Source organism: Segetibacter sp. (assembly GCF_025963695.1).
In the GTDB taxonomy this organism is placed as follows: domain Bacteria; phylum Bacteroidota; class Bacteroidia; order Chitinophagales; family Chitinophagaceae; genus Segetibacter.
In genome coordinates this window covers 1-47,344 of sequence record NZ_JAOQAH010000100.1, presented here as the reverse complement: position 1 = coordinate 47,344, position 47,344 = coordinate 1, and the positions used below count along the sequence as shown (strand labels likewise).

Below are 47,344 nucleotides of genomic sequence, written 5' to 3'. Positions count from 1 at the left end.
AACCATAGCTATTTGCGCATTTGCACTAAAGCAGCCAAAACAAAGTAATAAGCAGAAAGCTTTGGTAAATTTATTTTTCATCAAATGTTTTTTTCCGATGCAAAAGACGGTCAGGTAAAATGAAATCGTTTTCAGAATCGGGAACAACAGATTACGGAATAAGGAAAAAGAACCGGAATTGGAGGAATTGAGGGATTAAGAGGATTTGAGGTAACCAGGGAAGCTTTGATCTGAAAGTTTTGTAAACCTACTATCAGGTTCTGTTAACTCCGTAGATCTGTATTTCAAGAAGGCCCATTATCCCTTTTCACTTATCTTCATAATGGATGATATTAAAGAATCAGCATTAATCTAATTAAAATGAGCGGAACCGTTAACCGGGAAGTATGGCAACGGGGGCCAATAAAAAATGTTCCTGCACTGTTGCAACCTGTTGCTCATGCGCTACTGCAAGCACGGGAAGAAGTTGAAAAAGTTGTTGCCGACTTCCCGGACGCCTATTTATGGCAGCGGCCTGTTGGTGTTGCTTCTGTAGGTTTTCATTTGCAACATCTTTCGGGTGTTTTAGACAGGTTATTTACTTACGCAAGAGACCAGTCGCTAACAGAAACACAATATGAAACGGCCGTATTGGAAGGCAAGGCCTTTGAAGGACGAGCGACTGTAGCTGAACTGGTTAGATTATTTGATCTACAGGTGGAGAGCGCAATAGCGCAACTCTGCAGCACAAACGAGCAAACGCTAACGGAAGAAAGAATGGTTGGACGTGCCAAAATTCCGTCCACTCTCATTGGGGTTCTGTTTCATGCCGCTGAACATACCATGCGGCATGTAGGCCAGTTGTACGTAACAGTGAAGGTTATTCAGAACGGACTGGAGACGGGATTGTAAATAATAGTTTTATTAGAAAATTGCCAGGGATGTTGAGTATGTTGTATGCGCAACGAGAAGCTACTTATGATAAAGAGATCGGGATGAAAATTAGCAAGAACTGAATTGTTTAATAAAGTATATATTCAAATCTATATTGAAAGATTGGTCTCTTTTTAAAACGTATAAAATTATAAAGTTGAAAAAGCTAATGATTGCTAAATCACATTTTGCCACAATTCTCTTTGTTTTATCAATTACCTGTTTTACCGGCTGTGTAACTGCTCAAAAAAACACCAAAGCACCAGAGTGGACTCCCCTGTTTAACGGCAAGGATCTCAACGATTGGACAGTCAAAATTTATCATCATGAGGTTGGCCAAGACCCTTCAAATACCTTTAGGGTTGAAGATGGAATGATTAAAGTACGATATGATAAGTACGACAAGTTCAACCAGCAATATGGCCATTTGTTTTACAAGCAGCCCTTTTCATATTACCATTTAAGATTCGAATATCGCATAACAGGCGAATGGAGAAAGGATGCTCCCTCATATACAATTAGAAACAGTGGTGTTATGTTCCACTCGCAAGATCCCAAGACAATTCTTAAAGAACAGGACTGGCCCATTTCAGTGGAATTTCAATTATTATCGGGTCTTGATGATGGCAAACCTCGTTCTACCGGAAATATGTGTTCGCCTGGTACTGATGTGGTATATAAGGGAAGGATTGATCCGCGCCATTGTATAGAATCAGCTTCCAAAACCTATCCGGTTGATCAATGGGTAAAGGGTGAAATAATTGTACTTGGAGACTCGCTGGTTACCCACATAATAAATGGCGACACGGTGCTTCAATATTCAAAACCGCAAATTGGTGGCGGTGTAGCCAACAACTTTGATCCTGCTATAAAAAAAGATGGAAAACTGTTATCTGAAGGTTTTATTGCACTTCAAAGCGAAGGACAACCTGTTGACTTTAGAAATGTAGAAATTTTAGATTTGGAAGGATGTATGGATCCAAAGTCTAAGAACTACAGGTCGTATTACATCAAGTCGAATCCCTCAAAATGCAAATAAATCTCTCCCCTGTTTCTATTTAATTTTCTACAACTCAACGCCTCAATAAATTGCATGGATGTATACATTCCGTTGTTCCATGTTGTGTTTATTGAATTTGTAATACTTTTTGGTGTTCTACCAGGTAGTTCTACCTATCCACAAGAAATTCATGGAATAAAACAGGTTTGTTCTGACAGGTTGCAGTTCTTTATGATTCCCTTTTTTGAGGCTTTAAAAATTATAAACTGCCCTTCGGTAAGAATAATTAATGCTTCATGTTTTCTGCTTTTTTAGAAAATTGAAAATAGGTGTACTTGCAGTGTTAACGACACTCTTAACTGCTATTGAAGATTACTTCTAAACAAGTGAAAACATGAGAAAACCTCTATTCCTCTTTGTAATTATATTACTAACTACCCTTTCAGCAATAGCTCAAACCCGGCGAATTACAGGTAAGGTTGTAGACGAAGCAGGTCAGCCGGTGAGCGGCGCTACTGTTTTAATTCGCGGGTCGTCTACAGGCACCTCTGCAAACGAAAACGGAGATTTTAATATCAATGCGAAAACCGGTGATGTACTTGTAGTATCAAGTGTCGGCATTCCATCTACAGAGATAACTGTTGGTAGTGGCTCTTCAGTTAGTGTTTCTTTGTCAAGACAGGGGCAGAATTTGCAGGAAGTAGTGGTATCAACTGCACAAGGTATCAGAAGGGAAAAAAGAAGTCTTGGGTATGCAGCTCCGACAGTTAGTAATGCAGATTTAACACGCGGACAAAGCACCAGCGCAATAAATGCGTTATCAGGCAAAGTGCCGGGAGTTAATATTACCAGTACTGCGGGTGCACCTGGCAGTTCAAGCCGCATCGTTATCCGCGGGGGCTCTTCCATTACCGGCAATAACCAGCCTTTAATGGTTGTTGATGGCATACCCATTGATAACTCAAATATTGCCGGGGGAGCGGGGACACGTGTTGGCGCCATTCCTACTTATTTAGCAAGTACCGATTTTGGCAACCGCGGTAATGATATAGACCCTAACGACATTGAAAGTATTACAGTTTTAAAAGGTCCGGGAGCAACAGCATTGTACGGGTCACGCGCATCTAATGGTGCTTTGATTATTACCACTAAATCTGGAAAGGGTAATCAAAATAAAAAGAATGAAGTGACCTTCAGCACTGGTATAACTCTTTCAAATATTCTAAAGCTGCCCGATTTTCAAAATCAATACGGCCAGGGCTACACAGGTGGTAATGGCCAGCCGTTCAGCGATCCGATTGAGAACTGGAGCTGGGGGCCAAAGTTTACAGGGGTTGTACAACCATGGGGACAGGAAATAAACGGCGTTAGACAGGAGCGTCCCTATAGCGCGGTTGAAAATAATGTGCGTGACTTTTTCGAAACGGGCAAAGCGTTTACTAACAGCGTTTCGTTTGCGGGAGGCACCGAAAAGTCAACGTTCTTCCTTTCACTAAATTCTTTGAACTCGAATGGAATAATGCCCACTAACCGCGACAATTACAACAGGTACAGTGTGCGCTTTAACGGCAGCACTCAACTAAGTAATAAATTCAGGTCGAGCCTTTCTGTAAACTACAGCAGAATTACAACTGACCAGGTAAGCGGCGGACAAGGGGCAGGATCGGTGTTTGACAACGTGTTACAGACGCCACGAAACATACCTCTTCCCGAATTAAGAGATTTGAGCAACCCTTATAATGCAATCGGGGGAATATTCGATGCAAATGTTAACGAGCTGTTTGGTTACTACGGTGCTTATACCGTTAACCCGTATTTCCTGCTTGCCAATTATCACAATAAGAATGATGTCGATCGTGTTATAGGTAATTTTTCTATCACCTATAAGCCAACGGATTGGTTAGATATTACCGAAAGATTAGGTGGTGATATTTATGCGGACCGCAGAAGAGAACTCGAACCAAAATTTAGCTTGATCCCTGCCGATAATACAAGCGGTAACTATGCTGGTCAAACCAAGTCATCGTCGGGCCGGTACTATGAGGCCAATTACAACGTCAATGATATTACGCATGACTTAATGGTCACTGCAAGAAAAGACATTACGAAGGATTTGAATGCTTCGTTGTTATTAGGTCACAATGTTCGTATGCGCACACTTAACCAATTCGATGCTGAAACCAACACTGCAGGTGGCCTGGTTATTCCTGGCTATTACAACCTTGCTAACAGTAACGGGGCCGTGGCAACAGCGAACGACTATTCAGTACGAAGACTGGTAGGCCTTTATGCAGATTTCAATCTTGGATATAAAAATTTTTTATTCCTCGGCGCAACAGCACGTAATGATTGGTCTTCTACCCTTCCAAAACAAAACAACTCATTCTTTTATCCCGGCGTAAGTGGTTCTTTTGTTTTCACCGAATTGCTAAGAACTACCGGGGTAACCAAATGGTTAAACTATGGTAAACTAAGATCAAGTTGGGCACAGGTAGGTAATGACGCGGCCCCGTATCAATTGGAGTCGTATTATGGAAAAACTACTGTTAATGGCGGTTTCGGCACCACAGTATTCCCTTTGGGAGCAGTGCCGGGCTACACTTTAGGCGACAGGATAGGAAGTGCCGACCTTAAACCAGAAATAACAACAGCTTATGAAGTAGGAACTGAACTGGCTTTTCTTAAAAGCCGTATTTCCGTCGATTTTTCCTACTACAAGAACAACTCTAAAAACCAAATCCTTGCAGTTCCCATTCCTTCCTCAACTGGTTTTACATCGCGCATATCAAACATAGGTTTAGTAAAAAACCAAGGTATTGAGTTAGGTATACGTGCTACGCCTGTTAAAACCGCATCCGGATTTACGTGGGAAGTGTATGGAACCTATACCAGGAACAGGAATGAAGTATCTCAACTGGATGTAGAGCAGATAGTAATTGGAGGCTTTAGCGGAATGTCTGTAGTTGCTGCTAACGGAAGACCATATGGCAATTTTTACGGTAGAGATCTCCTTCGCGATGACCTGGGCCGTGTAATTGTAAATGCTGCTACCGGAATACCCCGGCTTACAACAACTGCTGTTTACCTCGGAACCTACAATCCCGACTTCCAGGCTTCGTTGGGTACCAATCTTGCCTTCAAAGGTTTTAGTTTAGGTGTTTTGTTTGATACAAGACAAGGAGGTAAGTTTTACTCCCGCACAAAAGATATACTTGATTTTGTAGGCACTGCTGCTGAAACAGCTGATGGAGACAGAGAGGGTTACATTTTCCCTAATTCAGTCTATACCGACGCCAGTGGTAAAATGGTAGAAAATACTACTGTTAAATTTCACCCCGAGGATTATTTTCCAAGTGCTATTCCAGATGGCCAGCACATACTTGATGCCTCTTATATTAAACTACGCGAACTAAACCTTACTTATGGTTTACCACGAGACCTGTTGGCACGTACTCCTTTCGGAAGTGCTTCAATCAGCTTGTTCGGTAATAACCTCTGGATTAAAACAGCTAAAGAAAACAGGTATGTTGATCCCGAGATTAATTCCGCCGGTGCAACAAATACACAAGGTTTTGACTTTACAGCCCAGCCTTCTGTTCGTAATTATGGCGTAAACCTTAAAGTAACTTTTTAAACTTTACCACAATGAGATTAAGATATAGAAATACAATTGTAGCCGTTATTGCCGCTGTAGCTGTAATGGGAACAACGGGATGTGAGAAGTTTTTGGATGTGAATCAAAATCCCAATTCTCCAAAAACAGCCACAGACAATTTAATACTTCCCTCAACGCAGGCAACTATAGGTATGGTTGTAGGCAACAACCTACAAATCTTTGGAGGGATCTATGCACAATATTGGACACAAAATCCAACTTCTTCCCAGTACAAAACAATTGACCAGTACCAATCAAATCCAGCCACTTTCGACCGCATGTGGGGGTTAATGTACAACGATGCACTACAAGACCTCCTACTTTTAGAACAATCAAAAAACAGCAATTATGTCGCAATTGCACTGCTCGAAAAGGCTTACGTTTTTCAACTCCTGACAGACGCATTTGGAGATGTGCCATTAAAAGAAGCGCTTCGGGGCACTTCGGGCCTATCCCCCGCCTACGATCCCCAGCAGGAGGTCTACGACAGTATTTTCGCATGGACAAAAAGAGGAATTGCATTAACAACAGTAGCAACCAGTAATTACCCGGGTAGCGACGACCTGGTTTTTGGTGGCGGCGCAGCAGGTATGGCAAACTGGAAACGTTTTGGAAACACTTTTTTATTAAGGGCGTATTTAAGATTGTCAGAAGTTGATCCTAACAAAGCAAAAGCGGGTATACAGGCTTTATACGCAACTAATCCCGCTTTCTTAACTACAGATGCAAAAATTGCTTATCGAAATGAGGGTGGAAACCAACATCCGCTATATGCAGAAGGTGCATCTCCTACTTTAAACCGTACCCAAAACCTGGTGGCAAGTGCAACAGCTGTTAACGCTTTCGTCGCTAATAATGATCCGAGGCTAAAAGTTCTGTACACTACTAACGCTGCAGGTAACGTAGTGTCTATCCCGCAGGGAAGTTTTGCTACACAACCAACTGTCGCGCCTACCTTCCCCGCACCAATTACCGGCGGGCGTTTTTCTGCAGCTACTGCTGCGGTTGCCGCAGCTGCTCCGGTTAAACTAATTTCTGCTCCCGAGTCTTACTTTTTGCAGGCTGAAGCTGTAGCAAGGGGATGGGCTCCGGCAGGCGATGTAAATGAACTATTTAAAGCCGGCATAAAAGCAAGTTTCGACACTTATGCAATTTCTGCCGCAGACTACAATACTTATATTAACTCTGCCCCTGATGCCCGATTGCCAGCCGATGTTGCGGGAAGGATTAGAGCTATTATTACGCAGAAGTATTACGCGATGAACGGTACGCAAGGCTTTGAGGCCTGGACAGAATGGAGAAGAACAGGGTATCCTGATATATTGGTAAAATCCCAGGCTTCTACATTAGGTACGAATGATCTTCCCGCACGTTTACTATATCCTGAAACTGAAATAACCAGGAACCAGAAATTTCCAGGAGTTAAATTAGTGACTGAAAAAGTTTGGTGGGATAAATAAAAATTTGAAATAAGTAAGTTAGAAGCCCTGGCAAAGCGTTTTGCCGGGGCTTCTATTTAATGTTCCCCGGTCTTTAAGCCCTTAGGTAGAAAGCCATATTTTTATGTCTCCAGCATTTTATTGCTAATAAACATCCTTGCGTCGCACCCTTGTACTATAGTTATTTTATTCGGCTAAAGTCTTGTAATTAATTAGGAGCGATCGTAATGTTTTACTGGTTTTTGCAGGTAAATGCACAAAACTTTAAAAAAACATTTAAAGCGTTTTCAAATATTCTATAACAGCTTTTCGGTCTTCTTTATTAAGGCGATCTCCAAAAGTATGACCGGTGTTTCTATAGCCCGGCTTATCGGTATTATAAATCTTCCTGCTGTTGCCCTCATTTTTCACCTCATACTTCCAACCGACATTTACGTAATCATACTCCGGTTGCTCAAAATCCCTTTGCCAATATCGCGGACGTTCTTTACTATTTAGCAACGCTTCCAAAGTCGGTACCGACCCATTATGCAGGTAAGGTGCAGTAATCCATACGCCATCAAGAGGGGGTGCTATATAACCGTTGAAAGGTTGTAGTCGGGCAGGATAGTGTCCGTTAGCATACCAGCTTTTATTAAACCATTCTATAAATTGCGGGTTCTGGTAGTTGGCTTTAAACAATAGCGAATCCGTCTTTATGATATGTGCGGGTATTAGCAGGTTTGGGTAAGTAACGTTGTCGCCATACACTCCATGACATTTGCTGCAGTTATTATTAAAAACAGCCTTGCCGCTTACAGCAAGCGTGCTATCTATTGAATGGGGATATCTTGGTGCTTCAATTGATTTCAGGTAAGCAAGTACATCTTTAAAATGCGTGAATGTTTCCGCTGCTTCACTTGTATCGCTAACCGTAAGCAGGTTACTAAGCATAAGAAATTTTCCAAAGTCACCGCGGCCGAAGCCGTTGTAAAACATAGCATTTTTCTTCTTCAGCAACCACCACGCAGGTACATCTGTAGGAATTACTTCTTCCGGTATTTCCAACAAGGCTTTATCACTCCATTTCAACGTTTCCGGATTTCTGTGTGCTACCAGCAGTATTGCTAACCGATCCGCCGCATTCACACCTTGTGTCTCTGTTTGCAAATAAGGCGCAATCGTACTAAAAGATCTGATTAAAACCCGGGAAGATTGATACTGTTGCGGCAAAATAAAGCGCATAACCTTTTGGGTAATTTTGCCCTTTACATCATTTCTTTTAAAAGGCTTGCTAAAATCAAGAAAGGTATTGCCTAAACCAATTACAAGGTTCCCATTAAATTCCTGTCCATGACATTGTAAACAATTTGGAACAACGAGACTGTTATTGTTTTTGGTTTTAACAAGGTTAAAGTTGTAGGCTACGTTACCGGCTTTTCCGGTTCTGCCTAAATAATTTCTCTTATCCTTTCCATTTAATAAAACATAAAAATTATAACCCAAACCGCTTTTCAGGTAATCGCCGTTAACCAGGTAGTCGTATCCCTTTTGGGTGTCACCCTTTTGCTGCGCACTCGGTTCAATGTACACCCCTTCTTTAAAAGGCTCGTTCTCAACATTCATTGCAGCAATGCTTACAAAAGCAACTGCTGTAATAATGGTAATAACAAAAGCCTGTTTTCTACACCTCATAATTCTCTATCGATTTACAAAGGCGATAACAGTAAATGAAAGAATTTTGTTATAAGTAGAATAAACTTTAACGGAAGGCGAAGTAAAGTGAGCACTGTTTAGCCCGCTATTTCGGCTATTTCCGGTTATGGTAGAGTTACTAACTCAACCATCAGTTTTGCACTGACTTGTGACAGTTCAGGTCTTTGCACTGTTTATGAAACTTTTACAAATTACACGCTCCTGTTTGATAAGTTAACAGCTATAAAACTTTAATTTTAGTGTGATGGATAAAAAGTTTATTATAGCTTATTTTATTTGCGTTTGCCCTTTTTTTGTTTTTTCCCAAAATATTTCCGGTTTCTGGAAGGGAGGCTTAGATATGAACAGGGGTTGCTTTGCAGAAAACAATATAGAACTACAGTTCAATGCAAAAGGAGACAGCCTCTTTGGCAGCTCTTATCATTACCTGGATGTAAACTACTACGTCAAAAAAAAGTTTATAGGGGTCGCTGACCCTGTATCTAAAAAATTCATTATTGAGGAGCGGGTGGTTACTACATTTAAAATTCCCTCTTTTTGCAATGTTTGCATAAAAAAGTACGAATTAACTTATAGCCGTGTCGGCAACCAGGAATTTTTAAAAGGCAGCTGGAGCAGTATCCTTATAGGTAACTACACCAATTGCGACAGCGGACCTATCACCCTTTCACGCATTGCACAGTCTGCATTTAGGGAAATACCGGAGATCTTAGTCGATACCGGCGAAATTCGTTTAGATTTTTACGATAACGGTCAAATAGATGACGACTCTATTTCGGTGCGCATTAACGATCTGACTGTATTGACTCATCAGAAACTTAGTACGAAACCTATAACAACTCTTATTAGAATAGATCTCAGTAATCCTTTCCAGGAAGTGGAGATGATTGCTGAGAACCTGGGTTCCATCCCCCCAAATACCGCACTGCTTATTATTACCGCAGGCAAAAAACGTTACGAATTATTTATGACCTCCTCCACGCAAAAATCGGCGAAGGTTCGTTTTTTATATGAACGACCGTGATGTAGCTTTTGATTAAAACAGTAACCGGTTTTTTTATTGTTGATGCTTTTGCCCGACCCAAACCACTCCCGGGGATGAATATTGAGATGCGGCAAGCAGACCTTAAAACTGTGTCTTAGCACCATGTTTGCATATTACAGTTAAATTGAATAACATGGAAGTATTTGACTGTATTATTGTTGGAGGTGGACCGGCAGGACTAAATGCAGCAGTTGTTTTAGGACGGTGTCAAAGAAAAGTGTTGCTATTTGATACGGCACAATACCGCAATAAGTATTCTCACGCAATGCATAACTATTTAACAAGGGATGATATTGATCCGGCAGAATTTATAAAAATTAGTCAACACGAAATTTTTAAGTACGGAGTTGAATTGGCAAATAAAAAAGTAGTAAACGCCAGAAAAAATACTGAAGAAATTTTTGTTGTTAAAGATGAAGAAGGAACCATTTATCATTCAAAAAAATTATTAATTGCAACCGGGCTAACCGACCCTTTACCTAAAATTGAAGGCTTTGAAGAAATGTATGGAAAATCAGTATTTCACTGCCCCTATTGCGATGGATGGGAAGTAAGAAATAAAAGTATAGGTGTTTATGCAAAAAATAAAAACGGCTTCGACCTTGCAATATCTCTAAAAGGATGGAGTCCTGATGTAGCTATATTTACAGATGGGGTTAAAAAATTTAAGCCACATGAAAAAGACGAGTTAGCGGCAAATAACATTGTTATTATTACACTTCCGGTTTTAAAGATCCAGGGTACAAATGGAATGATTGAGAAAATTGTTTTTAAAAATGGCAGCCACTATTCTTTAGACGCTCTTTTTTTTGTAAACGGTTTCGACCAGCAATGCAACTTAGCAGAAACTTTTAATTGTGAAATGAGTAAGCAAGGGAAAGTATTGACGAACCAATATCAGCAAACCAAAACGCCCGGCCTGTATGTAGCAGGCGATGCAGATAAAGACATGCATTTTGTGGTAGTGGCCGCGGCGGAAGGAGCTAAAGCCGGCACGATCATAAATAAAGAACTTCAAAAAGAAATCAGCAAACAAAGGGTTAAAGCCGCAAAGCCACTTAATCCTATCGAAATCTGAGCTCTATTACCTTCTCGCTTATCTCTTTAAATGCAAGGTTTTCTACTATCGACTTGTAGAAAATTTTATTAGGTTCATGTTCTTCAAACAGTAATTTGGCCTCATCGCTCTATAATTTAATAAACACCCGGGTGTGACTTACATAAGAAAACTATTTTTTGTTGTTATTGCTCAATTTCTCTTAGCCTCACTTTGTTCTGCCCAGAACGATACTCTTACAAATGGAACCTTAATTATTACCTTAACAAGCCAGGATACAATATGGATAGGTGCTGACACCAGAACGTCTAGTTTAACCGATAAAGGCTATACGGTAAACAAGAAAGGGATGTGTAAAATATATAGCACAAATGATATCATTTATGCGATGGCCGGTCATGTTCGTTATGTAGACAACAGCTTTAATTTCTTAGAAATCATGCAAGCCGCAATAAACGAACAGCAGAATTTTGATAGATCAATGGAAGCGTTTCAGCAAAGAGCCAAAATAGAAATCAACTCTATTCTTAAAAAGTTTTCCAGGAAAAGCATTAACACACTTATCAATACAAATAATGGATCATTTCTTAGTGTTGTCGCCATTTCGTTTAATAATGATAAAAAGAAAATGAAGGAAATGAAATTTTCTATCGGGGCCAATAACAGTAATAATTGGAGTGTTAATTACAAGACGACTGAAGATAGTGGGGTAGGCTCTTTAAAATTTGTTGGACATGCAACAAACGCTTTAAAATTTGTAAGAGACAATAATCTTTATTTCGGCAACGGCAAAAACATGCCTGGAAAGATTAGTGAGTTGATTGAATTAGAATCAAAAGCCACAACAACGGTAGGAATGCCTGTTGATGTAATTAGTATTTATAATGGTGGTTATAAAAGAGTAATCAACAGCGGGCTTTGCAGTGAATAAGTGCCCAATGCTTGTTTTCGACACCACCTGTTTCTATTGCAAACCTGGGCGTCTAAAATTATTTGTATTAAAACGTTCAAACCTGGCGCGTATAAAACTAAATACACCATATAGCACTAGTCCCAATCCAAGTGCACCAGTAACCAAAGAACCGTAGGAAGCATGTAAAAAGCTAAAGGCCTCATTAGTGTCACCTGCAGCTTTCGAATTGGTATAAATAGCAGCTTTTAGCATAAGCCATGCAATAATCAACCACACAATTCCTCTTGCTATATATCCAATAGTTCCTGCTTTAATCAGGTATGCCCCCCGTCTCGACTGCAGCCCCAGACCCGATACATGTTTTTTGTACTTTCCCCGTACGCCATAAACAATTTGATAAATACCAACGGCTGCAATAACTGCAGCAGCTAAGCCAACAAGGTATTGCCCAAAAGGTTTGGAAAGAAGCTCGGCAATAAACTTTTGATTGCTATCCCCATTGTCACTATCTCCGTTACGAAGCAAAAGTTTTATAGCGGCAACCGCAAAAGAAAAATAAACAAGGCCGCTCAACAAATACCTCGATCTTACAACAAGCCCTTTAGTATTAGTGCCCTTTTTCTCAGTATCTGTAAAGCATTGTACAGTTCTCCAAATACAATAGCACAATAAGCCAACTATTAATAATGCAAGCAGTAACTGGCCGGCAACCTGGTGTTGTATTAATGACAAAAGACTGTTTTTGTTGGTATTGCTTTCCGATTGTCCACCTAATCTAAATGCAGCCATAAATGCAACTGCCCCCATTAAACAATAAACGATACCTTTTGCAGTAAGTCCTGCTCTTGCCAACACAGGTATAAATTTCGGGGACGACATTTGTTGTTTGGATAAATTCAAAAGAATAAATTTTAATTGCAATTGCTTTTCAAATAACAAACCATGGTGAAAAGTGGAATGCGAAACCAAAAACTGGTTATAATAAACCGCAATTATTAATTTTTATCTCCCTGGTTAATTAGTATTCTGCATGGCCATCCATTATTTATCGTTCAAATGTTTTGTTGCGTTTTTTTTTGAACCAGCCAAATGCAATAATGTGGCATTGTTGTGTCACACTCTTTTACTATTGCGCTATCCGCAGCAACTATTGATCAGGTAAGTGAGGTACTTAAGCCAGAAATTACAGAGAGCAGTAAAAGGTACTCAAATGTGAAAATCGAAAAGTATTGCGACTATTTCTTTTCAATACTCTTATCCATGCTTCTGCCAATTATATAACCGATGAGTGCCCCCGAAGCGGCACCAGTAAGCAGCCAAAAAGTATCTGTGCCTTGTGTAAAAAACGCGACAGCCGCGCCTAGTATTGCTACAACAACAGCCACTACAAAAGCAGCACTACGCTTAACCTTTTTGGGATGATGAGTATTTGCCGCAGGGTGATGGGGATGGTGTGGATGACGATGTCTGGCTCTGTTCCTGCTTTCGGGCATAAGTTGGTTTATTATAAAAGTTCACAAAAGTGTTTCGATGAGCGTAAGTAATGCACCTTTACTCATCCTTTTTAAACATTTCCTCATAATGTAGGGACGGATCAAAAATGCCCCCGCTTTCTTCATAAAAAGATTTATCGGTTACAAATACCCCCTTCTCGGTTCTCGTGTAATTAGCTCCTTGTTTCGGATGGTACAACAGCATCTTATTCCAGTTCTTATAGTATTGATGCCCGTTAGTTTCCTGCAACCCCATACCAATGTTAGCGAAAGGTTGTAAACGGGCAGCAACGCATTTATTCCAATCAACCAAAATTGGGTTAACAGTCAGGTCAGCACAAAAGCAGGTTATCTTTTTTTCGTACGCAAGCTGCGCAATCTTCATTGTCATACTCAGCGTTTTTGCAATAGCTTTCACCGCAATTGCTGTATATCCCTGTTCTATACGTTTGGCTGCATCTTCTACTGTGTGAGCACTTTCATCAGCAGCAATAGTTACTCCCATATCGCCCACATACATATTATTTCTCTCTCCAAATGGTTCTTCTATCACTGCAATCTGGTCAAACGCTCCTATCTTTTTCGCATGGTCGAGAAACCGAAGCAGCGTATCCTTTTCATCATACCTCTCGTTTGCATCAAAATAATAAGGTATTTTCCCATTTTTAGTGTAGGGGGTTTCGTAGTGACCAATAGCGGAATGGACGGCGGTAAGAAATGCAATATCCTTTTCAAGCATCTCTTTTTGAGTACCTGCTGAACCTGTCTTCAGCTTCATAATAAAATATCCCGCATCTGCAGCCGCTTTTATGTTTTCAACTTTTGTTCCCACGCTAAAAGCTGGCATGCTTGCTACCTTTTGGTGTCTAAAAGATAAGCCGGGTTTGTACGCAGAGGGGATCAGATCATCAAATTTACTGATCTTATTTTCCTTTGCATATAAGAGCCACGCAGCGTTGTCAACAGAGACCAAAGCGTTTAAGGCGAACGTTTTTCTGAGGTCTGGATGATTGGTTATCTTTTTGCCATAGGCGTAAACCTCCGGCAGCAGATCATCAAGCAATTGTATCGGATCATTAAACGAGTTTCCTTTTATGATTTCTAATGCCCGTTCGGTCATTGCATACATCAAGGCATTTCCTCCACTTTGCGAGTGTGCCGCAAATACCTTTGAATCAGACCATAAAACGTTTTGGGTACCCAGGCCAATTGTAGCTGCAGTTGATTCTCCCTCCAGCCTCGTTGCTATCTGCCAGGCTTCTGTTATAGCACTGCCTTTAAAACGATATGGAATAAGTGGCTCTCGTTCAAAATTAGAGTCAACATTCTTAACCCTGATTTTTGAGAACTTATTTATAGCAGCAGTATCAGGTTGTAACACAGCTTGCCTGCCTGCTATACTTAGCGGTACAAAAGCTCCGGTACGATTAAGAAATTCTCTGCGATTTATCTTCTTAATGCCTTCATTCATATAGCCTGCTCTTTAAACATTATTCGTTGCAGTAAGTTACAATGATTGTTGAAACGAAAATTGAAAAAAGGTGATTGCGACTTTCATTGTAATGGAAGGAAATGAATATCAGAACAGCTATAATTTTGAATGCTAACCTTGGAAATATTTTAGCCTGTAGGTAATTAGCGATAAGACAAACCATTTTTTAAAAATTCAAACCAATCAGTCAACGTGCTTCTTTTAGGCGGTTGTTGTAGAAAATAAAAACCGCCAGGGGTAAAAAAGCTGAGGGCAATAGAAATTGCCCTCTTTTTTCCGATTGCTATGCCAATAGAACCAAAAAAGTATTTTTATATAATTACCAGGTACGCTCCTACTGGCCGATGCCCTCTGTAGCACCCTGACCTGTTTGATTGTTCTTACGTTTAAACAACAGTGCATCTATTTTTCCAAAACGATAGTTAAGCGTAAGCCTTACCATTTGCGGATCGCGAAGACGATTATAAAATTGAGTGAAGTATTCACTTTCAGAATATTGGTTGAAACTACGTGTTCTGAATATATCGCTTACGCTTACAGTTGCTGAAAGGGCCTTCGACTTTAAAAAACTCTTTTTAACTGCAAAGTCAATTCCGTAAAAAGGCTCGATATAACCTTGAGCGGAACTCTGTGCCTGTCCAAAACCACCACCGCCACCACCAGGACCGCCACCACCACGAGCACCGGGAGGGCCTCCGCCGAAACCACCACCACCACCGCCCGGAGGTAAATTAGTTTTCGACTGGTAAGTTGCTGAAAGCTGCGCGGTAAAGTCGGCTGGTAATTTAAAGTTGCTATTGATCTTACCCAAAACGCTCCACTGACTGTTGGTAGAAACATCTTTTACATTAGTGGCGTTAATAGTCGAATTGTAAATATTTACGTTTGTGGTTACATCCCACCACTTCGTAAAAAAGTCTTGTGAGGTAAGTTCAAGGCCATAAGATTGGCTTGAGTTAGCATTGATATACGTATTGATAAAAGCGTCTCTGCCTGTAAAAGGATTTACGCCTTTTTCAAGATATCGGGTAATAAGGTTGGTCGTCTTCTTGTAGTAAGTAGATGCCAGGAAGTTGTGATTTTTGTTGAACGTTTTTGAGTACGACATTTCCAGCGAACTGGTAAACTCAGGAACCAGGTTTGGATTACCTGTTGTAATGTTTAACTCGTCAGTGTAATCAGCAAATGGAATTAACTGGAAGAAGTTGGGCCTGTTGATACGACGGGTAACGCTAAATTGAAGTTCCTGGTCGTGTTTCAGTTTTTGGCTTAAAAATATTGACGGAAAAAGGCTAACAGGATAACTGTTGCTGAACTTCTCACCGGTGTTGGTCAACTCGCCCTTGTAGCTTGAACTTTCGGCCCGTAAACCCAACTTGTAGCCAAAGTTTTTTATGCTGCTGGTAATACTTGCGTAAGCTGCATAGACATTGTCGTTGTTTGTGTAATTATTAGAGGTTGACGGGATCAGCTTATAGGTATTGATGTTATTGTCGAAAAAGTAATTGCTATTGCTATTTTCCCTGCCGCGTATAGATGCTCTTACGCCTGTTTCTAATTTTGTTCTTGTTGAGATAGGATTTACAAAATCGGATTGAATAATGATATTATAATCTGTTCCGGCACCTAATAGTTGCTGTAAAGAAGTTGATGTAAGAGAACTGCCCTGGGAAGTACGGTTAGTTGTATAGAACGAATTCGATTCGTTTTTACCGCTAAATAAATTTACATCTGCGGTAAGCTCCTCTCCTTCTTTAGCAAAAAGTTGCTTCAATCCTAAAGCAACTCCTTTTCCGTTGAAACTTCTTGAGCCTGTTGAAACCCGCTCGCTATAGCTGCTTTTTATTCCTGTATTGAAAAGGCTATCGGTTGTAATATCAATGATTTCACCTGGTTTAAACTGTCCGTTAACCCTAAAGCCTGCTAGCGAAAGGGTAGTGCGGTTGGTAATAAAATAGTCGAAACCCGCGCGACCGAAAATAAAACGACCGGTAGATTTATCAGTATTGCTTTGATTAATTGTAGTACGTGGAGTGTCCGTCAAATTTATCCTGTTTACACTTCCTACAGTATTCGACTTTCTCTGGTTGACATTGATGCTACCAAAGAAGTTTATTTTGCCCTGGCGAGCATTGAAATCGAAACCTCCGTTCATTGCTCCTAGCCTGTCAATGCCTGCTCTTATATTTCCGTTATAACCGGTTCTTTTATTCTTCTTTAAAACAATGTTTAAAATACCCGCGCCACCACCGGAAGCATCATACTTAGCAGATGGGTTGGTAATTACTTCAACGCTTTCAATAGCATCTGCCGGTATTTGCTCAAGCGTAAGTGTAGTTGGTCTGCCGTCAACAAAAATTTGTGGAGGTGCATTTCTTAGTGCGACGTTTCCATCGATATCAACGTTTACTGAAGGAACGTTTTTCATAACATCTAAAGCAGATCCGCCTGATGTTACAATGTTTTTATCTACACTAAATACTTTTTTATCAATATCCATCCTCAACCTTCCTGAGCCGGTTGCTATAACCGTTACATCCTGTAATTTTCTTATTTCAGTTTGTAAAGTTATTTTTCCAAGGTCTTTATCAAATCCCCCGGCCATTGCAGCCATGTTAGGCATTCCTCCTCCTGCAGGTTTTTCACCTCCACCGCCACGCTGAAATGAAATTGCTTGCTCAAATGGCTTATACCCTGTGGCCGTAATCTTCACTTTTAAACCCATGATTGGTAATTCTTCAAAATTGAATTCACCGTTTCCTTTAGTGGCAGCCCCCTTCACTAAAACTTCCTTGCTTTTCTTGGTTGTGTTATCAACCTTCGTTTGAAGGATAACAACTGAAGCATCGCTAATTGCTTTTCCGGCACTGTCGACCAGTTTACCATAAACATGACCAATAGATGGTGCTGCCATTCCTGGTCTTCCGGCACCCATTCCGCTTTGCATTCCTGCTGGTGGCTGGGCAAATACGTGGGAGGCTAGAATAAAGGAAGTGGCCAGTAGTAAAATCTTCTTCATAAATACATTATTGAGATTTATATCGAACACAAAAGTATCGGGCACAATTACAGTTTAACCGGAATTGAGACAAAGCAGAAAAATGTTGCGACAAAAACGAAAGAAAAGATGAAAAACGAACACCTATACAGTTGAAAAAAATGCCTTTCGTTTTTGAAACGATAATTCGAGATTCTTAGCCATTGCTCTAAATTTCGTTGGTTATTAATTGAAAGCTGAAGAGTGCGATGCAAGAAACCTCAAGGAGCCCCTCTTGCAAAAAAGAACTCTTCTTTCCGAAGAGTTATAGCTCGAGCCGTTGGGCTTCGTCTTTGCAACGGGCATTCTCCCGCTTATTTTAAAAACTGCCTGGCATGTTCCGCAATGCCTTCGCCTTTATGCGGCTCCTGAAGCGGTGAGGTTCGTTATGCAAAGACTGGTGTTGGTTACTTGGTTTAAAATCGTATTGGCTAGATAAACATTCCACGCTTCGTTTCTGAATGATGCCCTCGGCGATTCGGATGAAAGGATTGCGACGCAACGATGATTCTAATAGTACAAAAAGTTGGTATAAAAAAAGCCTTGAAATATCAAGATTAAAAAAAGGTGTTTATTAGTAGGGGTAGAAAAGCGGGGAGTAATGCGATGATGGGAAACAAATAAACCTTTACAGATATGATTGTGCCGGTTGAGAAAGAGTAAGATTAGGCTTAATAATAAAATTATTATTGGGGTTGTATGCCAAGTAAAGTAAACACAGCTTCTTTATAATTATCGCCGATTGGAAGTTCTATACTACCAATAAAAACGCTGTTCTTCCTGATAGCAGTTATTGATTCTTTGGAAACAATGTAGGATTTTTGGATTCTTAAAAAGCTGGAGGATGGTAGTTGTTCTTCAATACTTTTCATACTTAACCTAACTACGATTGGTTTTCCGTTCTTGAAATGTATCTTGATATAGTCCTTTAAACCTTCCACATAAACTACATCGGCAAAAGTGAGTTTGATGTGACTGTAGTCGGCGTTAATGAAGACGTATGACTGCTCTGTTTCTTTTAAAACCTCTGGCGACTTGTTTTTTAACTCGTGCAATTCAAGGGCTTTATTACAAGCCTCCACGAACCGATCAAAAGCAACGGGCTTTACCAAATAGTCTACCACATTTAAGTTAAAACCATCGAGCGCATATTTTTCGTACGCTGTAACGAAGATAAACATTGGTTTGTTTGGAAGGCTTTGTATCAATTGCAAACCCGTTAATCCAGGCATTTGTATATCTAAAAAAACAAGGTCAGGTTTCTGCTGTTGAATAAAACCAATTGCTTCAATCGGGTTACCAGACTTTGCTACTAATTGCAGATAAGGAACTCTGCTGATATTGTCTTCAAGCAGTTCGAGAGCCAGGTCTTCATCGTCTATTGCTATGCACCGCAACATTATTAGTGGAGATTTAATTGAAGGGACACCATAAATTTATTGTCCCTGTCGGAAATTAGCAGTGTATGATTGTCTTTGTATAATAAATTTAGTCTTCGCCTTACATTTTGCAAACCTATCCCCGAAGTTTTATCCTTTGTTTCTTCACTGCCGCCGTTGTGCTGGTTTACTACAATAAATTGCAATAAGTTGTTGCTGGCTTTCAACTCAATGTTAATTTCCGCGTTTTGTATAAGCCCGGTCCCATGTTTAAAAGCATTTTCTACAAACGGTATTAGCAACATGGGCTCAATAAAGTAAGATCTATCGAAATGTTCCATAGATACATTTACTTTCACTTTGCTTCCAAATCTTTGCGATTGCAGGTCGATATAACTATTCAGGTAGTCGATTTCTTTTTCTAATAATACCTTCTCTTCATCAGTCTCGTAAAGCATATATCGTAACAATGAAGAAAGTTTTATTAATGACGGCTCTAAAATATCTGATTTTTTTCTTGCCAGCGCTACCATGTTATTCAACACATTAAACATAAAGTGAGGGCTCACCTGCGAACGAAGGAAAGAAAGCTCCGTTTTCAAATGCTCATTTTCCTTTTCCTTGTCAATACGTTCTTTTTCTTTCGCAATCCTCTCATTTTCCAACCTGTCTTTAATAGTTCGGTAAGCAGTACTTGCTGCAAGTATAAACAGGAAAATGAATAAGGTGAATAAAAGATGCATGCGCAAGTTGTACTCCTTCGTATTCATAAATAAATAAAAGAGAATACGGGTTTGAACAATTAGCCAGGAGAATATTAAAAGAGCCGAAAGGCCATATAACCAAAATCGTTTCGTGTAGAAAAATCGTGGGATTAAAAATATGGCGTTGAAATAGAAGATGGCAACCCAGGAAAGATTCATAAATAAAGAAAAATACGAACCCTGCCCTTGCCGGTTATTTGCGGCCTGGTCGTTTTGTGGTGTAGGCCGTAACAGGTACGGCAAAGAGAATAGCAGCACCCATGCAGCGACATGTAGTAAAACAACAACCCATTTCTTGGTGTACCATGTTGCCTTCATAGCTGCAAAGTACCAACGAAATGGGTTGTGATAGAATGAGATTGAGACGAAAGACCAAAAATCAGCTACCAAAAAGGTAATGTAGCCAGAAGGTTAAACTATTTTGATGCGGCTTTTTCCATAAAGATGTAACGACCTTGGTTTTTATCAGTTTCAGCGCTGGTGTTTACATCAATTCTCATAAACTGTTGATTACTGCTTGTGTTAAGTGCAGGCCATTTTGGTAAACCCTGACCGTTTGGATCAGCGGTTTTTATGAAGTTTGCAAAATACTCCTGCATAACCTTCGAAACCTTGTAATCGTCAGGCGTCCAATCATAAACTTTGTTTGATCCAAGATTACCCATTGCATATTCAATTTCAGCAGAATGCACAGCGCCTTTGGCAGCAGGCGCTGCAGGTGCTTGCTTAGCAGTCGTGTCTTTAACTATACCTCCTGCTAAGCCAGCGGTAACGCTACCCATAGCTGCAGACATGGCCGGCCGCGGGCGTGAAAAATAATAGCGATACACTTTTTTTCCGGTTGTCTTAGCCTGTATATCGGCCCACTTCCAGGTGCTGTAACTAATAAATCTATCGCTTGCCAGATCTGTTGCCACCTGCTCTACCTCTGCATCTGAGGAAGGATTGTAAGCCTGTAATGCGTCGTTCGCTTTTTCGCCGTATAATTTCTGTACCGCCTTAATATAATTTTCTTTGGTCGGCTTTTCATTGCCCATTACCATTCTATAATTCATCTCTTCCGAGTTCCAACCAGCCAATAACGGAACATGAGCCTGTTCACCAGCCTTATAAATCTCCATTGGATCTTTTGGAAAGAAATAACCGTCGATAGTCATTGCAAAACGAAATGGCCCAAACGTAGCCGCTGACTGAAGTAGCTTATCAGCAGGAAGCGCTCTAAGTTCTGCAAGGGAATTAGCCCCTACGGTTTTTGCAAATTCAACCCCGGTTTGTTCACCTTTTGCAAGTGGAGCAGCGGGTAAAGTGCCAAGTAACGAACCACTCTCGCCTATAGCTCCTGCAATCAAATTCTTTGATAGCGGCGAAGCCATTTGTGCACTAACGGAAACAGAACCTGCAGATTCGCCAGCAATTGTTACCCGCTTTGGGTCACCACCAAATGCTGCTATGTTTTGTTGCACCCATTTTAAGGCGGCCGCCTGGTCTAATACTCCATAATTTCCAGATGCTTTGTGCGGTGATTCTTTTGTAAGTTCAGGGTGCGACATAAACCCAAAGACGCCTAACCGATAGTTAAGTGTAACGGCTACAATTCCTTTTGCGGCCATACTTTCTCCATCATATCTTGCCTCTGATCCATCACCAGCAACAAAGCCGCCTCCATAAAAATATACCAGAACAGGAAGGCCTTTTTTAGTTGTTGAAGGAGTCCAAACGTTGAGATAGAGACAATCTTCGCTCATACCCTTTGTACGAAAGCCCATGTCGCCAAAAACTTTCGTTTGCATACCATGCGATCCAAACTGTTTTGCATCCAGTTTACCCGTCCAGTTTTTTACTGGCTGAGGTTCCTTCCAACGTAAGTCTCCTACAGGAGGTGCAGCAAAAGGAATTCCTTTAAAAGAAAAGACGCCGCTTTGTTCAACCGTTCCCTCAACAAGTCCGTTGACGGTTTTTACAACCGGTGAAGAAGATCGGGAAGTTGATTGTGCTACAGAGATTTGAGTAAGTTGAATGGCAAACAAGGGGAGAAATAAAAGCTTTTTCATGCTATAATTTAAAAATGAGTATTATTGTCTCAATTGTGAGACAATAATAATATAAATTATCAGGTTAACAAAAAGATTCTGGTTATTTGCCTTATATAACAACAATGAAACAAAAGCAAGTTGCAGGAAAACAGGCACTAGAAGCGGATGACTTTGAAAAGATGTTTATGCCAGGGCTGGCTATTGATACAGTAATTTTTGGGTTTCATGAAAACCAGTTAAAAATTTTGTTGTTGGAATATGAGAATACAAATTTATTTGCCCTGCCGGGAGGTTTTATTAAGAAGGATGAAAACCTGGCCGATGCTGCAAGGCGGACACTGTCGGATAGAACGAGTCTGGAAAATATATACCTGGAGCAATTTTACATTTTTGGAGACATAGCAAGACACGATCCGAAGCCTTTAAGAACAATTATGCAAGGAAAAGGACTCGGAGAGCTGAAGGATCACTGGCTTTTTGAACGCTTTTTAACCGTTGGATTTTATGCACTTATTGATTATACAAAAGCCGTCCCTATCCCCGACTTGTTATCGGATAGATGCGAGTGGCACGAATTAGAAAACTTGCCCCGATTGATACTAGATCATAAGCAGATTGTTGACAAAGCACTAGAAACCTTACGTACGAATCTTGATGAAAAACTAATAGCGTTTAACCTGATGCCTGAACATTTTACAATGGCCGATTTACAAAGCTTGTATGAAACAGTTTTAGGAGAAAAATTACTCAGAACAAGTTTTCAAAGAAAAATGTTGAACATGGAAATACTTGAACGAATTGAAAAAAAGTACACAGGAGGAGCTCATAAAGCTCCGTACTTATACAAGTTTGCCAAGAAGCAGCAATGATGCAGCAGCATAAAAAAGTACAAGAGTGCGACGCAATAATGCTGATGTAGCGATAGTGCCAGGAACAAAAAAATAAAACATGATCCGATTAATATTAGTGACGCTTCTTTTTTTATTGTCGCTGTTAACTGTTCTTCCGGCAGCGACAAGTAAACTTTGGTATGTATCTATATTGGTTACAGAGTTCTGCTGGTTCTTTTTCGCAATTGTACTAGTACTATTGTTGCTGAGTTTTGGCAAAAAAAAACATAGAGTTCTGATGTTTCTTTTAGGAATTACAACACTTGCATTTTATGCCGTCCCTGTAATTGGGGCATATCGTGTTGCTCCTACACTAAAAAGACTATTTGCTAATAACATTGACAAGCAAAGTAGCGGCATAGCCGATACATCCCCGTTTAAATTAGGGCAAATGATAACGGGGGTGTACGCAAAAAAGGTGCCTTACAAAACCCTTACATATGATCCTACGAATAAACTTACCCTTGACTTTTACCCTTCGTTAACAGCAGGAAAGAAACCCTGCATCGTTATTGTACACGGTGGATCATGGGCGGCCGGAAACAGCCAGCAATTACCTGATTTAAATAGTGCTCTTGCAAAAGCAGGTTATCACGTCGCTACTATCAATTACCGCCTTGCCCCTGAATACCATTTCCCTGCCCCTATTGAAGACTTACAAACTGCCCTTACTTATTTACGTTCTGAAATGGCAAGCCTTTCTATTGATACGACCAGGTTTGTATTGCTGGGACGCAGTGCAGGTGGACAAATTGTTTTATCAGCAGCTTACACCTTAAATGATCCTGCGATAAAAGGTGTTATTAGTTTCTACGGTCCTGCAGATATGGTATGGGGTTATGCCAACCCAACCAATCCGCTTGTTCTCGACAGTAAAAAGGTTATTGAAGATTACCTTAGCGGAACATACAAACAAGTGCCGCAACAATACATTAATAGTTCTGCAACCGAAACAGCTACTACGCGTTCAGTGCACACTCTATTAATTTACGGAGAGAATGATCCGCTGGTTTCGCACCTACATGGAGGTCGGCTGGGTAAAAAGCTGGATAGTTTGAAAGTGAAGCACTATGACCTTTATTTACCCTGGGCAACTCATGGTTTTGATTATACCTTAAACGGTCCGGCCGGTCAACTAAGCACCTGGAGCGTTTTAGAGTTTTTAAAAACAGTGTTGTAGTTGTTTAATCCTCTTCGCATTGCGTACTTCCAATTTCGGCTTCCCTTCATACTCACAATTTGGGAAAGCTCCACTTATTGTCTCTTTTATCTCAGAACAAGCTGTATGAATAACCTTACGTAAATGATTTAATACAAGCGTTGCAAACGCTGCTGAATTATTGATATAATCATTAATTCGAGGATCAACAATTGCCATAATACTAATTGAGGATCGAAGATTTATTGAATTTATATTATGATAGTAAAAGACGTGATCAAAAAAAATTTACCGATTTATAGTAGAAATATATGATATAATTCGATATTTTTAATAACAAGCATATACCAACATCTTATGTTTTTTTTTAGCCAACCATTTACAAATTAATTTCATCATACTTGTATGGCAACTGAAATAAACCACTTTATAAAACGCGATCAGAGAGGGACACAAAGAAGTAATTTCCTTGAATTCCCCATAGGAAACCGTACAGAAGGACTTGAGGCGAACGCCTATTATTTCAACCGTAAGGAATGGGCTGAAGAATACCTTACTTATTGCCACCGCAGTGACACTTTTAAGAGTAGATGGAAAGCGGCCATGGGTGGAAGTTGGGACAACAAAGTTGTCGTTGATATTGGTTGTGGACCGGGAAATATTTATGCCACCTTACAAGGTAGCCCAAAAACACTAATAGGTATTGATGTAGCACCCGGGTCGCTTGAACTCGCATCAAAATTGGGATATACCACGGTTTTAGCTGATGCGAATGATCTTCCCTTTGAATCAGCATTTGCAGATATCGTTACACTAAATGCAACTTTACACCATTGCGTAGATATGGCTGCTGTTCTAAAAGAAGCAGCACGTTTGGTAAAACCAGGGGGACTATTGATTACAGATCACGATCCGCAGCACAGCGCCTGGAATTATAAAGGCATTGCTAAGCTGTTGTGGAATGCCCGGCTTTTATATTATCGGTACATTGGCCACGGTTTTCACAAAACCTCGGAGCAACAAAAATGGGGGCTTGCTTGTGAAATCCATCATAAACCCGGACATGGGGTTACCGAAGAATTATTTAAAACAACGCTTGAGCCTCTCGGCTTTACAATCCAGGTGTTTCCCCACAACCATACCCTGGGTGCGGAAGTTTTACAAGGCTTAAGAGGTAAAGCTGAATTAAAATATAAGTTGGGAAACGTTTTGTCGGGCCGAAATCCCTCGTCTAAAAAAAGTGCATTGACGCTGATGTGCGTCGCTAAAAAGACAGGATAGAACCGTTTTACTAAACGGGACTAACATGCGGCAACTCCCAGACTAATGAACTTGCTCCCAGTATCGCTGCGTCTGCTTCGTTAAGTTCACTTAAAATAATCTTCACTTTATCTTTATACAGAGGTAGCAAGTTCTTTTCCATATGCTCCCTCGCTGGCGCCAAAAAAAGTTCTCCAGCTTTTATGAGACCTCCAAATAATACAATTGCTTCAGGTGATGAGACCATTACAAAGTTTGCCAGCGCCTCGCCTAGTATTTGGCCGGTATACCGATACACTTCCTGCGCTACTTTATCGCCTTTTATAGCACATTCATAAACCAAACGAGAATTAATTTGATCGAGACTATACTCACGTAGTGAACTTTCTTCGTTGCTTTGCTGCAACACTTCTTTTGCAGTAAGCACAACGCCTGTTGCAGACACATAAGACTCGAGGGAACCAAGTATGTCGGTTTTCCAATGTTTTCTTCCGCCACGTATAATCGTAGTATGTCCCAACTCGCCGGCGTAGCCATCCTGCCCGTACACCAGTTGACGATTGCAAACAAGTGCACTTCCCATACCCGTTCCTAATGTAACCATAATAAAATCCCTGAACCCCTTAGCCGCTCCATAAATCATTTCACCTAATGCTGCTGCATTAGCATCATTGGTTAAAGTACAACGCAAACCAAACTTATCAGTAATTAATTGTGCTAACGGAACAACGCCGTTCCATCTAAGATTTGGAGCGTACTCAATGATGCCTTTGTAGTAATTAGCATTGGGAGCTCCCACGCCAATTCCGATTATTTTTCCAAGCTTTCCATAGGTTTCAATAATAGGCATCAGGTTATTATACAGCTCTTCGATGTAAGGCTCTACAGTGTTGTATGTATCTGTCCTTATCTTACCTTTTACTAAAATTTCTCCCCGGTGATTAACGATGCCATATTCAGAATTTGTACCACCAATATCAATACCAATAGCAAGATTAGGAGAAACATTTGTCATTATTGTCTGTTTAGAAAAGTGCCAAAAGTATAGAAGTTCCTTTTATAATTTTCGTTTTATCAGTTCAGCGTCTTTTATACCTTACATCCTCAGTAATATATCCTTTTCTCAATATCCCTTTTGCTTGCCAAATAAAGCAAGTAGGACCTGGATTTAGTATAGCGGGCATTTCGACGTAGAAAAAAGCGCCTCTACAATTTCAGCAGCGAAGCAGCCGCTTCATCCATAAACCAGGCTACATCTCCGTTTACGGGTTGTATGAGTTGTGCAGGATACTGATCAAAATCTTTTTCTCCTTCAAATACATGTTGAACAGCTTCGGCTTTTGAACCCCCGAAAACAAGGAATGCAATGTGATGAGCCTGATTTATAAGAGGAGCTGTAAAAGTGATACGATAAACTTGTTTGTCCTCTACAAAAATTTCTTTCACGCCTACTTTAGTTTCATTTACAACCGGCGTATGTGGAAACAAGGAAGCAGTATGTGCATCATCACCAAGGCCAAGTAAGATTAAATCAAATCTTATTGGTTCTGGAGTAAAATGTTTTTCGATCGCCTTTTGAAATGCTTGGGCACTTGCCTTTGGTTCAAGCGAAGTATCGATAGCAAAAATTTGGTGAGCGGAAATATGAAGTGGGTCAAAGAGTGCTTTTTTAGCCATTAAGGCATTGCTGTCAGGATGATCTGAAGGAACATACCGTTCGTCGCCAAAGAAGAAATAAACTTTATTCCATTCAACTTTAGTATCGAATTCAGACACAAGTAATTCAAAAAGTCCTTTTGGCGAGCTGCCGCCCGATAATGCCACTGTAAACCTTCCCTGTTTAGAAATTGCTTCCTTAGCTGTTTTTACAAAATATTCAGCCGCCGCATCTAATACCTCTTTGCTTGTTTTTGAAATATACAGCATCACTACTTTTTTTTATTATTTTGAGGAAGTGTAACCCAATGAAATCCATCGCGTGCGATCAGGGCCTCCGCAAGTTCCGGTCCCCATGTATCGGACGAATAGTTAGGAAAGTTTACACTTTTTTTACTTTCCCAGGCACTTAAAATAGGCATTATCAAACTCCATGCAGCTTCTACCTGGTCGCCGCGCATAAAAAGGGTTTGATCTCCCACGATCGTATCTAACAAGAGGGTTTCATAAGCTTCAGGGGTATAACTTGTATAGGCACTTTTATAATCAAACACCATGTCTACCGTATTTAGTACCATGTCGAGGCCAGGGCGTTTTGCCTGCACCTGCAAACGAATACTCATTTCGGGTTGAATGCTAATAATGAGGCGATTTTGCTGCCAGTTGTCTGTTGCCTCACCAGGAAATATAAGATGGGGAACGTCTTTAAACTGTATAGTAATAACCGATGCGGCCTCATGCATTCTTTTACCGGTTCTAACATAAAAAGGTACATTTTGCCACCGCCAGTTATCAATGAAAAATTTGATAGCTGCAAATGTTTCAGTATTTGATTGCGGATCTACCTTTGTTTCACTTCTATAAGCAGGTACTTGTTCTCCCTCTATCCAGCCTTCGCCGTACTGGCCCCGCACGGCATTCTTTCTGACATCTTCCGGAGAAAATGGACGCATTGCCCGTAAAACGTCTACTTTACGATTACGTACTTCTTCGCCAACAAATGTTACGGGGGGCTCCATTGCTACCAGGCAAAGTAGCTGTAGAATATGGTTTTGAATCATATCTCTCAGGGCGCCCGAACCTTCGTAATAATCTCCACGGTCTTCAACACCCAATCGCTCTGTTACTGAAATTTGTACATACTCAATATAATTGCGGTTCCAGGTTGGTTCGAAAAGAGAATTGGCAAATCTAAAGGCAAGAATATTTTGTACTGTTTCCTTACCCAGATAATGATCAATGCGGTAGATCTGTTTTTCCTGGAACAGCCCCCCCAATAATTTATTTAATGCTGTTGCAGACTCAAGATCTTTTCCAAATGGCTTTTCTATTACGATGCGGGAGTGATCCGGATCTTCTGCCAGTTTGCAGGCAGCAATATTTTGTGCAATTACTTCGAAAAAATTAGGAGAAACTGCGAGGTAGAAAATAATGGTTGCAGGTGCTTGCCATTCCTCCTGGTGGGCTTTAATACGTTGTCCAAACTCCTGGTAAGTTTCTATTTTTTTTAGGTCGGAAGCCTGGTAATAGAGATGGCTTGAAAATTCCTGCCACTTTGCCGGATCTGCATCACCTGACCTGGAAAATTCGTTTATATCTTTTAGAAGCGTATTTCTATAATCTTCTTCGGTGTATTTAGTGCGTCCTGTTCCGATGATGGAGAATTGGTTTGGCAACCAATTATCTAAAAACAAGTTGTATAAGGCGGGTGCAAGTTTGCGTGAATTAAGGTCGCCGGTACCACCAAAAATTACAAATATGGTAGGCTTTGATCTGCTATCTATACTCATTTAAAATTAGATTTTCGATTTAATATTTTAGTAGCTGTAGAATGTTGGGTTTGAAGTATAGCCGATAGTAAGGTTAATTTTCTTAGAGCTTAATTTTCCAGGTTTTCAATGATTTTTTGTAGCGCTACAATAGTTGCTTCATATTGGAGGTCGAATATATTTGCCATTGCTTTTTTTCTGAATACCTATTGTTCTTCCAGACACCTTCGGTGTACTTCAATTCCTTTGAATGTTAAAGTAATTTGTTCTGCTTCCTCTCTTAATAAATCGTCTGCTTCAAGCTTAAGCCAAAATAGCATTCAAAGTATCAGGGTTGGCGAAAGGTTTCATCAAATGCTGAAACGCTGTGTTGCTTATTTCGCCTTTTTGATAAATAGTGTTCAAAACATGCCAATCTTTCTGCTACATCCGAATGCGCCTTGCATCATCGGTCCTTTTCGTTAACAGCTCGTACAATTGTTTTATATAGTATCCTTTTGGAAGTTTTTTCGTTTCCATTGTTATACCAGCAGTCGCTTTTATAAAAGCCGAATTAAGGTTGTTACAGTACAAGCGTGCGACGCAACAAAAGCCACACGGATGTACTTGGCCTGGTTAAAAAACTCTATCCCGTTACCCCACTATTTAATGCAGTAACCGGATCTCCTGACCAATGTGTATGAAAAAAGCCCTCTTTTCCGATAAGCTCATAAGTATGTGCACCAAAATAGTCACGTTGCGCCTGAATTAAATTAGCCGGCATTCGCTCGCTTCTAAAGGCATCAAAATAACTTAGTGCTGCGGCGTATGCGGGAACGGCAAGTCCACTGGTAATGGCGCCAGCAACAACTGTTCTTGTAGCCTGCAATGTCTCGGTGACCTGGGCGGCAATTTGATCATCTAATAACAAGTGCTGCAACTGCTGGTTGCCCTGGTAAGCATTATAAATATCGTTGAGAAACTTAGAACGGATGATGCAGCCGCCTCTCCAAATCTTAGCGATTTCTTGAAGACGAAGGTTGTAATTGTAGGTGTTTGATGCCTGGTAAAGCATGTGCATTCCCTGGGAGTATGTAATGATCATACTAAAATAAAATGCCTGCTCAAGATTGGTAAGAAAATCCTCTTTATTAAGAATGTTCAAACGAGGCAAGGCCTGACCATACAATGAAGCGGCCTGTGTTCTCAACGGCTTATACTTAGAAAGATCGCGCATGGAAACGGCCGTATCGATGGCTGTGATTGGAGTTTCAAGATCATAAGCAACCTGCGAAGTCCATTTACCCGTTCCCTTGGCCCTGGCCTGGTCCTTAATATCGTGTAATAATAAGTGATCGGAACCTTGTTCTCTGAAAGCAAAAATGTCGCGGGTTATTTCAATAAGAAAAGACTGCAGTCTGCCCTCATTCCATTTTTTAAAAAGCTCATAGATTTCATGCTCGGGAAGCTGAATTCCCTTGTAAAGCAATTCGTATGTTTCTGCAATCAACTGCATTACACCATACTCGATGCCATTGTGTACCATCTTAACAAAATGCCCGGAAGCTCCGGGACCAATATAAGTAACACACGGCGTGTTATTGACCTGTGCAGCAATTGTATCGAGAACAGGCTTAACAAATTCGTATGCGGCTTTGTCGCCACCAGGCATCATGCTCGGGCCCTTACGCGCGCCTTCCTCTCCACCTGATATACCCATTCCGAAAAAGTGCAAGCCTATTTTCTGAAGATCCAGATCTCTTATGACCGTATCAGTAAAATGCGAGTTACCGCCATCGATAATGATGTCACCGGGAGACAGGAAAGGTTTCAGGTCTGCTATCACACTATCCACAATTTTTCCTGCAGGAACCAGCATCATCACCACTTTAGGAGCCTTTAAACTCTGCACAAATGTTTCCAGCGATTCGAAACCTTTGACCGGTGAACCTTTCCCTTCTTCACCCAGCAATCTTACCTTTTCGGGATCTTTATCGTAACCGGCAACAGCGAAGCCATGCTCTGCCATGTTTAATAATAGGTTTCGCCCCATTGTTCCCAGGCCTATCATTCCGAACTGGAGCCCGGTTTCTTGTTTTTCGTCCATAACAATTTAAAAAAATGTTTTAGCTTAAAGATTTAATAGTTTATGGTCGCCTGTTGCTATAGAAGTAAACAAAGCTGATTTACTAACTTAGTTGTTTTCTTTGTGTTTCGATTGCGTCCATCAATTTGTTGTAAGGCTTGTTGAATTTTTCAACCCCCTCATCTTCTAATTTCTGCGTTATCTGGTCAAGGTTAATACCGGCCTTTTTCAACTCATTCAGCACCTGGGTGGCTTTATCTAAATCATCCTCTAAACGACTTTGCGGTTCGCCGTGATCTCTATATGCTTCTAATGTTTCCATTGGAACTGTATTTACTGTTTTTGGCCCGATTAAAGCCTCTACATATTTTACATCGCTAAAGGCGGGATCCTTACTTCCGGTACTTGCCCATAATAAACGTTGTGGCTTTGCACCTTTTTCTTCTAGTTTTTTAAACCTGTCGCTACTAAATACGCTTTTATAAATTTCGTACGCTTTTCTTGCAGACGCAATTGCCACTTCACCTTTTAATTGCGACAGCCCCTTCTCTTCGAGCATTGGATCTACCATTACATCTATGCGACTTAAGAAGAAACTTGCTACAGAAGCGATTTGCTCAATAGGCAAATTAGCATGTAAGCGGTCTTCCAATCCTGCTATATAAGCCTCTGTAACTTCCTGGTATCTTGGCAGTCCAAAAAGCAAGGTTACATTAATATTTATTCCATCACTGATACAAGTCCTGATTGCTCTTAAACCTTCGGCAGTTCCAGGAATTTTAATCATCACATTTTTACGATCAACCAGTTTCCATAACTCTCTTGCCTGCCTCACAGTACCTTCTGTGTCTTTAGCTAACAGCGGAGATACTTCAAGGCTGACGTAGCCATCAGCACCTTCCACCTCTTCATTATAAACTGGCAAAAGCATGTCTGCTGCACGCTGAATATCTTTTATAGCCAATGCATAAAACAGTTCCTCGTTGTCCTGTTTTTCCTTTGATAGGGTTTTAATATCCTCGTCATAATCAGAACTACTACTAATAGCCTTTTCGAAAATTGCAGGGTTAGAGGTAATTCCTCTTACTCCGTCTTCGTTAATCAATTTATCAAGCTCGCCTGTATTCATGATCTTCCTATCTATAAAGTCAAGCCATATGCTTTGATCAAAATCATGAATCTTTTTTACTCTATTTGTTTCCATAATGATAGTTTTTATGTTGATTTTTTTTGCTGCAAGTGCCCAACATCAAGCTTCAAGCTATGCAAACATAATTATTGATTTTCATCCTTAGAAAAAGCCCTGGGGCTGAAGGTAAAACGTCAAGTCTATTTCTCAAGTTGTTTTACTTTTTGTAATCGCCGGACATGTCTTTCCGCTTCAGTAAATTTTGCCTGTAAAAATGTTTGTATGATTTCCTGGGCTACGTTGTTTCCTACAACCCTTCCGCCAAGACAAAGCAAGTTCATGTCGTCATCCTCTACGCCCTGGTGTGCAGAAAAATGATCATGTACGAGAGCAGCGCGGACACCTGTAACTTTATTTGCTGCGATAGATGCTCCCACTCCGCTTCCGCAAACAGCAATACCCCGCTGAACTTCTTTACTTGCAACTGCCCTGGCAAGGGGGATAACAAAATCAGGATAGTCATCCTGGTCATTTTGTTCTTTCGCTCCAAAGTCTACCAACTCGTATCCGAGTTTTGATATTATCGGTGAGAGAATCTGTTTTAATTGAAAACCTCCGTGATCTGCTGCTATTCCTATTTTCATAACAATTCTAATTAGGATCTCAATCTCAAGTTTTTTTACAAAAGCTATTTCCGTTTGTCTTCCAAAATTGTTCTATAAATCGAGTTGATTCGGATATATACTTTTCGATTACCATTACTGTGCGGCTGTATAACTAGGTCTTACCTGCGGATGCTCTTCCATTCTCCAAAGCCTTGCACCACCTTTTATCCCATCTTTATTTGAAACTATGGTGATATTAGAATCAAGGTCGAAGTCTATTTTTTTTGCATTTCCTCCTCCAATGTATAAATGGTCGTAGTTAAAAACGGTTTGCAAAATTCCGATTACCTTTTTTATTCTCTTATTCCATCTTTTATCGCCTATCTCCAACATTGCTTTTTCGCCGATGTACTGGTCGTAATCTTTATTTTTGGTGATTGGATGATGTGCAATTTCAAGATGAGGCAAAAGATAGCCATCCATTAGTAAAGCAGTACCAAAGCCGGTCCCCAAGGTTACTACAATTTCGAAACCCTTTCCATTTACCACACCCAGCCCCTGCATGTCTGCATCGTTGACAACTTTAGCAGGCTTGCCGAACGTATCTGACAATAATTTTCTGAGGTCAACATTATGCCATAGTGAAGTATCAAGATTTGGTGCAGTAATAACCACCCCCTTTTTTACATAGCCAGGAAATCCTGCAGAAATACAATCAAATACAGGAAAATTTTTTGTAAGACCTTGTATTGTTTGCAATAGCCTTTCAGGAGTTGTAGGCTTAGGAGTTTCCACTCTTTGATAATCCATTGTAATGGCTCCGTCTTTGTTTAAAATCGTTGCCTTTACATTAGATCCGCCAATATCTATAGATAGAATATTTTGGTATGAATTTGTTTCCATTGAAAAATTTAAAATTTGAGTTCGATAATAATTATTTGAAGTTATTTATATTGAAGTATTATAACCGTTTTAATAATGCAGCATGCGAAATTTGTCGGAACGATAAACGCATCTTTATTTGAAAAGGAAAGGTCGGCTATTAAAGTGGTGTTAGGCATTACAGAAAATAATTTGAACACTTCTTATCGAATCTGCTGAAAAAATCAAGCCGTTATTGTTGTCCGCCATTCTTTTAAGGCGCTGCTTTTTAAGAAGATTTTGAATGATAACCTTTTCGACCTGCAAAAGGTTTATAATTAAAAAGGATACCTAATGGTATCCCTCTTAATAAATATTTATATAGTTAGCCCTTATTAATGCCCTGTACTCATTGTCATTTCTAACTCACTTGGGCTCTTTTTCATATTTTTCTGCCAAAGGAAAAATATAATGAATAACACCACCAATATAGCCGGGAAAGTAATCATTTTTTGTAATGTATCCTGTCCAGCAGCCAGTTCCAATGCATCTCCCGAAAGACCTTGAGCAGTTGAGGCTGCCCTTGAACTATCTATCCAACCACCAATAATTGGCTGAAAAATAGAGGTAGAAAACATACCTACCCCGCCAAGGATAGACAATCCTAGGGCACTACTCCTTGGTGCTCTCTGGGCAACAGAGCCAATCATTACCGGCCAGAAATAACAAACACCTAAAGCGAAAATTACTGCAGCAACATAAGCCATCGTGCCTGTAACTGTACTAAACAAATAAATGCCTATGGTAGCTAGTATGGCTGACATCAACAAAACACCAGTTTGACCTAATGTACCTACAACCGGACCGGCAAAAAATCTACCTACTGCCATCAGCCCCGAAGTGAGCGCTAATATTATCATGGCGTCTGCTCCACTTCTACTTAAAATAATATTTACCCACTGGTTTGGACCAAATTCTGAAATAGCTGTAAGGGCCATGCAGCAAAACAAGAAAATGTATACAGGAGTTAGCATAGCCTTGAAGTTTTGAGCAAGAGAGGTAGCACCTTCGACTTGTGGTTTTGGAAAAGCCTTACCAAAGAACAAAACAGCGTAGATAATAGTTGGCACCATAATGAGCCACATCTGAGCTTGCCATGACATACCAGCATCTGTCATGAATTTTGAAATAAGCGCGCCAAGAAAAATACCGCCTGGGAACCACATGTGAAACCTATTCAGCATTTTGTTCATTTTCAGTCCTGAATACATATCGGCAATCATGGGATTGCAGGCAGCCTCGGTGCAGCCGTTACCGAAACCAATGAAAAGAGTAGAAATAAGTAAGGTAGTATAGCCACCCGCATAAATTGTTAGTATGATGCCCAAAGTGTGAGCTACAAAAGCAACCATCATAATATTCTTTGGTCCAAACGAATGATAAACCAAACCGCCAACGATCATTGAAATGGGAAATCCGAGGAACCACATAGAATTAATAAAACCAAGTTGTTCTGCAGAAAGGCCAAAGCTCTCACCGAGTTGAGGCAAAATTCCTGCCCGGATAGAGAAAGAAAAAGCGGTGGTAATAAGTGCAAAGCAGCTGCCGTTAAACAGAGCACTCTTGTTAATGTTTTCGTTCGTCATAATGTTAAGCTGTTAGATTTTTGAGGTGATGGGATATTTAATTGGTTAATAAATTTGAGGAAGTAAAATACTTATATCTGTTTAAATATTTGCGGGTTGCCAAACAAAAATTAAATGTAGTATTTTAAAGGCATTGCAATAAAAGTTGGAAATTAAATTATTCAATCGAATGTTGGTGCTATTTGCTGTAACAATTATGTTACCAGCTGGAAATGAGATGCAGGAAGCACTGTAAAAATTACAGTTATAAAGTATTCCTGGTCAACTTTACATTATTTAAAACAGGCCCACGATCATCGCACACATCTTCTACTGTTGTTAAGATTAAAGTATTCTCCTTTATTTCGTACTTATACTTACCGATTGTCGAGCTTTCACAATCACTTTCTCCGGCAATTTTTACAATAGTAAATGTTGAATTAGTTACTTTATAAATCATTGTTTCCAAAACAGAATTCTGGTCAAGGTTCATGACAGCGAGGGTGTCTTTACCAAATTCAAATGAAACATTTACAGGACTCCCTATTTCCAAAATGCCTTTCCATTTACTGTTGGCAAGCTGGGCTTTGATTGAACCTGACATAAGGGTTACGAGCAAGAAGCAAAAGAAACTTTTTTTCATAATTTAGTTTGTTTAGATAATTTGATTAAAATACAAAAACTTTGAATAAGCCCCTAAAAGGATGAGCAGTTGGTTTTTCCGTACTTCGTGCGTTTATTTTTCCGCATATTTTCGAACAGTCATATTAACTTTTGCAATTTTTCGGTTTGCAACTTTTGAATCAAATATTGCCACCGCTACCCGGGAGTCGGCACAGCCATAGTACAAAAACCATTTGTTTTTAAAGTAAACCAGCCCTTCTGTAAAAACAGTTCCTGCCGGGTATTGTCCGCTCTTCTCAAAAGATTCTTCTGGTACAAAAAATGGAGCATCCAATCTAAAGATTGGCTTTGTCGGATCTTTTAAATCAAATAGCACCTGGCCTGCTGCATAAGTGTTGGCAGTATAGTTTGTGTCCCCATCTTTTCCCGATCTATTTTTACCGTTGTAAATAAGCAAAATGCCTTTATCTGTTACGATTGCCGGCGGTCCACATTCTGTTAAATCACTATCAAAATACCCTTTTCGGGTTGCTATACATTGTTTAAGTTCACCTTTTTCATTTAGCATAGGTTGCCAATTAATAAGGTCGACGGATGTGGCAGTGTTTACAAAATGTTCGCCCCAATACATCCAGTACTTTCCCCCAATTTTTGCTATTACCTGTCTCCCTTTTACTAGTTTTGTTATGACGGATGCTGACTTACTGGCCATATTAAAAAACTTACCGTTGTAAGCCTTTCTAAATATCGGCCCATACTTTTTCCATGTGATTAAATCTTTTGAGATAGCTACTCCAATTCGTGGTACCTTCTTATTCCATTGGGTATAAAACATTACATAAGTACCACTTGCTGTCATAGCTACACGAGGATCTTCACAACCGCCCGGCCACTCAAATTCTTTCTGATTATCGTTGCCCGGGTACATAACAGGAGTTGCACGTCGTTTCATTCTAATCCCATCTACACTTTCGGCTAAACCAAGTCTTGAAGTTCTCGTTCCGATAGCTATTCCTGATTTGTCCTCCGCGCGATACAACACGTAAATCTTATTGTTTTTAATTGTTGCCGCGGGATTAAAAACATCGTTGGCTTCCCAGGCAACTTCCTTTTTGCTCATTGGATCCGTAAACCTGCTGTTAGGGTTAGGGGACAAAACCGGATTTACATTTTGAGGTCGAACAAAAGGGCCAAAGGCCCAGGCTGGCAGAGTAGTACTTTTTTGAGAAAAGGAGTTCTCCACTATTAGCTGGAACAATATAAATACCAATACCCCTCTAATTTTCCATTTGTTTTTAAGCATGCTGGTATTATTTTGAACGGAACAACTGCAGGAATAAACAGGTAACATTACTAAGCTATCTCACTTTATAAGCTTTTAGTGCCTTTTGATTTATACCGAAATACAAGGTCTTATTTATGCTAACAACACTTCTTACATCACCCCAAATATTAAAACCAGAAGCTTTCTGATTGATATACGCAAAATCTCCTTTGCCATTCCCTTTTAGCAATATTCCATAATTAGCATCATATTTACCAAACCTCAGTCTTGCGTGATTAATATTTCCACACAACAACAAATCTTCCTTTCCATCCTTATCATAATCAAAAGGCGTGATGGTATAAACGGGTGAAAACTGGGCTTGCAAGGGTAATTTTTTCTCATGATACTTTCCATCAGCTCCACTTTCGAAATAAGCAGTTTGAAGATAATTTGCTTGCAACTTACGAGCATCCGTTAACTCTTGCTCAGTAAAAATTTCTTTCATTGTTGCATCTGCATAACTTTTATAATCAGTAAAACGTGTACGCATAATACTCATCTGATCCAATAACTCATCCCGTGTTACATAAGGATAACTCTTGCCCTGTATATAAAAACAAAGCATTGGATCAACTGAACCATTGTCATCAAAATCTTTATAAAACATTTCTGCAGGTTCTTTGTCCGACGCCTTGCACTGTGTATTTAACCCCTGGTTGCCAATAACAAAATCCATCTTTCCATCGCCATTAAAATCTCCGGTTGCTATTTTGTTCCACCAACCACTATATTGTTTCTGAAAATAGTTGCCCGTTTTATTTTCGAGCCTTCCATTATTATTTTCAAATGCCGTTACAGGCATCCATTCACCGACTACAACAAGCTCATTTTTCTTATCGCCATTTAAATCTATCCACGCTGCATCCGATACCATTCCAATTCTTTGAAGAGTTGACGATATGGCGGCCGTTTGATCAGTAAAACGTCCTTTACCATCGTTGATCAATAAATAGCTTTGAGGTGTTTCGGGGTAACGGCCGGGGATTACTCTTCCACCTATAAAGAGATCCAAAAAGCCATCTCCATTAATGTCGTTGGAACGTGCACAACTTTTACTAGTATGCATCATTGGCAACGCACCTTCACTTTTAGTAAAATTACCTTTCCCGTCGTTCAGGTATAACCGGTCTTGCAACATCGGATCGTCCGGCAAATAATTGTGGTACCCTCCGCTTGCGATATACAGATCATTGAAGCCGTCTTTGTTTGCATCGAAAAAAATGGCATCTGCATCTTCACAAGCTTTGTCTGCCTCAAAGGTTGCCTGCCTTTTTTCTAAGAAAGTTTCGTTTTCCTGCTGCAAGAAAATTGCTCCTGCTTTTCCACTTCCTCCACCTGCATATACATCCTCAAGTCCATCTCCATTAACATCTCCTTTTGCTATGCAAGGACCAGAAAAAGAAAGCGGGTTTATAAGAAGGGGCTGTCTTTTAAAATCGTTGATTGCATTAGCAGCAGGGCTAAATTTAATGGGGGACGGCACCTCTGTAAATAAAGAATAACTGCTATGATTTGCGGCTTTCATTGGCTTAGCATCAGCTTCCTTCAAAGTCACTGCCCGATTTGACTGAACCGTGGTTATAACTTGTTGTTTGCCGCCTGGCCATACTACCTTCACTGAATCAACTTTACTATCTTTTCCTAAGCCAAAATGAAGAATTGATGAAACACCTGATTGGAAGCCGCGCGTTGGCATCTGTTCAAGGTATTGCATCTTACCTTTTAGGAACAAACTAACCTTTGCACCTAATCCTTCACTATTTTTTCCCTGCCCCTTAAGATTGATCTTAAGATAATTATTATTTAATTGCTTATTTGCTTCATTCTGGTAGATAAATGCTGGTTGATTTATATTGTTTACAACCAGGTCAAGGTCTCCATCATTGTCTAAATCTGCGTATGCAGCTCCGTTACTGTTTGATGAAGAGTCGGGGCTCCAGGCTTTGCCCACGTTACTAAAGGTGAGGTCACCATTATTCTTGAAAAAGTAATTTGTAATATTTGTTGACGGCATTTTATTTACCGCCTCAAGTAAATCACTTCTTGTTATTTGACGGTCTTGAAAATTTTCACCCATAAACTTCAAAAAGTCCTGGTTTGTAAAGTCCCGCAAAACACCATTTGACACAAACAGATCTTTCCAACCGTCATTGTCATAATCGGCCAGTAACGGTGCCCAGCTCCAATCAGTGTTTGAAATACCAGCCAGCTGTGCTATCTCGCTAAATGTTCCGTTACCGTTATTTACGTGTAGCATGTTGCTCATGTATTGGTAGTAGAAACCAGACCGAATATTTATATCTACTTTTTCGTAATTATCGGGGGAGAATAACAATTTCTGCCGGTGATTATCTTCGGGCAACATATCCAGGCTAATAAGGTCATTTAACCCATCATTATTAATATCAGCAATATCATTTCCCATTGAGAAAAACGAAGTGTGACCAACGCTTTTTTGAAGCTTATCTGTAAAAGTGCCATTCCCGTTGTTAATGTAAACGAAATCGGGTTCAAGGTAATCGTTAGAGATATAAATGTCTTGTAAACCATCGTCATCCAAGTCCGCCACTCCAGCCCCTAAACCGTGCGATAAAACGGTACTTTTAATACCCGCCGCCTCAGTTACTTCCTTAAAATAATTATTATCGTTTCGTAAAAGCTTCAAACCACTTAAGTGATCATTTTGCTTTAGCAACTCCTTAATTGTTGCTTCGTCTAAAATGGTTCGCCTTACTATACTATGGTTTAACAATAACACGTCCAGATCGCCGTCCTTATCATAATCAAAGAAAACAGACTGGGTAGTATAAGATGAGTCATCCAATCCGTACTTTTTTGCCTGTTCACTAAAATGTGGTACTCCGCTACCGTCTGCTCCGTCATTTATAAATAATTGTTTTACTCTTTTTTCGCCCCTTAATTTGCCTGAATAAGAAATATAAATATCCTTTCGTCCATCACCGTTTATATCTACCATTGTCACCCCTGTCTTCCATGGCCCTGGCCTTCCGGCTACCCCCGCAGCAATGGTAACGTCTTCAAACTGCATCTTTCCTTTATTCAGGTACAGTTTATTTTCGACCATGTTTCCCGAAAAATACAAATCCTCCAAACTATCACCATTTACATCTCCTATACTTACGCCGCCGCCATTATAGAAATATTCATAGATCAACACGTTTGTGTTTAAACCTTCTTCGAGCGCATTATTAAAATCAACATGGGTTTGAGAGGCTGGCAATAAACTAAAAAGGGTATTTGTCAAACCTGGATTGGCTTCTTCCACGTAGGAGTTCTTACAGCTGAATAGAAATAAAAATCCTGTAAAGAACCATAGGCAAATCAAAAAATTGTTCTTCAAGAGCAAGTGATAATTAAGGTGAGAATTTTGTAATTAAGCGTTGGAATAAAATTAAGCTTCTGTTGCGTCGCACTCTTGTACTTTTTTCGTTCTTTCACCCGTTGTTACAATTTTAAATATTGTTTGTAACCAAAATCTCCGATAGAAACAAGCTAACCAAACGGGAGAAGCTAAAAGATGAGTACGACAAAGCTGGTAAGATTGCAGTAACTCGCAACCGAAGCCGTAGAAATAGATCGTTTCTAAAATAAAAAGTCTACGCTGCAAAGGCAACATAGACTTTTCATCCATTTTTAACAGACCGGCCACAATTGCTAGAACCCGGGGTTCTGCGTCAGTCCGGTATTGCGCTGGGTTTCGCCCAAAGTAAGAGGACGGTAATACATTTTATCACTCCATGCCCTGTTTTCCAAAGTATTGTTTTCTACCGGTGTGTAGGTGTAATTAAACTTGGTTTTATCCTTCCGGTAAGGTGTAGGTGCGGTAGCCCCCGGTTTTAGTGTTCCTACTATATCTATATATTTCACCTTCCTACCCAAGGTTTCAGCAGCTATCATCCATCTACGTGTATCATGAAACCGCATCTCTTCATAAGCCATTTCTATTCTTTTTTCGTTTCTGAAACGCTGTTTGAGTGCTTCTCCGGCTTCGGTTATTGCTGGCATACCAGCACGAAAACGAATTCTATTTAACCAATTGCGTGCTTCTGCATCCTCACCCAACTCTATTAAACTTTCTGCATAATTGAACATTGCTTCAGTATAACGGAAGAAAGGCCACGGAATTACTTGTGGTGAAGTGTTGTCACGAATAGTCGGATCCGGATCAATAAATTTACGAATGTAATACCCGGTAAAGCTTCCGTTCCAGTTTTCTATAGGCCCCTGCCTGGTATCTAAACCAACAATCTTAGTGTTACCGACAAAGTAAGTACCAGTTTGTATCTCATTAGCTGGATCTTCAGCTCTACCCCGGGGTTTCCATGGAGCTCCATCATATAAGATAGTTGCATAAAAACGAGGATCCCTGTTTTCATAAGGATCGGCCTTGTGCTCAGGCTTGTTCCAGTCAAAGCGTGTACCATCCATCATCTCGTAGTCATCTACTAATTGTTGAATAGGTGTGTTACCGGCCCAGTTATTATAACCATTTGGCCCGTTTTGAAGACCAATTCGCATACCATCTTCAACCCTCTCCAGGGTAAATGTCCTAATAAACAAAAGCTCGTTTGTTGAAGCCACCGCGGGGTCAGCGTCAGGATGCTTGCTTCCACCCCCCATTGAGATAGAAAGGTAGTTTTTACGACCTTCCTCGAATGATACAGGAGCGGAAAGATTGGTTTTGTAGCCTGATCCTGCCGCATCTAATACTGCCTTTGCAGCATCCCTGGCTGCTATCCAGCGTGCACGACGATCACCGCTTACAAACCCTAAAAGTTCAGGTTTCTGAAAGGCTGCAATTACAGTTGACTTTGCTTTAGCAGTTGTCATATCATGTAAGTCACTCGCATCATATAATAATTGGCGTGACTTTAAAGCAAGCGCTGCTAAATCAGAGGCACGACCTCTCACTCTTGTTTTTCCTTTTAACAAGGTAATAGCTGTGTCAACCTGGGTTATTATAAAATTACTAACCTCTGCATAAGTGTTGCGGGCAACTGTATAATCTTCATTTAAATTATAGGATTTCGTAATAAGCGGCACGCCCCCATGGTAGCGCAACAACTGGTGGTAGAAAAAAGCCCGCAGAAAACGTGTCTCACCTTCCAGCCTCTCCCTTAACGCTTTATCTATAGTTGCTGCTGGTAAACTCTGCATAGCAATATTAGCTCTACGAATATTGTTATACAAAAATGCCCATTCTGTAGGAGTGCTTATTAAACCCGGATTAGAAGGATTTAAAATTCCCTCGTTGACCGTGTTGATACCTCTACCCTGATGCGTGAATATAGCCTCATCGGAAAAAGCAGCTAACATTTCTTCACCGCTTCCTCTAAACCCCCCCTGTCCTATCCCGGAATAAATACCGTTAATAAAAGCTTCGGCAAGTGCAGGATCCTTCCAGGTTTCACTTGCCTGCACCTGGTCCAATGGAATGGTGTTTAAAAAGTCTTTTTTACAAGCAGTTAGTACACTAACGGCTAGCAAGAAAAGAAGTACTGTTCTGTTTGTTATCTTTTTCATCTTTATGTTTTAAAAAGTTACACGTACACCTGTGTTTATAATTCTTGCCTGCGGATATACATAGCCATTTTCTGCAGTTTCTTCAGGATCCCATATTTGAAGCTTTTGCCAGGTAGCGAGGTTTAATCCGCTTACATAGACCCGCAAACGGCTAATGCCCAGACGTTGGCCTACACCTGCACCAAGAGTATATCCTAACTCAAAATTCTTAAAACGCATATAGTCATTACTTCTAAGCCAATAGGTGTTATTCCGAAAACCACTTGTATAATAAGTGTTTGTTCTGCTTACTAACCTCGGATCCACACTGCTCGGATTCTCTACAGACCAGCGATTGCCGTAACTATACTGCAACCAATTACCAAACTCACCTGTTTCATTAAAGTTCAACAACTGTAGGCCTCCTGTAGCTACCTGGAAAAGAGCAGACAAATCAAAACCTTTGTAACTGACGTTTATATTAAGACCGCCTGTAAATCTTGGGTCACGAGTTCTGTCTAACCGTACCTGATCTAAATTGTTGATTTTACCATCGGGCTTACCATCAGGTCCCGATACATCTTTAAATTTCATATCACCTGGCCGCAGATTATTTGTAGCCGCAGTATAATCTATCTTATTATCGGCAATCTCTTTTGCGTCTCTAAATACGCCATCTGATTGGTAGGCAAGGAAGGCCTGCCCGTTGGTACCAAATGGATAACCTGTAGCCCGCTGATGCAAAGGCACCCCCGGGTTTTCATCCCAGAATAGGATCTTGTTTTTTGAATATCCACCGTTTACACTTACGTTAAAAGTTAAGTCTTTCGACGCCCGGCCATTGTATCCTACCCTGAACTCCCAGCCTTTATTTTCCAGTTGGCCCTCATTTACAGGGGGCAGCAAATTAGATATACCTGAACTTTGAGGTGTAGATCCTGCCCGTGCAATCAATATTTGTTTCCGTACATTTTTGAAAACATCAAATTCAAAAGTTATTTTATTATTTAGAATTGCGCCATCCAAACCAAGATTTGCGTTATTTGCTACTTCCCAGGTAAAGTTGAAATTAGGTACACGTGGCTCTAATAGTGTTCGTGTTTGTTGTCCGTTAATAACCTGGGTACCGAACGAGTATGTTGGCAAATACGCATATTCCTGTAATACTCCATTAAATTCTACCCGATCATTTCCTAACTGGCCATAAGAAGCACGAAGCTTTAAATTGTTAATGGCCTTGACATTTTGGAAAAAATTCTCCTTTGTAATATTCCATCCTAACAATACGCCAGGGAAAAAGCCAAAACGACCAACCTCGGGAAAAATATAGGAACCATCATTTCGCCATACAAATTCCGCCAGGTATTTTTCCCTAAAGTTATAAGCGACCCGGCCAAAATAACTTAATCGTGCCTGTTGAAATCCAGACCCCCCTATATCTTGTTGAGAAGTGCCTCCAACATTTAGCTGATCAATAGCGGGAGAAATAAAATTGCGTCTGTAAGCGAAGAAATTATCTCCACTTCTTGTTTCCTTTTGAACACCTGCCAAAAAAGCGATGGTATGGGCCTGTCCAATAACCTTGTCATAATTAACCATCCCCGTTAAGTTTATCCGCAATTCTTCTGCATCTCCCAGCCTTAACATTGGATCTGAAAAGGTAGAACGAACGGTTCGGGTAAGCTTTGGTATTGTTTTATTTGCATCTTCATACGATACTTTATCCCAGAAGTATAAGGCCCACGGTGTTTGAAACCTTTTAGTTCGCTCTATGTATTTATCCGCTGCCCCTTGTAGGGTAAACTTCAAACCATCAATCCATGGATTGCGGATCTCTACCTGTCCATTGGTTTGAAAATAATCCCGACGGTTTCTATCGTAACCGGTTTCACCAGTTGTAACTACAACCGGATTTTGACCGTTCTCAATATCCGGCCCTGCCAGTCCATTAGGCCAAACAGCCATTTCTGTAGGTTTTCCACGGATCAACATTCTGAAAATATCACCGGCACCAACCGTCGGGAAGAAACGGAACTCTTCGCGGGCGGTTAGCCCAAGGGTAGCGCTTATATACTTATTCACACGAGCCTCTATATTAATACGCATGTCGTATTGCTTATAACCAGTTGCGGAATTTTTATAATAAGCATCCTGGTTCTGGTAGCCTGCTGATGCAAGGAATTTAACTGCTTCGGTACCGCCGCTAATCTGCAAGCTATGTTGTTGCTGCCCTGACCAATCTTTAAACACTGCCTTATACCAATCTGTATTAGGATGGGTTAGTGGACTGGAACCATTTGAAAATTTCTGTATATCCTCAGGTGAATAAAAAGCATTTACTTTCTGTGCATTATCTGTTCTGGTGTAAGACCCTGTTGTTTTTAACGCCTGCCATGCTGCCGTCCACTGATCAGCCGGAATGTTACTAAACATTACCTGTTCGTTAAGCAACTCTGCATATTGGGCTGAATTTCCCATTTTAGGTACAATAGTTGGTTGCTGCCAGCCGTGGTTGAAATCATAGGATACAACGGGTTTTCCTGTTTTACCCATCTTTGTAGTAATCAAGATAACACCGTTTGCAGCTCTTGCTCCGTAGATAGCGGCAGAAGCATCTTTCAATACAGACACATTTTCTATATCCGCGGGGTTCAATCGCTCTAAACCACCAGCACGGTCAGGTACACCATCAATTACAACCAATGGACCACTGTTACCTAGTGTATTAGTACCACGAATACGAATAGTAGAACCATCAAAACCAGGTTCTCCACCTCGCTGCATAGCGGTTACACCAGGTAACCGGCCAGCCAGGGAGTTGGAAAGGTTTAAACCAGGAGATTTGTCTAGTTCAGCACCCCTTACTGCCGTAACTGAGCCGGTAACAGTCGCTTTCTTTTGTGTTCCGTAACCAACAACAACAACATCAGTTAATTGTCCGGCAGCAGCCTGAAGTTGAATATTAATTGAAGAACGTCCTCCCACCTTTACTTCCTGGTTGGTGTAACCTACATTACTAACGACCAAAGTAGCATTGGAAGGAGCTGTAAGTGTAAAATTTCCACGGGCATCGGTTTGGGTAGCCCCAGTTCCGCCTTTTACCATAATTGTAACGCCTTCCAGGGTAGAATCTCCGCTTGTTACTTTACCTGTAATCCTTTGCTGAGCAAAAAGATTGACAGATAGAAAACTTAACACAACAAGGAAGAGAAGTTTTAATTTTTGTGGATGAAAACAAAAGCAATGCTGATGCTTTTGAGCATCTTTTAGTTTAAGCAAACAAACTTTCATAGCAGAAATCGAGGTTTTTAAAAAAAGAGTTAAGACGGGTGTTAAATATGAACTTTAAAAAGCAGAAAATTACATGGAGAACGGATCGGTTTTTTAGTGTAGATTTTAATCATGAAAAATCGTTTAGTAAATGGATAAAGCTTATAACCTGAAGAAACAGTGGTTTGTAACGGGGATATTGGGAGTAATAAACAAAAGTTTCTATCCACCGAATAAGAAAAAATGAGGAGTTTTTCTATAATTGTTTGGTTAGGATTAAAACGTAGTAGAAATTTAGCGTCAACAAACAAATCGGCTTTCTCAACCTGGCAATCCTAACAAACAAATTCAATAGACTAGCAACCGTTATAATCGGTATAAATGTAATTGTAATTTAACATCTAACAAAAATGTTTTTTAATTAATCCGTTTTCTGTTTCAATACGAGTCTTGGGGTGGAAATCAGGCGTCTGAATACAACAGTTGCCAAATTAAGTACGGGGGTAAGTGCTTTATCTAATAGTTCAGAGGAATAACTAAGGAGAGAATTCAATACTACTGTTCAGCTCGTCGCGAAAAATAAAAAAGCAAAATACATCACTTCTGCTGTCACTTGTCCTCGGGCTTCTTCGCTACTTTTAAATCAATCTGTTTAGCAACCAGCACTTTAGTCAGATCGTTTAGTTGTTTCACTTTTTCGTTAAAATCTCCCTGCAAATCATTTCGTATAGCTTGCATGTTATTAAGAATACTTTCCAGTTCGTCGGGAAGCATGCTACTAATAACTTCCTTTAAACGCTTTGCTATTGTTGGAGATTTTCCGTTTGTGGAAATGGCAATTTTCAGGTTTCCTTTTTTTACCACGCTGCCTAAATAAAAATCGCATAAATCGGGCTTGTCAGCAGCATTAATTAGTTTTCCGTGCTGTTTTGCCAGCACGCATATTTCTTCACTTGCCTTGTGATCGTTAAGGGCAGTTATAACTATGTCAGCAAGTGCAAGATCGTTTTCCTCAAAGCTTCTCTCATGCAACTCAATATTCGGATACTTTATTGCCAATTGCCTAATCTCCTTTATTACAGTAATTCCTATAAGCCTGATTTTTGTTGACGGAGAATTTTGTAAAACAGTGGACAGCTTCTCTAACCCTATATTTCCCCCTCCTACTATCAGCAGACGCATCTGCTCCAATTTCAAAAAAACCGGGAACAGGTTGTTAGTTACCCCCAGCCCTAAAGGGAGTTCGCTGCCGCTGTTTAAGGGTTCTTTTATTTTCATATCAGTTCTTTTTCTCCCTGCCGGCTCCATGTAGTAAGCAGCCCGATAGGAAAGGAATGCTGAATTTTAAGGCTCTTTGCTCTTCTTTCTTCGGGGCTGGGGCTTCTGCCTCTCTTAACGTTGTGGCAAGTTCGCTTCATTAAAACTACTTGCGGTCCTTATTAACTCAGCGCTATTCACCCATTTCTTAAAAGCAAAATCTCCAAATGTTTCGCCATCTACTTTTTCATTCTTAAAGGTGTCAAATAAGAAATCGAGCTCGGCTAAGATTTCGTCTTCGTTCAGACTTTCTTTATACAGTTTATTCAAACGTTGGCCAATTCTGTCACCACCTAAATGGAGATTGTATTTACCCATACTTGTTCCAACAAAGCCAATTTCAGCAGCAA

General features: G+C 40.3%; 32 protein-coding genes and 1 pseudogene. 10 read left to right on the top strand and 23 right to left on the bottom strand.

Features of this window, described 5'->3' with window-relative positions; genetic code table 11:
* Window positions 1-360 precede the first annotated feature (360 nt).
* From JWR87_RS18350 to JWR87_RS18335, 4 genes are all read left to right on the top strand, one after another.
* Entirely contained in the window at window positions 361-891 is a 531-nt protein-coding gene (locus JWR87_RS18350) for a DinB family protein (RefSeq protein WP_297822967.1), read from the top strand.
* 190 nt (window positions 892-1,081) lie between these two features.
* Window positions 1,082-1,951, top strand: a complete 870-nt coding sequence (locus tag JWR87_RS18345; protein ID WP_297822965.1) for a DUF1080 domain-containing protein — start codon at window positions 1,082-1,084, stop codon at window positions 1,949-1,951.
* Window positions 1,952-2,306: 355 nt separating this feature from the next.
* Complete coding sequence (locus JWR87_RS18340) at window positions 2,307-5,546, top strand: SusC/RagA family TonB-linked outer membrane protein (RefSeq protein WP_297822963.1); 3,240 nt, start codon at window positions 2,307-2,309, stop codon at window positions 5,544-5,546.
* 11 nt (window positions 5,547-5,557) lie between these two features.
* Window positions 5,558-7,027, top strand: a complete 1,470-nt coding sequence (locus tag JWR87_RS18335) for a SusD/RagB family nutrient-binding outer membrane lipoprotein (protein WP_297822961.1) — start codon at window positions 5,558-5,560, stop codon at window positions 7,025-7,027.
* A 255-nt stretch (window positions 7,028-7,282) separates the two neighbouring features.
* On the opposite strand, the gene JWR87_RS18330 is transcribed toward JWR87_RS18335, so the two are convergent.
* Window positions 7,283-8,680: a c-type cytochrome gene (locus tag JWR87_RS18330; protein WP_297822959.1), complete on the bottom strand. Its 1,398-nt coding sequence runs from the start codon at window positions 8,678-8,680 to the stop codon at window positions 7,283-7,285.
* Between the two features lie 265 nt (window positions 8,681-8,945).
* Here JWR87_RS18330 and JWR87_RS18325 point away from each other — a divergent pair, with 265 nt between their 5' ends.
* From JWR87_RS18325 to JWR87_RS18315, 3 genes are all read left to right on the top strand, one after another.
* Entirely contained in the window at window positions 8,946-9,725 is a 780-nt protein-coding gene (locus JWR87_RS18325) for a hypothetical protein (protein ID WP_297822957.1), read from the top strand.
* Between the two features lie 154 nt (window positions 9,726-9,879).
* Entirely contained in the window at window positions 9,880-10,824 is a 945-nt protein-coding gene (locus JWR87_RS18320) for an NAD(P)/FAD-dependent oxidoreductase (protein ID WP_297822955.1), read from the top strand.
* A gap of 133 nt (window positions 10,825-10,957) precedes the next feature.
* The gene (locus JWR87_RS18315; protein WP_297822953.1) at window positions 10,958-11,734 is read left to right on the top strand and encodes a hypothetical protein; all 777 of its coding nucleotides are present in this window, start codon (window positions 10,958-10,960) and stop codon (window positions 11,732-11,734) included.
* Between the two features lie 33 nt (window positions 11,735-11,767).
* Here the strand turns inward: JWR87_RS18315 and JWR87_RS18310 are convergent, their stop codons facing one another.
* The 7 genes from JWR87_RS18310 to JWR87_RS18280 all read right to left on the bottom strand — a co-directional run bounded on the left by JWR87_RS18310 (window position 11,768) and on the right by JWR87_RS18280 (window position 21,932).
* The gene (locus JWR87_RS18310) at window positions 11,768-12,616 is read right to left on the bottom strand and encodes a DUF1206 domain-containing protein (protein ID WP_297822951.1); all 849 of its coding nucleotides are present in this window, start codon (window positions 12,614-12,616) and stop codon (window positions 11,768-11,770) included.
* Between the two features lie 335 nt (window positions 12,617-12,951).
* Window positions 12,952-13,209, bottom strand: a complete 258-nt coding sequence (locus tag JWR87_RS18305) for a glycine zipper domain-containing protein (RefSeq protein ID WP_297822948.1) — start codon at window positions 13,207-13,209, stop codon at window positions 12,952-12,954.
* A 58-nt stretch (window positions 13,210-13,267) separates the two neighbouring features.
* Window positions 13,268-14,680, bottom strand: coding sequence for a mandelate racemase/muconate lactonizing enzyme family protein (locus JWR87_RS18300; protein ID WP_297822946.1), 1,413 nt, complete (start codon window positions 14,678-14,680; stop codon window positions 13,268-13,270).
* Between the two features lie 355 nt (window positions 14,681-15,035).
* Window positions 15,036-17,720, bottom strand: coding sequence for a TonB-dependent receptor (locus JWR87_RS18295; protein ID WP_297822944.1), 2,685 nt, complete (start codon window positions 17,718-17,720; stop codon window positions 15,036-15,038).
* A 704-nt stretch (window positions 17,721-18,424) separates the two neighbouring features.
* Complete coding sequence (locus tag JWR87_RS18290) at window positions 18,425-19,138, bottom strand: response regulator transcription factor (protein ID WP_297822942.1); 714 nt, start codon at window positions 19,136-19,138, stop codon at window positions 18,425-18,427.
* Between the two features lie 2 nt (window positions 19,139-19,140).
* Complete coding sequence (locus JWR87_RS18285) at window positions 19,141-20,199, bottom strand: histidine kinase (RefSeq protein ID WP_297822940.1); 1,059 nt, start codon at window positions 20,197-20,199, stop codon at window positions 19,141-19,143.
* Between the two features lie 98 nt (window positions 20,200-20,297).
* Window positions 20,298-21,932 carry a carboxylesterase family protein gene (locus tag JWR87_RS18280; RefSeq protein WP_297822938.1) on the bottom strand — a complete coding sequence of 545 codons (1,635 nt, stop codon included), beginning with the start codon at window positions 21,930-21,932 and terminating at the stop codon, window positions 20,298-20,300.
* A 104-nt stretch (window positions 21,933-22,036) separates the two neighbouring features.
* Between JWR87_RS18280 and JWR87_RS18275 the strand changes: the two genes are divergently transcribed.
* From JWR87_RS18275 to JWR87_RS18265, 3 genes are all read left to right on the top strand, one after another.
* Window positions 22,037-22,783, top strand: coding sequence for an NUDIX domain-containing protein (locus tag JWR87_RS18275; RefSeq protein WP_297822936.1), 747 nt, complete (start codon window positions 22,037-22,039; stop codon window positions 22,781-22,783).
* A gap of 79 nt (window positions 22,784-22,862) precedes the next feature.
* A complete protein-coding gene (locus JWR87_RS18270) occupies window positions 22,863-23,984 on the top strand; it encodes an alpha/beta hydrolase (protein ID WP_297822934.1) in 1,122 nt (373 codons plus the stop codon).
* Between the two features lie 384 nt (window positions 23,985-24,368).
* Complete coding sequence (locus tag JWR87_RS18265) at window positions 24,369-25,244, top strand: class I SAM-dependent methyltransferase (protein WP_297822932.1); 876 nt, start codon at window positions 24,369-24,371, stop codon at window positions 25,242-25,244.
* A gap of 10 nt (window positions 25,245-25,254) precedes the next feature.
* Here JWR87_RS18265 and JWR87_RS18260 read toward each other — a convergent pair whose 3' ends face one another.
* The 15 genes and pseudogenes from JWR87_RS18260 to JWR87_RS18190 form a co-directional block, all read right to left on the bottom strand.
* Window positions 25,255-26,238 carry an ROK family protein gene (locus tag JWR87_RS18260; protein WP_297822930.1) on the bottom strand — a complete coding sequence of 328 codons (984 nt, stop codon included), beginning with the start codon at window positions 26,236-26,238 and terminating at the stop codon, window positions 25,255-25,257.
* Window positions 26,239-26,429: 191 nt separating this feature from the next.
* Complete coding sequence (gene pgl / locus JWR87_RS18255) at window positions 26,430-27,149, bottom strand: 6-phosphogluconolactonase (protein WP_297822928.1); 720 nt, start codon at window positions 27,147-27,149, stop codon at window positions 26,430-26,432.
* Between the two features lie 2 nt (window positions 27,150-27,151).
* A complete protein-coding gene (zwf, locus tag JWR87_RS18250) occupies window positions 27,152-28,669 on the bottom strand; it encodes a glucose-6-phosphate dehydrogenase (RefSeq protein ID WP_297822926.1) in 1,518 nt (505 codons plus the stop codon).
* Between the two features lie 604 nt (window positions 28,670-29,273).
* A complete protein-coding gene (gndA, locus tag JWR87_RS18245) occupies window positions 29,274-30,734 on the bottom strand; it encodes an NADP-dependent phosphogluconate dehydrogenase (RefSeq protein ID WP_297822924.1) in 1,461 nt (486 codons plus the stop codon).
* A gap of 82 nt (window positions 30,735-30,816) precedes the next feature.
* On the bottom strand, window positions 30,817-31,917 hold the full coding sequence (gene tal, locus JWR87_RS18240) for a transaldolase (protein ID WP_297822921.1): 1,101 nt from the start codon (window positions 31,915-31,917) through the stop codon (window positions 30,817-30,819).
* Between the two features lie 125 nt (window positions 31,918-32,042).
* Window positions 32,043-32,486, bottom strand: coding sequence for an RpiB/LacA/LacB family sugar-phosphate isomerase (locus JWR87_RS18235; RefSeq protein WP_297822919.1), 444 nt, complete (start codon window positions 32,484-32,486; stop codon window positions 32,043-32,045).
* Between the two features lie 114 nt (window positions 32,487-32,600).
* Complete coding sequence (locus JWR87_RS18230) at window positions 32,601-33,350, bottom strand: ROK family protein (RefSeq protein WP_297822917.1); 750 nt, start codon at window positions 33,348-33,350, stop codon at window positions 32,601-32,603.
* 353 nt (window positions 33,351-33,703) lie between these two features.
* Window positions 33,704-34,954, bottom strand: coding sequence for an MFS transporter (locus JWR87_RS18225; protein WP_297822915.1), 1,251 nt, complete (start codon window positions 34,952-34,954; stop codon window positions 33,704-33,706).
* A gap of 244 nt (window positions 34,955-35,198) precedes the next feature.
* Window positions 35,199-35,576 carry a hypothetical protein gene (locus JWR87_RS18220; protein WP_297822913.1) on the bottom strand — a complete coding sequence of 126 codons (378 nt, stop codon included), beginning with the start codon at window positions 35,574-35,576 and terminating at the stop codon, window positions 35,199-35,201.
* Between the two features lie 93 nt (window positions 35,577-35,669).
* Window positions 35,670-36,860, bottom strand: coding sequence for a glycoside hydrolase family 130 protein (locus JWR87_RS18215; protein WP_297822911.1), 1,191 nt, complete (start codon window positions 36,858-36,860; stop codon window positions 35,670-35,672).
* A gap of 55 nt (window positions 36,861-36,915) precedes the next feature.
* Window positions 36,916-40,170, bottom strand: coding sequence for a VCBS repeat-containing protein (locus tag JWR87_RS18210; RefSeq protein WP_297822907.1), 3,255 nt, complete (start codon window positions 40,168-40,170; stop codon window positions 36,916-36,918).
* A gap of 389 nt (window positions 40,171-40,559) precedes the next feature.
* Window positions 40,560-42,428 (bottom strand): RagB/SusD family nutrient uptake outer membrane protein, encoded by a 1,869-nt coding sequence (locus JWR87_RS18205; protein ID WP_297822905.1) that lies wholly within the window; start codon window positions 42,426-42,428, stop codon window positions 40,560-40,562.
* Between the two features lie 9 nt (window positions 42,429-42,437).
* The gene (locus JWR87_RS18200; protein ID WP_297822902.1) at window positions 42,438-45,698 is read right to left on the bottom strand and encodes a TonB-dependent receptor; all 3,261 of its coding nucleotides are present in this window, start codon (window positions 45,696-45,698) and stop codon (window positions 42,438-42,440) included.
* Window positions 45,699-46,286: 588 nt separating this feature from the next.
* On the bottom strand, window positions 46,287-46,955 hold the full coding sequence (locus JWR87_RS18195; RefSeq protein WP_297822900.1) for a bifunctional precorrin-2 dehydrogenase/sirohydrochlorin ferrochelatase: 669 nt from the start codon (window positions 46,953-46,955) through the stop codon (window positions 46,287-46,289).
* Window positions 46,956-47,069: 114 nt separating this feature from the next.
* Window positions 47,070-47,344 (bottom strand): annotated as a pseudogene (locus tag JWR87_RS18190) (sulfite reductase subunit beta); the annotation flags it as partial.

What these genes read in the sequence shown, in the direction of transcription:
- JWR87_RS18350 (WP_297822967.1), top strand. Translation starts at nt 361, where the DNA reads ATGAGCGGAACCGTTAACCGGGAAGTATGGCAACGGGGGCCAATAAAA.
- JWR87_RS18345 (WP_297822965.1), top strand. Translation starts at nt 1,082, where the DNA reads ATGATTGCTAAATCACATTTTGCCACAATTCTCTTTGTTTTATCAATT.
- JWR87_RS18340 (WP_297822963.1), top strand. Translation starts at nt 2,307, where the DNA reads ATGAGAAAACCTCTATTCCTCTTTGTAATTATATTACTAACTACCCTT.
- JWR87_RS18335 (WP_297822961.1), top strand. Translation starts at nt 5,558, where the DNA reads ATGAGATTAAGATATAGAAATACAATTGTAGCCGTTATTGCCGCTGTA.
- JWR87_RS18330 (WP_297822959.1), bottom strand. Translation starts at nt 8,680, where the DNA reads ATGAGGTGTAGAAAACAGGCTTTTGTTATTACCATTATTACAGCAGTT.
- JWR87_RS18325 (WP_297822957.1), top strand. Translation starts at nt 8,946, where the DNA reads ATGGATAAAAAGTTTATTATAGCTTATTTTATTTGCGTTTGCCCTTTT.
- JWR87_RS18320 (WP_297822955.1), top strand. Translation starts at nt 9,880, where the DNA reads ATGGAAGTATTTGACTGTATTATTGTTGGAGGTGGACCGGCAGGACTA.
- JWR87_RS18305 (WP_297822948.1), bottom strand. Translation starts at nt 13,209, where the DNA reads ATGCCCGAAAGCAGGAACAGAGCCAGACATCGTCATCCACACCATCCC.
- JWR87_RS18300 (WP_297822946.1), bottom strand. Translation starts at nt 14,680, where the DNA reads ATGAATGAAGGCATTAAGAAGATAAATCGCAGAGAATTTCTTAATCGT.
- JWR87_RS18295 (WP_297822944.1), bottom strand. Translation starts at nt 17,720, where the DNA reads ATGAAGAAGATTTTACTACTGGCCACTTCCTTTATTCTAGCCTCCCAC.
- JWR87_RS18290 (WP_297822942.1), bottom strand. Translation starts at nt 19,138, where the DNA reads ATGTTGCGGTGCATAGCAATAGACGATGAAGACCTGGCTCTCGAACTG.
- JWR87_RS18285 (WP_297822940.1), bottom strand. Translation starts at nt 20,199, where the DNA reads ATGAAGGCAACATGGTACACCAAGAAATGGGTTGTTGTTTTACTACAT.
- JWR87_RS18280 (WP_297822938.1), bottom strand. Translation starts at nt 21,932, where the DNA reads ATGAAAAAGCTTTTATTTCTCCCCTTGTTTGCCATTCAACTTACTCAA.
- JWR87_RS18275 (WP_297822936.1), top strand. Translation starts at nt 22,037, where the DNA reads ATGAAACAAAAGCAAGTTGCAGGAAAACAGGCACTAGAAGCGGATGAC.
- JWR87_RS18270 (WP_297822934.1), top strand. Translation starts at nt 22,863, where the DNA reads ATGATCCGATTAATATTAGTGACGCTTCTTTTTTTATTGTCGCTGTTA.
- JWR87_RS18265 (WP_297822932.1), top strand. Translation starts at nt 24,369, where the DNA reads ATGGCAACTGAAATAAACCACTTTATAAAACGCGATCAGAGAGGGACA.
- JWR87_RS18260 (WP_297822930.1), bottom strand. Translation starts at nt 26,238, where the DNA reads ATGACAAATGTTTCTCCTAATCTTGCTATTGGTATTGATATTGGTGGT.
- pgl (WP_297822928.1), bottom strand. Translation starts at nt 27,149, where the DNA reads ATGCTGTATATTTCAAAAACAAGCAAAGAGGTATTAGATGCGGCGGCT.
- zwf (WP_297822926.1), bottom strand. Translation starts at nt 28,669, where the DNA reads ATGAGTATAGATAGCAGATCAAAGCCTACCATATTTGTAATTTTTGGT.
- gndA (WP_297822924.1), bottom strand. Translation starts at nt 30,734, where the DNA reads ATGGACGAAAAACAAGAAACCGGGCTCCAGTTCGGAATGATAGGCCTG.
- tal (WP_297822921.1), bottom strand. Translation starts at nt 31,917, where the DNA reads ATGGAAACAAATAGAGTAAAAAAGATTCATGATTTTGATCAAAGCATA.
- JWR87_RS18235 (WP_297822919.1), bottom strand. Translation starts at nt 32,486, where the DNA reads ATGAAAATAGGAATAGCAGCAGATCACGGAGGTTTTCAATTAAAACAG.
- JWR87_RS18230 (WP_297822917.1), bottom strand. Translation starts at nt 33,350, where the DNA reads ATGGAAACAAATTCATACCAAAATATTCTATCTATAGATATTGGCGGA.
- JWR87_RS18225 (WP_297822915.1), bottom strand. Translation starts at nt 34,954, where the DNA reads ATGACGAACGAAAACATTAACAAGAGTGCTCTGTTTAACGGCAGCTGC.
- JWR87_RS18220 (WP_297822913.1), bottom strand. Translation starts at nt 35,576, where the DNA reads ATGAAAAAAAGTTTCTTTTGCTTCTTGCTCGTAACCCTTATGTCAGGT.
- JWR87_RS18215 (WP_297822911.1), bottom strand. Translation starts at nt 36,860, where the DNA reads ATGCTTAAAAACAAATGGAAAATTAGAGGGGTATTGGTATTTATATTG.
- JWR87_RS18205 (WP_297822905.1), bottom strand. Translation starts at nt 42,428, where the DNA reads ATGAAAAAGATAACAAACAGAACAGTACTTCTTTTCTTGCTAGCCGTT.
- JWR87_RS18200 (WP_297822902.1), bottom strand. Translation starts at nt 45,698, where the DNA reads ATGAAAGTTTGTTTGCTTAAACTAAAAGATGCTCAAAAGCATCAGCAT.
- JWR87_RS18195 (WP_297822900.1), bottom strand. Translation starts at nt 46,955, where the DNA reads ATGAAAATAAAAGAACCCTTAAACAGCGGCAGCGAACTCCCTTTAGGG.